Below are 50,934 nucleotides of genomic sequence, written 5' to 3'. Positions count from 1 at the left end.
ATTATTTTCCCAGAAGTGCTCTTATTTATCTGTATCAAATTATATACTCAGTACCTTTAGTAAACTACAAAGCCTTTTTTATTTTCTCGATTTATATTTCCAAATGTTTAATCCTTCAAATAGAATGAAAAATACAACAAAACATTGAGTAAAGAACTCTTCTGGCAAAATATTAATAACTGGATCCTTTGCTGGGTCAAACAGCCAATCACTATTTCTAAATAGAACTTCATGAAAGACTACAAAGAAACTATCAAAGTTAATTGCCATTAATATAGCTAACACGATCCCTAAAATAGCTATATATTTAAATACCTGATTATATCTTGATCTCTTTTTATGTCTAAATCCAATATATACACCGGACAATACAAAAACACCAAAGTTAAGCATGAATAGCTTTTTGACGTCAGCAAAATGAGCTCTACCGGCGACTGATGACTGAAAATCACTTAAATGGAATTGACCACTAAACGGATTAATTAAATAATTCATCATTTGGTTATAGTTATGAAATATTTTCCCAAAGCTTAGGTTAACCGCTTGTTCTAAATAATAATGTTTTATTGCAAACAAAAACAATGGGTAACTAGCAAAAATCGTCACCGTTATTGTAAATGTAAGAATGAAAAAAGCTAATACAATTGTGTAAATTGTATCCTTTTGACTATTAGACATCCCATTGATCCAGACTTTCTACTTCATGTGTTGGTTTTCTAGTTTCTTTAGCTATATCTTCATGAGTGCTTACTCCTGTATAAACTAGAAGCGTTTCAATACCAGCATTTAATCCACATTTAATATCAGTATTATAGTTATCACCAACCATTACTGCAGTCTTTGGATCAAAGCCTTTTTCTGAAACTGCATAGTCAACAATGTCACGTTCTGGCTTTCCAATATACTTAGCCTTTTGTTGAGTCGAAGTTTCTACAAGTGAAATAACAGAACCAGCTCCCGGAACTAGTCCTCTTTCATTAGGTAAATTAGTATCAGCATTAGTTCCAATAAAGAATGCTCCACGTTTAATAGCTAAAGTTGCTAGTTCAAACTTATGATAAGTTACATCGTAATCTAAACCTACAATTACAACATCTGGATCAACTTCATTTAATTTGATTCCTGTTCCAAAAATAGCACTCTTTAACCCATACTCACCAATAACATAAGCAGAATGGTTAGAAACATCATCATCAAACATATTTTTTACGTAATCGGCCGTTGCCAAAGATGGCGTAACAACATGTTTTGCATCTGCAGTGATCTGATGATTATTCATCAAATTATCAGCTACTTGTTGTGGGGTCTTTGTCGTATTATTTGTTAAAAAATAATAGTCAAGATTTTTTTCGTTTAGACGATCGATAAATATTTTAGCCTCTGGAATCTTGTCCTTACCTCGATACATAGTACCGTCCAAATCAATTAGATATGTTTGATAGTTCATCATTTACTCTTTTCACCTATTTTTCTAATTTTGAATTTACTTGAAGAAGCCCTCTTACGCCTATTATTAGTAGTAGGATGGACTTTTTTATTATTATGATTGTGATGTACTACCGCATTAGTAGAACGCTTTTTTCTAGGTCTTCTAGAATTTTTCCTATGATGTTTTTTGTTAGTGGAAGATTTATTCTCCTTCTCTAAAACAAAATAAGAACAGCCAAAATTACAATACTCAACTAGATAATCCTCAAGATGTGAAATTTTATTATCTATTCCACTTTCAGGACGATTATCATCATAAAAGCCCTTGAATCTTAGTTGATCATATCCCCAGTCACCGACAATATAATCGTACTTATCCAACACAGTATTAAAGCGTTCTTCTATTTTCTCTTCATCAAAACCATTTTCATGATTTTCAACTAAATGATACTTTTTTCCATTGATGGTAATAATATCATCCGTCAAAACTGTAACTTTTGCCTGCTTAGATACAGTATTATCATCTATTTCCTGCAAGAAATCACCTCTTAAATTGGATATTTTTTACTTAAGTAATCTCCAAAAACACTTCTCAAAAATTTAGGATACAAAATGTCATTATTACCAGATATCTCTATAGAAGGAAAATATGGTACAAACAAATAATGATCCAATAATGCTAAAGTATACTCTTTCTTCTTATGTATTGCCTCTCCATTGATGTAGACATTTTTCTTATCATCAATACTTATCCCACGGTAAACTATTTCACCAAAGGTTTTACCACGAAATCCCATTCCCTTTTGAGGATGATTTCTTAAAAAGGCACGGTTTTTTTCCATTTCCATAACAAGACGCCAAACATTATCACCAGACATTTTGGTTCTCATAACATGAATAGCATGTGGCAACATCTTATGCAAATCATTTTTCGATACTGTTCCCTTATGAAGACTTTGTAAAAATAGTCCTGAACTAAGAATCGCTGCATCAGCATCAGCAAATTCTTTGATAGCTGTAAGTCCTTCTTCAATAACAGGATTTTCCTTATTAATATTACGACTCATCGTTTGAGGAATATTTGCAACTTTTACTTCATCTAATAACTGTTCACCTTGATGCATCTTTCCATCTATCCACGCTTTATCTTCTGGATTTTCTTGTAGAGAACTAGTTCTCGTAGTTACAGCATCTTTTCGTGTTATTTTTTTATCATCGTCTAATACAAGGTTGATCTCACCAATATTTTGTCCATATTTACCTGCTGCTGCTAGTAAGACACCATTATCCATTTCACCTTTTTCAAATAAATGATGCGTGTGTGATCCTATTACAACATCTATTTGCGGATACTTCTTAGCAATTCTACGATCCATTGAAACTCCCAAATGAGACAATAAAATTATTACATCACAATCTTTTTCTAGTTTAGATACCAAACCTGGGAGTGTTTCTTGAATCAAATGAATATCCCAATCTAATAATGGATACGTCAGAATATAGGGTGCTGTTAGACCTAACACACCTATTTTCGTATTTTTCTTAGTTTCTATTATTTTATATGGCTTAGCAAAACTAGCTAATTTACCTGTTTCCTTATCAAAAAGGTTACCTAAGATAACTTCAAAGTTTGCTTTACCATATAGATGGTTCAATTCAGAGTGACTATTTCCTAACCCCTCATTGTTACCGATAGTTGCAGCATCATATTTTAATGAATTTAACCATTCGATATTACTTTTACCATCCGTAGCATCAGTTAGAGGATGAGCACGATCCATTGCATCCCCAATATCAAATAGATAAAACTCATCATCAGAATTATTGGTTCTCTTATCTTCTATAAAGCGTTTGATCCTAGGAAAATTTTCAAAATGAGAATGTAGATCATTGGTATGGATAATCTTAATTGTCTCCATCATGTCCCTACTTTCTTTGTAGATTTGCTAAATCTTGCTTCTTCTTATTATACATTTCAATTATTTCTTCACCACGTAATGGAGAACCCCATGGAAGATCCTCTGATAGATATCCACGTTCTGGCGCATCTACTCCAACATTTATATTTTCAGCTGTTGACATACTATAATGATGAATGTGTCCATGAAGATTAATGATCTGCTCCACTTTTCCTAAAAACATAGGGTAGTGTGTGCAATAAAATTGATTATGATCAAATTTCAACAGTGCTCCAACATCTTCAAATTGAAATCTTGGTTCACCATCATCCATTGTATAGTTGTGCTTCTCTAGGAATTTAAATAGTGATCGATAGTCATGGTTACCCTTAATCAAGACCATATGACCCTTTAATTGCTTTAAAATATCATATGTCTCTTCATCAGTTGGATAATCTTGTGGACGCATCGAAATATCTCCCAGGTGATAAACCGTATCATTTTCATCTACACGAGCATTCCATGCATCGATCATTGCTTGATTCATCATTTCCACATTGTCAAAGTGCCTAGGTGCAAAATCATTAGGTTCCAATAATTGATAATGATAAAAATGAGTATCTGATATAAAATAATTCATTGTTATACTCACTCTTCCTTTGAAATTATTTTGTTTGCCTTTAAAATTTCATTAAAGGCATCTCGTACCTTACCTTCTGGCTTGTCGTATTCGACCCATTCTTTAAGGTTCATTGGAGGTACAGTATAGTTTTCGTTAACATAGTCTTCGTAAACTGATACAGCTGATGAATGAGGAATATTCAATTTCAAAATTCTTACCTCTTTGATAAATCCCAATTCAGCAGCTTTCTCAGCTCTACCATTCATCAAAACATTGGCTAGCTCATAATACTTTGTTCCATCGTTTCGAGTTATTTGTTCAATTATATCAAGCGTTTGTCTTTCATTATTCATTTATCATTAATACCTCACAAATTATTACTACGTATTTAGTATATAATATCTAAAAAGCTAGGGAGTTAATTATGGTCTCAAAAAAAATAATCCTTGTACTTTCTCTTTCTATTTTTCTTTTCATGAGTGGATTCGATGTAATTGGTCACCGTGGTGATCCCATCAAAGCTCCCGAAGAAACATTTGAAAGTTTTAACACAGCATTTTCAGAAGGTGCCGACTATGTAGAGTTAGATCTGCACGTTTCAAAAGATAATGTTTTAGTTGTGTCTCATGATAAAAATTTGGAGAGGATCACCGGAACATCCATGGTGGTTTCTGAACAAAACTTTTCGACTTTAAGCCAACTTCATCAAGAAAATGGTGAACCTATCCACAGTTTGGACCAAGTTTTTGCTCACTATAAAGATAATCCAAAAGCTAAATTTCTCATTGAAACTAAAAAAACTAAAAAAGGTAATCCTCAAAATATGGAGGAATTGCTGAAAGAATGTATCGATAAATATGGTATGCAAAACAGAGTTATGTTCCATTCCTTTTCAACTAAAAGTATGCAAAATGAAGCAAAATTGATGCCCAACATCCCTAGAATTTTCATTGCTGGTACCACTAAAAGAGTCAATTTTGATATTTTACAATACGTAACTGGTGTCAATCTTTCATCAAATATTGTTACGCCTGATATTATCAATGCATTGCACGCAATGAATAAAACTGTTTACGTTTGGGATGAGATGAATGAAAGCCCAAGTAAATGGAATACTCTAGTAAATATGCCAATTGACGGAGTTGTAACTAATTATCCTGCCACTGGTAATGAATACCGTGAACTGAAGAATCAATCACAAAGTGAAGTTCTTGATCAAAATGTATACTACTTAGGAACAAAAGAAGAACCTATTTACGAAAATCCTTACCGACTAGTTAAAACTAAACGTGAAGTACGTCCACTAGATGGGTTCCACATTACTAATATCATAAAATTTCATGGTAACGAATATGTACAACTTGGCGAGAATTCTTTTGCAAATGCAGAAGGATTTAACTCCGACTCTGCTTTAAAGGAATTGCGTCCCTACTTTGGTGCTAAAGCCATCTTTAGAGGACAGGAACAAAACAATTATCTATATAAAGATCCAAGAAAGAAAAATAGCATCATAAATCGTTTAGAGTTCAATAAGCCTGAACGAATACTAACAGTTCAAAAACTAGGTACACAAGTTTGGTTGAAATTAAAAGACGGTTGGATAAATTCTAAAGATGTATTGATTCAACTCAACCCTAATAATTATCTTGGTAATGAGAGTGAAGAAAGTTATTATGATCTCCCAGTCGGTCAAAGGTTTAAGAATATTGACTTATTGGAAAACAATTTATACTTGAAGCCAAGTACAGATCAAGATTTAAAACGTGCAAATTTAATAAGGGACTTCAATAGTTTGAATTTGATTTTCCCCATAAAAAATAATAACAATTCAATCAACCAAATTTAATAAATTCGCCATAGGCTTAATGATTTGGTAGAATTAAAAGAACATTTCCATAGGGAGGCTTTTTAAAACATGGCTATAGATTGGGAAAAAGAGATTGCTCATAGATCAGATGAAATGATCAATGACTTATCAGAATTAGTAAGCATCAACAGTCAAAGAGATGTAGAACATAAGACTGACGAGTATCCATTAGGTCCAGGACCTGCTAAAGCACTTAAGATATTTTTAAACTTTGCTAAAAGAGACGGATTTGAAACAAAGAATGTTGACAATTTAGCTGGACGTATCGAATATGGTGAAGGTGAAGCAGTTGGTATTCTTGCTCACGTTGACGTTGTTCCTGAAGGTCCAGGTTGGGAAACTGATCCATTTAAACCAGTCATTAAAGACGGTAAATTATATGCACGTGGTTCAAGTGATGATAAAGGACCAAGTCTAGGCGCTTATTATGCTTTGAAAGTTATCAAAGAAATGAAATTGCCTGTCAGCAAAAAAGTTCAACTTATCTTAGGTACTGATGAGGAAAATGATTGGACTGGTATCAATCATTATATGAAGACTGAAGAAATGCCTGAAGTTGGATTCTCACCTGATGCACAATTTCCAGCTATCAATGGTGAAAAAGGAATTGTCTCATTCGATGTTCAATTTCCTAACCCATCAAGCGGTTTAGTAAAGAGCTTTGAAAGTGGTATTGTAGCTAACATGGTACCTCAAAATGCAGATGCAGTTATTGACTTAACTGATATTAAAGTTGAAGAATTACAAGATCTATTCGATCAATTCTTAACTGGACATAAAGAAATCAAAGGTTCAATTGATTTAACTGATAATGAAGCAACTATCCACATTGTTGGTAAAGGTGCTCACGCAATGCAACCAGCGGTTGGTATCAATGCTGCAACTTATCTAGCATCATTTTTAACTAAACTGAATCTAAATGATCGTCAAAGAGAATATTTCCAATTTATTGCTGAATCATTGCATTTAGATTTTGCTGGTAAAGCACTAGGAATCGCAAATACTCACGAAGTAATGGGTGAATTAACTGTTTCACCTAATATCTTCAAGTTTGATGAAGACAATGCGTCAATTTTATTAAATATTCGTTATCCTAAGGGTGATGATGGTCAAAGTTTAACTGATAAAATCAATAAACATTTACCTAAGAAAGTTACCGCTACTATCAAAGGACACAATCAATTGCCTCACTTCGTACCTGCAGATGATCCATTAGTTAAAACACTTTTAAGTGCTTATAAAGATCACACTGGTGACGATAGTCCAGCTTACACAGTTGGTGGTGGTACATACGGACGTATCCTTAAAAAAGGTGTAGCATTTGGTGCCATGTTCCCTAACGACGAAAACGTTATGCATCAACCAAATGAATACATTGATCTTGAAAAGCTTCAAAAAGCAACTGCAATTTATGCAGATGCAATCTATCGTTTAATTAAATAATATTCTATCCTTAAAAGTTCTATGGAGAGCCTTTTCCCATAGAACTTTTTTTGTTTTTGTACTTATGAAAGATTTTTATTATATAATTAACCATATGTAACTTTTTAAAGGGGTTTATTTAAAAGTGAAAAATTTATGGAATAGCATTGTTGAAAGCTTTAAAAGTATTAAAAGCTGGTCCGACTTTGCTACAAGAGCCAACTTAACAATAGAAGTTATTCGCAGAATTATCCTCTATTCTTTGGCTGGTATTTTAATTCTCATGGGATTAACGATAGGACTAGGTATTGGATATGTTTCTGCACTAACTAGTCAAGTTCAAGTCCCAACAAAATATGAAATGCGTTCGCAATTAAAAGACGTTAATAATTCTGCAACACTATACTTCTCAAATGGCGAAAAGGTTGAAAATCTTCAAAGAGACCTCACTGGTAAAAGTATAACTTTGTCAGAGATGTCGCCATATTTAAAAAAGGCAATTGTCTCTACTGAAGATAGTGACTTTTATCGTCACAATGGTGTCGTTCCAAAATCAATTGTTCGTGCCATAATTTCTGATATTACAGGAATTGGTGCTCAAACTGGTGGTTCTACATTGACGCAACAGACAGTCAAAATGCAGTTACTATCATCAGAAACAACTTGGAAACGTAAAGCTGTAGAAATTTTTCTAGCTATGCGTGTGGACAAATACTTCACGAAAAATGAAATTTTAGAAGACTATTTGAATGCAGCTACCTTTGGTCGTAATAATAAGGGTCAAAACATTCAAGGTGTTCAAGCAGCAGCTCAAGGCTTATTTGGTAAAAGTGCCAAGGACCTTAATTTAGCTGAATCAGCTTTCATTGCTGGATTACCACAAAGTCCTTCTATTTACACTCCATACGATGTAAAAGGGAAACTAAAAGACGATTACAGTTTAGGAATAAAGCGTAAAAATATCGTTTTGTTCAGAATGTATCGTGATGATTCGATCACCAAGTCACAATACGATCAAGCTAGAAAGTTTGACTTAGCATCTGACTTCCAAAAACCTGCTAAAGCTAGCTCAAAGAAAATCAAATATGGTTATCTATATAACACTTTGACTGCTCAGGCTAGAACCATCTTGATCAAACGTTTGGCTAAAAACGATGGTCTTAAATATAGTGACCTTAAAAAAGATAAAGCATTATATGAAAAATACTACACTCAAGCTGATACTGAACTTCACAGTAAGAACTATAAAATCCACAGTACAATCAATAAGGATCTATACGTTGCTATGAACCAACAAGTTCAACAATATAAGGGTAACTTTGGTACGACTCATACCGACAATACCAAAGATCCAAACACTGGTAAGTCAATCAAGGTCTCTGAGCCTGTTCAAAATGGTTCAGTCCTCTTGGATAATAAAACTGGCCAAGTCCTAGCTTTTGTTGGTGGTGTTAACTTTAAGAAATCACAACTAAATCATGCCTTTGATACACAAAGATCACCTGGTTCATCTATAAAACCTTTAATTACTTTTGGACCAGCTATCGAAAATGGTTTAATTGGTTCTCAAACAATGCTTGCTGACTTTAAGACTAAATATAAGGGCTACTCACCAACTGATTATGGAGAAACTATTCAAAATAGGTTCATATCAGCTCGTGAATCACTAGAGGAATCATATAACATCCCTGCTGTTAACTTATACAATTACCTTCAATCTAAAGGTGTCAGCTCAAAATCATACATGTCAAAAATGGGAATCCATTTAAGTGACAATGAATATAGACAACTTGGTATCACTCTTGGTGGTACTAACAAAGGTGTTACTGTCTTACAACAAGCAAGTGCCTTTTCTACTTTTGCTAATAAAGGTGTCCATGTTGATCCATACGTCGTTAAAGACGTCACTGAACCATCTGGAAAGAAAATATATAAGCATAAAGCCTCGAAGACTCGTGTATTTACTAAACAAACTTCATATATTATTAAAAATATGCTTCACGGGGTCGTTACAAAAGGTACTGCATCTGCCCTTTCATATGAAGCAAACTTTAGTACTAAGAATTTATTTGGTAAAACTGGTACTTCAAATGATTATCGTGATAATTGGTTCGTTGGTAGTACCGATGGTGTCACTATGGCATCTTGGATTGGTTATGATAATTTCTATGGTAATAATTACAACTTGGAAACTAATTCCACTCTTACTAACCAAGAAATTTGGGCAAACATGGCTAACGCTGTTTACAAAGAAGATCCTAATGTCATGAATATTCATAAGAAATTCAACAAACCAGAAGGCGTTGATTCGTACAAGGTTGATAAAGAAACTGGTACGATGCCAGGTACTGTCGAATACAACGGTATGACTGCTAAAGTTAACCAACACCTTACAACTTCTCTATATTACAAAGGTAAACCTAGTGATATGTCTTACTCTGACTTTGGTATTGGTGGTAAGGATAAGAACTATAAACTATTCTGGGATCATTACTTTGGCAAGAATAATAGTTACGGTGTTGTAAAACAACTTGGCGATTCAAGTAAATCAACCGATGAATTAGCATCAGAAAATGGTAGCGGACGTACATCTGGATTTAGTAATAGTTCTAATGACAATGATTCATCAGATGTTACGACAAATAATTCTACTTCTACAAGTAATTCAAGAAATACTAACTCAACGACAAATAATGGAACATCAGAAACCGGAACGGGAAGTTCTGGATCTGGTAGTGGCAGTGACAACAGTACTAGCGTTACTGACGAATCATCAACAGGTTCAAATGGATCTACAGGTGGTAGCTCTACAGAAACTGGTATCGTTGATCCGACAACTGAATAAATCAAAAATGGACCATCGATTAAATCGGTGGTCCATTTCTTTCACTTCAAAACAATGATAGAATTAGATGGTTATTAATAAAGGAGTATATTTATGTATTTCAGTCCAGTATTTTTACAAAACACTCTATACGTAGTGGCGGTTCTATTGATTGCCTTTATGGTCGGTGTTTTTATTTACAAGAAAAAGAATAATCTAAAAATCATCGATAAGCCGTTCGTACTCGCCTGTATCGTTTTATTGAATACCCTTTACTCTTTACTTACAGGTATTGTAAATCTACCATATGAGCTAAATGCTGTTGTAACCGGAGGCTTAACATTAGTTACCTTTGGTTACATAATTGTCATCATTTGGGATTTTCATAAAGAAAACATTAAAGAAAAGAAATAGATTATTTAATCTTTAAAATAATATGAAAAAAAGATCTCAACGACAAGAATCGTTGAGATCTTTTTACTAACACTTATAGTTTGTTTCACTAATTATCTTGTTGATTCACGTTTTACAATACTATATGGTAACTTAATAGTATTTTCATCAATTTGTTCTTGATTCATCATCTTAGTCAACAAGCGCATAGCAACCGCACCAATATCATAAAGTGGTTCTTCAATAGAACTCATCTTTGGACGAGTTACCTCACAGAGGATCGTATCATTACTTGTAATGATTTCAAAATCATCAGGAATCTTAACACCAGCTTTTACAGCTGAATTCAATAATCCAGAAGCAAGTAAATCTTCTGTAACATAAGCAGCTGTAGCTCCACTATTCTTAACTGCATCCCACATAGCTTCTCCAGCACGAACTGAATACTCAGCTTCAAATACTAAGTTAGAAGAGAAGTTGATATGTGCTTTCTTTAGAGCACGTTTATAACCATCTAGTCTAAACTTTCCATCAATTGGGTTTTCAAGACTTCCACCAACAAAGGCAATTTTCTTATGTCCATTTTGGACTAATTGATTTACAACACTACATACGGCATCTGTAAAATCGATATTTACACTAGCAGCTTCATTATTCTTATCAACAGAACCTGCCAAAACGATTGGTGTCTTTGAATTTGATAATGTACGCTTTAATTTCTTTGATAATTGCTTACCCATGTAAATCAACCCATCAACTTGCTTTGAAAGTAAGTTATTTAAGATTTGCTCTTCATCACCTACAGATTCTTGAATGCTTGTTAAAATAATGTTGTATTTGTACATTGATGCAACATCATCAATTCCTTTTGCAAGCGAAGCATAGTAAAGATCAGTAATATCAGGTAAAATAACACCTATGGTTGTACTCTTCTTACTTGCTAACCCACGAGCAACTGCATTAGGACGGTAATTTAGACGATCAATAACCTCAAGTACCCTTTTACGTGTTTCTTCCTTGACGTTAGCATTACCGTTAACAACTCTAGAAATAGTTGCCATAGATACGTTAGCTGCCTCAGCTACATCGTATATAGTTACTACTTTTTTTTCCATTTTTATATTCACTCTCTCAAATTTTCATTTAGATAACTTTAATTTATCAGAAAATAACTCCGGTTGCAAGCGTTTACCACATTAATATGACAAGTTTTCATAATTTTTCAATAAGAAAACTGTATTTTCAGTGTTATACTCATAAATAGATTTTGATTTAAAAAGGGAGTGTTGGAAATGAAGAAACAACTATTAGATTTACAAGAATACTTAGCTAAAAAGGATATTGACATTGCATATATCTCAAATCCTACTGATATTCAATATTTTACAGGTTTTTATAGCGAACCCGCAGAAAGAATCCTCGCACTACTAGTTTTCCCAAATAAAGATCCATTCCTATTTGCCCCTCAACTAGAAGTTGAATCTGCTAAAAAAGCCGGATGGGATAAAGATGTATTTGGTTATTTAGATCATGAAAAACCTTTTGATCTAATTGCTGGACATATCAAAGATGTAACGGCTGATCCATTACACTGGGCCATTGAAAAAGATGATCTCTCTGTTGATAAATTTGAAGCTATCAGAGAACAATTTCCTAATGCTGACTTCCTTGAAAACTTATCTCGTTACATGGAAAATGCTAAGTTGATCAAAACTGATGATGAAATTAAAGAATTGATTGCTGCAGGTAAAGAGGCCGACTATGCTTTTTCAGTTGCCTTTAATGCAATTAAGGAAGGACGTACTGAACAAGACGTCGTAGCTGAAATTGAATACGCTATGATGAAAAAAGGTGTCATGCACATGAGCTTTGACACGATAGTTCAAGCTGGTGCTAATGCTGCCAATCCACATGGGGCTGCTGAAAAGAACTTACTTAAGAAAAATGAATTGATTTTGTTTGATTTAGGAACTATTCATAATGGATATATTAGTGATGCTTCAAGAACTGTTGCCTTTGGTAAACCTGATGAAAAGTCACTTGATATTTATAAAGTAGACTTAGAAGCACAATATGCTGCTATGGATGCTGCTAAACCCGGTATTACAGCAGCTGAACTTGATAAAGTTGCACGTGACGTTATCACAAAGGCTGGTTATGGTGAATACTTTATTCATAGATTAGGTCATGGTATGGGTCAATCTGAACACGAATTCCCTTCAATCATGGAAGGAAATGACATGGTTCTTAAACCTGGTATGTGCTTCTCTATTGAACCTGGAATTTACATTCCTAATGTTGCCGGTGTTCGTATTGAAGACTGTGTATACATCACAGAAGATGGTTGCAAGCCATTCACACATACAAGTAAAGAATTAACTTACATTGAAGGATAGTATTTAAATTATAGATATTACATCAAAAATAAAAGGGCTGTGACACAACTATTTTATGTCGCTTAAGCCAAATAAATAGGCAATCCAAAATTTGGATTGCCTGTTTATTTACTTAATGCTCGAAAGCTGAACATGTGTCGTCACGCTCTTTATTTCTTATACCCTAAACGTGTAAAAAAAGGCTACAACCTCCATATAGCTACGAACCACAAACGATTGATAGTTCCAATCATTCGTGGCTCTAGGCTATATTCCTGTGGCAAACCGCCTTTTTTCACACTCTCTATTTCTTAATATCATCCTCATCAAAAACGATATTCGATTCTTTATCATCGATTTGATCGGCTGTATCTAACATTTGTTTTTTTAGTTCATCAGTTTTCTCGTTAAATGAATTCACTAACTTGGCATCAGCAAGTCCAACGCCACCGTTATTAAAGTCACCACGAATAGTTTTTACACTTTCCAACAACTTTTGTCCTGATTCACTAGTTAAATATTTAGAGGTAGCATATCCAACGATGCTACCAAACGCTAATCCCAAAGCAAATTTATTTTTCATAATTAGTCTTTCTTCTTTCTTGGCACAAACTTGGCAACTGACTTAACAATTGAAGCTGCACTAGCAAGATTCATCAAACTATGAATTCCAAATCCAGAATTTGGCTTTTCAGCTGTGGCATTAGCGGCCTTTTGACCTAAATTTTCAACTGTATCAAAAAGCGGATTTAGCTTTTCAGATTTAGAATTAACATCATCCATCAAAGTATTTGTCTTATCAACCAATTGACTACTTTGTTGCATCAATTCATCAGTATTCTTTGAAAGTACTTCAACCATCTTAGTTGTTTCTTGCATTGTAGATTGTAATTCTTTAAGTAGCTTAGCTGTTTGAATCAAAGTAATAGCCAAGTAAACAACCAAAGCAACGAAAGCAACTGCTGCAATTAATCCTGCAATTTGTCCACCTGTCATATCAAATTCCTCCTAAATTTTAATAGCAATTTAATATTAGCATTATCGCGGTATTACAGCAATCAATTACCAATTAATCCAGCTTGGCCATTCGTTTTCTAATTTTCTAATTGCACGTCCTCTATGACTGATCTCATTTTTTTGATCAAGTGTCAATTCCGCCATTGTTTTCTTCAAATCTGGTAAATAAAATAGTGGATCATAGCCAAATCCATTATTCCCTTGTGGAAAATTAGCAATCTGGCCTTTCACTTCCCCCTCAACGACTAAATCTTCATCATTATTAGGATTAGCAAATACTAAAGTAGTCACGAATCTGGCTGTTCTCTTTTCTTCAGGTACTCCACCTAATTCCGCCAATAATTTAGCATTGTTAGCAGCATCATTATGATCACCTGCATATCTTGCAGAATATATACCCGGTTGTCCAAATAATGCATCTACTTCAAGTCCTGAGTCATCAGCAATAGTTGGCAGTTTATACTTCTCCATAACTGTATGAGCCTTGATTTGAGCATTTTCTTTAAAACTTTCACCAGTTTCTCTTATTTCAGGTACATCAGTTAAATCCAAAAGTGTCTTTAATTCAATTTCTGTTTCATCAAATATTCTGCGAAATTCTTTAGCTTTATTAGGGTTACTCGTAGCAATTATAATTTTTTTCATTGTTATTTCTCCACATTTACTAAACTTATTTCATCAATATCCACTTCTAACCAGCGTTTTGCAAGGCGTTTAAAATCATCTATATTTCCTGTTGCATGTAATTCAATTTTAGATCCCTTAGTATCTGTGAGCATTCCATTTTCTTTTAAGAATTTTTTGGTGATCGTAACAGTGGCGATACCTGAGTCAACCAATTTTACATTTGGTAAAAATTTTTGAATCTGATTTCTCAACATTGGAAAATGTGTACATCCTAAAACTAATGTATCGTAATCACTATCTTTATAAGGACTTAGCGTTTTAGCAATATTATCTTTAGCCATATCTGTATTAATAGCATCTTTTTCAACGATAGTAACAAAATCTTGGGCAGCGATTCCTAAGACGTTGATTTCATTATCTAAGCTCTCAATCGCTGTACTGTAGCTCTTAGCCTTAATTGTGGCTTCAGTACCAATAACACCAACATTTTTAGTTTTGGTAACTTGAGTGGCAGAAATAGCTCCTGGCTCAATTACACCAATCATTGGAATCGAAAATTCTTTTCTTAGGGCAGGTAAAGCGTTAGCAGTGGCCGTATTGCAAGCGTAAATTATGGCTTTAACATTTTGACTTATTAAGTATTGAACTAATTGTCTTGTACAATTAATGATTTCTTCTTTAGTCTTAATACCATAAGGCATTCTCGCTTCGTCTCCGATAAAAACAATATCTTCATCTGGTAATTGACGAATAACTTCTTTAGTTACAGTTAAGCCACCTAAACCTGAATCTAATAATCCTATTGGTCTGTTGTCGCTCATAATACACCTCTATAATTTATTTTCACTTTAATGATTTAATTGTATATTTACTCAAATAATTTGGTCTATCTGTTACAATCACTTAAAAAGCGACTATCCTAATGATATAATAAATTGTCTAAAAAAAGGAGTTAAAATAATGGCCGCAAAATCAAAAAAAACAGATACAAAGTTAACTGAATACGACATCCCTGATGTTCTCAAAGAAAACGAAAATGGCGACGACGAAAAGTTAACCGAAGATTATTTTGCAGTCTCAGTTCTCCGTGACTTTGTTCTTTCAGATCTATTGAAAAAAGATTCTGTAGAAATGCTCTATTGGGCTGGTAAAAATCTCAGTAGAAATTTAGTTTTAGATATGCAAAGTCTTCCTGATTTATTCACTAAAGCTGGTTTTGGTAACTTAAAAATCTCTAAACAAACAAAGACCAGCTATCAATATACTTTAAATGGACCTGAAGTCGAACAACGTTTTAATTTGAACAATGATGATCCTGAATTCTCACTTGAGACAGGAGTAATTGCTGAGACTGTGGAAAAAACGATAGACGCTTATTGTTTGGGAACTTATACAACTAACAGTAAAGCTCAAAGTGTTTCGATTACAATTAAAATCGATCGAAACTAAAGTTTACATCAAAAAAGACAATGAAGCAAAAACGCTTCACTGTCTTTTTTATTTTAGTAATTAATAACAAATGTTTACTGCATCACCAGTCAAATATGTATTATACTTATTTCCATCATTAGGTTGACTATTAACTCTGACATTAAACAATGCATCGTACTTTCCACTATTCATATCAGCATATGCTTGAGCTAAACAGTCATTATATGCCTTCTTGTAATCAGTAATACCTTCACTATTAAGATAAATTTTAGGAGCTTGATATTTGAAGCCTTCAGGAATTGGCCCTTGGCTGACAATATCTTTAACATTACGGAATCGACTGTCAATTTTTGAAGTACCATAATCTTCATCACGTTTGCTGATAGCTTTTTCCACTTCTTTATTAACTTCATCTTTACGATTGTTAATAAGATCAGAAACAACATCATATATTTCTGCTGGATCACCAATACCATCACCGATACAGAATTTATCAATGCTATATGCGATTTCAACTGGGTTATCTTCTGTAAAGGTTACGTTTCTATCTTCCAAGAATCCATAACCAAAAATAGCAATATTAGGTTTCACACTAAAATCATTCATATAAAACTTAATAGGATCACTAACATCGGCCCATACATTCATTACATAGTAATTATTAAAGTAAAACATTAGAACACTACGTTTACCATAATATTTTTCGTCTTTAGTATGGCCAATAACAGCGTCCTTCCAAACAATTTTATCCTCAATATTGCGTTTTTTAAGTGTACGTTCCAATTGTGCAGGAATATTAGCTTGCCATTCAAAAAGATCACTTATAACTTTTTGTTTTAAAGCTTCATTATCGACATTCAAGTAGAAGTTTTCATCAATCTTGTCCATTTATTAACACCCCTTTTATAGATACTTACAGGACCATTATTTAATACGTATCCTATCAAAGTCAACGCATTCCAAAATATTCACAATAGCGTTTTCATAATATATTATGAAAGACTATTTATTATTAATAAACTATATAAAAAGAGCTTTCGCATTGAATTATACAAACGCGAAAGCTCTTTATTTTTAATACTAATCTGTGTAACCATCCAAGATCTTAGCTAATTGAGCTTTACTGTGGAATCCAGTTATCTTTTCAACAACTTCGCCATCTTTTTTGATAACTAATGTTGGAATAGCCATAATTCCATAAGATTCTGGTGTTTTAGGATTAGCGTCTACGTCCATCTTAGTGAACTTAACTGCATCATTTTCCTCTGATAATTCCTCAATTACAGGTGATTGCATACGACATGGACCACACCATGTTGCCCAAAAGTCTGTCAATACAACTCCGTCTTTGGTTTCATCTTGGTAATTTGCATCTGTTACTTCATCAACCATGAAATCACTCCTTTTTAAATCACTGTTATTAAGGTATCACTTTCAGGTAATTCAAGGAAACATTTTGTTTCAAAAAAACTATAAATCTACAATTGTTGCTCCCGAACCACCAGAACTTGCAGGCGCATATCCAAATGACTTAACTCTCGGATTACCTTGCAAATATTTAGTAACACCTTTTCTAATTACTCCCGTACCAAATCCATGAACGATAGTAACTTGATTATAACCTGCTAATAGAGCTTCATCAATATAACTATCTAATTCTGTCATAGCCTCTTCATAACGTTTACCACGAAGATCTAATTTACTTGAAAGACCTGTACTCTTAGTTCTTCTCACCATAGTTGGTTTAGGTTCATCGTTATCCTTAGAAGATTGTACTTTCTCAAGATCATCACTCTTGAATTTCATTTTCAAAATTCCAAGTTGAACTTCATACTCATCATTACGATTTTTTCTTACGATAGTACCAATTTGACCATAAGGTATAGCCTTTACTTCATCGCCAACCTTTAGAGCCTGTTTACGTTTATTTCTACGTAGAACACGATTCTTTTTAACGGTCTCATCTTGATGAAGATTCTTCAACTCTGTTTTGGCACTGATCAATTGATCCTCTTTAACAGCAACACCTTTACGCTCCATTTCGCGCAAATGATCGATGATCTTGTCTGACTTACCTTTAGCTTTAGCCACAATTTGATTAGCACGTACTTTTGCAGCTTGAATTTCACTATCTTTAGAATTTGCTAAAGCTACTTGTTTCTTCTCATAGTCATCTTGAATCTCTTTATTCTTGGCTAATTGCGTATCAAGTTCTTGATTTTTCTTTTCAAATTCCTTACGACGATTCTCAAGATCAGTAATCATATTATTTAAATCTTGGCTTTCCCCACTCATTAAGGATTCACCACGTTCAACAACATCACGATCCATACCAAGTCTGCCAGCAATATTAAAGGCATTACTTGCACCTGGAATACCGATCAAAAGACGGTATGTTGGTTTAAGAGACTTATCGTCAAATTCCATACTGGCATTAATAGTATCCTTTGTATTATAAGCAAAGATCTTCAATTCTGGATAATGTGTTGTAGCCATGATCATACAATTTGATTTAGCAAGTTTCTCTAAAATCGCAATGGCTATTGAAGCTCCTTCTTGAGGATCAGTACCAGCACCTAATTCATCAATTAAAACTAAACTATTTTGAGAAACTTTATGAATAATATTAATAATATTATCCATATGTGATGAAAATGTACTTAAGTTTTGTTCAATTGATTGTTCATCACCAATATCAACAAAAATTTCATCGAAAACAGCGACTTCACTTTCTTCGTGGGCTGGAATAAATAATCCAGCTTGTGCCATTGCTTGAATCAATCCCAACGTTTTCATGGTAATAGTTTTACCACCAGTATTAGGACCAGTTATCAACATTGTTTGATAATCGTCACCAATTTTAATATCGTTTGCTACTACTCGTTTAGGGTCAATTAAAGGATGTTTGGCATCTTTAAGATCGACAACTCTTTCTTTTGAAATCAATGGCTCAGTACCTTTGATCTCTTTAGCATACTTAGCCTTAGCATTAATTAGATCAAACTGTGCTAAAACATCGTTATTCTTAACAATATCGTCAATTTCTGGCCGTACTAAATCAGATAGTTCATTTAAGATTCTTATCTCTTCAAGTTTTTCAGATGTTTGATCATCATGAAGCTGATTATTAAGACCTACAACCGCTTGAGGTTCAATGTAAAGAGTTTGTCCACTGGCACTTTGATCGTGGACGACGCCCCCAAATTTAGCTCTGTATTCAGTTTTAACTGGAACAACAAATCGATCATCACGTAAAGTAACGATAGATTCAGTTAAATATTTCGTGTTTTTACCACGAGTAAACTGTTCCATCGCATGTCTTATTTGATCATTTAAACGCTCAATATGTTCTCTAATGTATTTCAAATCAGGTGAAGCAGCATTTAAAACACGACCACTTTCATCTAAAGATTTATTGATTCTAGTCGTCAAACTAGGATTATCGATCAAATCATCATTCAAATCGTATAACTGTCTAAGGTCAATTGCATCATCATGCAGACCTTCAAAAAATTCTTTTAATTCACTAGTATTTTTTAGAACTTGACCAATTGCTGCAAGCTCTGTTCCGTTTAAATTACCATCTTTTTTTAGACGATTAGCTTGATCATTTAAATCGGCTAATTTTCTAACAGGTATTTCACCCTTTAGACGGACAATATCCATTCCATCTTTCGTTTGATCTATCAATCTTTGAACAATTGATTCAACTGACATAGGCATTAATTTTTTCAATAATGCATGTCCACGAGAGGTAATAAGAAACTTCCCTATTTCAGCTTTTATCTTGTCAAATTCTAAAACATTTAATGCTTTATTATTCATTTAATCTCCTCTTAACAAATAAGACTGAAACAATATAATTGTCCCAGCCTTATTTTTTATAAACCACTTATCAAAAGCGTTGTTAACGCGTGAGTCAATATTGGAGTACTTCTGATCATTGCCGATGCAACAAATGAATGTTGCAATGCATTTTGAATACCAGCAACCGGGATCATGGCCATAATCAAAAGTATCAAAAAGACCATTACATAGTTGACTACTAGTCCTAGTATTCCTCCACTTAAAAGATTTACATCATTATACATTGGAAAATACGTTAAACGTTTAAAGTATAATCCAATAAATCTCATGATGATCCATCCAACAAAGCATACGAAAAGAAAGGCAAATGCACGATAAAATGCGTCGTCTAATTCCATTCCAACTTTTGTAGAAAAGAATGCAAATTCACTTCCTAGATTGGCGGAAGGATATGGTATTAACATTTCAAATTTTGGTCCTAAAGCTCTAGCTGATACCCATGCTATTCCAAAGAATATTGTATATCCAACTGTATAAAAAGCTTGCATCATCAAGCCGCGTCGTGCTCCGACGTAGAAGCCATAGACTAAACATAAAACAATTAAAAGACTCAGCATTATATCCCCTTTGATTCTGTATCACTCAAGTTTTGCATAAATGCGGGACAAGAGATAAAAATTCACTCTTGTCCCGCCTTTATCAGTTATTCACCTTGTTCGTCGTCTTCAGTGAAAGTATTAAGCACTTCTTGAACCATATCCCATTCTTGTTCATCTTCAATAGGATTTAATTCTCCTGCATCAACATCCCCATTTTCATCGGGTGTAAATGAGAAAGCTTGTACTTCAATTTCATCTGAATCTTCTGCATTTTTAGGATACAAGAAGACATATGATTTACCGTAATCTTCTGAATCAAAAGTAAAGAGGATCTTGTAAACTTCCTTGTTTCCTTTATCATCACTTAAAATTACTTCATCCAAATCTTTTGGTGACTGTGGATTTTCACTCATATTTTCACCTATTTTCGTGTTAATTTACCTTTCGCATCTAAATAATTTTGTAAAATCATTTCAGCTGCAATTTTATCAATAACTTTTTTACGTTTTTTACGTGAGACATTAGCTTCATCGACCAACATGCGTTCAGCTTGAACGGTTGTTAACCTTTCGTCAATAAAATCAACTGGTAAATTAAATCTTTCTTTTACCATATCGCCGTACTCACGAGATTTTTCAACCCTTGGTCCTTCAGTATTATTCATATTTTTAGGTAAGCCGATGACAATTCCTGTCGCCTGTTTATCTTTAATAATTTCTGACAATCTATCTAAGCCAAATTCCCCATCATCTTCATTGATACGAATAATTTCTACACCTTGAGCTGTCCAGCCCAATAAGTCACTAGCAGCCACTCCGACAGTTTTTGAGCCAACATCTAATCCTAATAACCGCATTATTTACTTTGACCGAGATAACTTTTAACTAGTTCTTCGATTATCTCGTCCCTTTCATGCTTTAAAATTAGATTTCTAGCATCATTATGTCTTGGAATATAAGCTGGATCCCCTGATAACAAGTATCCGACTATTTGATTTATAGGATTATATCCCTTTTCTTCTAAAGATTGGTAGACACTTTGAAGAGTATCTTTTACATCTTTGCCTTTATTCTCATTAAAGTCAAAACTCATTGTTTTATCAAGTGAACTCATGGCAAACCTCCATATAACATTATTTAAATGGCTGAAAAAATCTTACTTCAATTATAGCCCACTTTAATAAGATTTAATAACATCTTTAGCCATTTGTAACGCATTTGTTAAACCAGCAGGGTTTTTACCACCAGCTTGTGCCATATCTGGACGACCACCGCCGCCACCTTGAATCTCTTTAGCAATCTTCTTGATCACATCACCGGCTTTTACACCTTTATCTTGAGCATCCTTATTTACAGCAACAACTAAGCTGGCTTTCTTATCTGCACTAGCGCCTAATACCAAAATATCAGAATTTTTATCATTCTTCCATTTATCAGCTAATTGTCTTAGTGCAGACATGTCTGCTGGAACTATATCTGCAATAACCTTGAATCCGTTGATATCTTCAACATGATCAAAAATCTCATTTGATTTTTGACTAGTAAGTTGAGTCTTAAGATTTTGATTATCACGTTTTAATGCTTTATTATCATCGATCAATTGAGTTGCACGTTGAGGTACATCTTTCAATTGATTTACTTTCATTGTACTTGCTGTTTCTTGCAATAGCTGTAATTGTGTATTGAGATACTTGAAAGCTTCTTCACCAGTTACTGCTTCAACTCTTCTAATACCAGAACCAATGGCTGATTCAGAAGTTATCTTAAATAGTCCCAATTCTGATGTATTTCTTGCGTGTGTTCCACCACAGAACTCAACTGAATAATCATCAATTTCAACAACACGTACTAAATCACCATACTTTTCACTAAATAAGGCGATAGCACCCTTCTTTTTCTTAGCTTCTTCAATAGGAAGAACTTCTGTTTTAACAGGAATAGCTTGCCAGATTTTCTTATTGACAATTGTTTCCAATTGACTGATTTGTTCATCTGTTAATGCAGTATTACTATTAAAATCAAATCTCAAATAATCAGGTTCAACTAGTGATCCAGCTTGATGAGTTCTTGGTCCTACGACATCACGTAAAGCTTGATCTAATAAGTGAGTAGCTGTGTGATTATGACGAACTTTTTCACGGAAATCAACATCGATCTTCAATTCATATTCGTTATCTGTTTTCAACTCATTGAAAACATTAACTAAATGAATATTTTGACCATTTGGAGCATGTTGTACATCGACAACTTCGGCAACTTGGTTACCATTATTATCATAAATTCCACCAATATCAGCTACTTGTCCACCCATTTCGGCATAAAATGGTGTCTTATCAAAAACAAGTTGTGCTTTACCGTCAGAAACGGTCGAAACTTCTTTATCTTCAGAAACAATATCTTTCAATGTGGCTTTAATTTCATTATGGTCATATCCAACGAATTCACTCTTAGTCTTAATTTCCATCAAGGTTTCATCTTGCATTCCCATAGATTGCAAATTACCACGAGCGTTACGAGCACGTTGTTTCTGAGCTTCCATATTTTCCTTGAAACCATCTTCGTCAACATCTAAGCCTTCATCATGAGCATATTCACGAGTCATTTCCAATGGGAAACCATAAGTATCATAAAGTTTGAAAGCAGATGCTCCGTCGATCATCTTTTCATCTTTTTTATGAAGTTCAGCAATAACACCGTTCAATAATGTTAAACCATCGTTCAATGTATCGGAGAAACGTTTTTCTTCTTGTTGAATGGTTTTAGCAATGAATTCTTGTTGTTGACTAACTTCTGGATAGTAACTTTCCATAATTTTACCAACTGTTGGCACTAGTTTGTAAAGAAATGGTCCATCGATACCGATTTTCTTTCCATTTAAAACGGCACGTCTGATCAAACGTCTAATAACATATCCTCGTCCTTCATTTGAAGGCAAAGCTCCGTCACCGACAGCAAACGAAACAGTTCTAGCATGATCAGCGATGATTTTAAATGATACATCATCTTCATCATTTTTACCATATTTACGATTGTCACTTAATTCTTCAGCTTGTTCGATAATAGGTTTAAATAAGTCAGTTTCAAAGTTAGTTTTTGTTCCTTGAATAATAGAAACTAAACGTTCTAGTCCCATCCCCGTATCAATGTTTTTATGTGGTTGTTCAACATATTTACCATTTGGCAAATGATTTAATTCTGAGAAAACAATATTCCAAACTTCCAAATATCTCTCATTTTCTCCACCAGGATAATTCTCAGGATCATCTTCTGACAAGTTATTAAAACTTTGTCCACGATCATAAAATACTTCTGAGTCAGGACCACAAGGACCTTCACCAATATCCCAAAAGTTATCTTCTTCTTTAATTATATGATCTGGTAAGATTCCCACTTCAGCCCAGATCTTTTGAGTCTCTGTATCTTTTGGATAAGTAGTTACATATAGCTTTTCAACATCCATTCCGATCCAGTCAGGACTTGTTAAGAATTCAAAAGCCCAAGGAATGGCATCTTTTTTAAAATAATCACCGACTGAAAAGTTACCAAGCATTTCAAAGAATGTTTGATGACGAGCAGTTTTACCAACATTTTCAATATCGTTTGTTCTGATACATTTTTGGGCATTAGTAATTCTAGGGTTCTTAGGAATCACTGTTCCATCGAAATACTTCTTCAATGTTGCAACTCCAGAGTTGACCCATAGTAAAGTCGGATCATTGACTGGTACTAAAGATGCACTAGGTTCAATGGTATGACCTTTTGTTTGGAAAAAATCCAAAAACATTTTTCTTATTTCTGCACTAGATAAATTTTTCATTTTATCTCCCCTAAATAAATGATTTCTTAATAAGACTGCTCAAAAAAAATAAAAACCGTTGCAATTTCAAGGACGCCACTGCGCGGTACCACCTTGTTTGCAACGATTTTTCGTTAGCCTCTCAAAAAGTTATATTAAATTAACATTTTGGTAGCATCTAAATAATTAGTTGTCTAGGCGTTCTCACCAAATAGCCTTCTCTTTTGACACTTATCATTTGATATATCCAATGAAAATATTAACTACCAGGCCAAAAAAAGTCAATATTTAAATATTACTTACCATTCTTACGTCTTGCATCGCGTTGTTTACGCATTTCTTGACGATTTTTGATTTTTCTTTGTTGACGTTTTTCAGTTGAGATTGCTTGTTTGATCTTCTTCTTATAACCAGGCTTTCTCTTAACTTTTTGTTTCTTAACAAAACCGACTAATTTAGTATCAAGTTTTTCTTGTGTAGCATGACGGTCATTACGACGATCACGATCATATCCATCAACTATTTCGCCATTTTTTAATTCCTTAGGCTTGAATTTAATACCTAAGTGCTCAATATCGGCAACCTTATGTTCTTCACCAGGTGCATATAGTGTTATTGCAGTACCTGACATTTTATTACGTCCGGTTCTACCAACACGATGGATAAAGAATTCTAGGTCATCAGGTATTTCAGCATTAATAACATGAGAAACACCATTAATATCAATACCTCTAGCAGCTAGGTCAGTTGCGACAACGAATTGATATTCCATATTTTCAACTTGCTTCATAACTCGTTTTCTCTCACGAGGAGTTAATCCACCATGAATACGGGCAACCTTAAGTCCTTTGGCTTTAAGATATTCGTAGATCTCATCAACAGTCTTCTTAGTATTAGCAAAAATCAAAGCCATATATGGTGAACCAAGAGTCATTAATTGATAAATCAATTCTTTTTTATCACGGCCGTGAGTAAACATTAGCCAGTTATCAACGTTTTTAGCAATAACTGATGAATTCTTCAATTCAATTCTCTTTGGACCTCTCATATATTTCTTCAAGAAAGGCTCCAATTTTTGTGGAATTGTAGCTGAGAATACAAGCATTTCGTGATTATCTGGCATCTTCGCAGCAATATGATCAATATCATTTAAGAATCCCATGTCTAAAGTCATATCAGCTTCATCGACTACAAAACGCTCAACGTTTTCAACATGCAAATCATTTTCTCTGATCAAATCCCACAATCTACCAGGTGTACCAATAGCTATTTGTGGTTGATGAGCACTTAATTTTCTTTTTTGACGTTCACGATCAGCACCACCAACAAAGATAAACGCATTATATTCTTCAGGATAGTTCTTCAAAATATTTTGTGTATCTTCATATATTTGGTAAGCCAACTCACGACTAGGTGTTGCAATCAATGCCTGCACATTTTGATTCTTGGTAATGGCATTTAAAATCGGTAATAAGAAGGCATGAGTTTTACCCGAACCTGTTTCTGATTGAACGATAATATCTTTTTTCTTATTCACTAATGAGATAACAGCTTCTTGAACTGGGGTTGGCTCATCAAAATGAATTTCTTTCAATGATTTATTGATAGCATCATTGAAGTTATACTGTGAAAATTTTGTCATTTATTCACCCTTTTTAAAATCAGTTACGATTTTAATTAATTTATTATACATTTGGTCTACTTCTTCTAAATCCTTTGCATTTGCACCACTAGCTAAAGGATGTCCGCCGCCATCATGTTCTTTAGCTAATTCATTAATAACTGGACCTTTTGAACGAAGATGAATTCTATAAGTATCATCATGTTTTTGGACGGCTTCTAGCCAAGCAAAGACCTCGCCTAATCGTCCTGGTGTTGATACAACAGAATTTGCTTGTTCTTGATTAATACCTAACTTATTCATCAAATCGTCATCAATTACAGCCATTGCAGCACCAGACTCATCAACCTTTAAACGATCAAATAATTCACCTTGCAATTTAGCTTGTTGCAAAGTAATTTCATTCATTTTTTGATTGATACCTGCTGCATCAATGCCAAGAGCCAAAAATCTACCAGCCACGCACATCGTATGTTCAGTAGTAGATGGGTACATGAAACGACCTGTATCTCCGACAATTCCAGCATATAAATAGTAGGCAGCTTCTTTAGTTAAAGTCAAATCATCGCAGTCCTCAATAAAATCAGCAATGATTTCTGAACTAGAACTAGCATCTGTATTTACATATAGTTGATCACCATATGCTTCATCATTTGGATGATGGTCAATTTTGATCAGGAAATCTCCTTGGTCATATCGATCGTCATCAACTCTTGGTGTATTAGCTGTATCTGTCGTAATTACTAAAGCACCCTTAAAATCATCATTTTTAATATGATCCATTGTGGATAACCATTTTAATCCCTCAGCGTTTTGTCCACCGATCAAAATAGTTTTTTGTGGAAAGGCTGCTTGCAAAGTCAGTGCCAATCCCTTTTGAGACCCCAAAGCATCGGGATCTGGATTTTGATGACGTAAAATGATAATTCTATCATACTTTTTGATTGTTTCAATTATATCTGCAAACTTATTCATTAGTGCCTCCGTCTTTAAATAACTTTAATGAAACCTCTTGATACGATAATGGATCAAGATTAGTCACGGTTATCCCCAATAACCGGATTTTTTGATCACTTACCTTTAATTTATCATAAATTCCCTTAGCAACTCGATAAATTTCATCTGAATTTTGCACATAATCTTGAAAACTCATTCTTTTAGTTATCGTTTCAAATTCAGAATTACGCAATTTTAATACGATTGTTTTACCGTGTTGTCTTTGTTTCTTTAAATCTTTACTAACAAGATCGGCCAAAAAATGCAATTCTTGTTCTACCTGTTTATCCAAAACCAAATTCATATTATAGGTTCGTTCACGACCAATAGATTTTCTCAACCGATGATTATTAACTGGTGAGTCATCAATGCCATGAACTCTGCGAAACATAACATATCCTAGTTTACCAAAGGTTTTCAAGAAGATATCTTGATCCAGGTTTTGAAGATCTTCTCCAGTATATACATCCATATCGTGCAATTTCTTTTGCATGGCTTTACCGATACCATTAAATTTTTCAATCGGAATTGGTTTCAAAAAATCTTCAGCATACTCACCCAAAATAATGGTTCTACCAAATGGTTTACGATAATCAGATGCCATTTTGGCTAAAAATTTATTATATGATATTCCAACTGAACAAGTTAACCTAGTTTCTTTAATAATACGCTGTTGAATATAATTAGCTATTTTCACCGTATTGTTTTCATCGAGTTTATTTTTAGTAACATCCAAATATGCCTCATCCAGTGCGACGGATTGATAAACGTCAGTCACATCAGCAAAAATACCGTGAATATAATTTGAAACCTTACGATATAATTCAAAATTTGGAGGTGCAATTACCAACTTTTCCCGTGGTATTAATTCAACTGCTTGTTGAGCAGGCATAGCTGAATGAACACCATATTTTCTAGCATTGTAATTAGCAGTCGTTACTACTCCATGGTGATGATTTTTACGAGGATCTTGTGCCACTATCAGGCATTTTTTCTTGTAATATGGATGTTCTCTTTCTTCTACAGACGCAAAAAAAGCATCCATATCAACATGGATAATTTTTCTACTTTCTTCAATTCTAATTGGTATTTTTAAAAATCCGATTACAAACACCGCCTTAATTCCAGATCCAAGAATTACCATCCTTTTCCAAAAGTGTATCGGCAGTATCTGGACCCATAGTGTTACTTAGATAGTTAGGAAATTTAGGACTTTCTTCATCCCATTGTTTTCTAATTACATCAATATATTTCCAAGTACTCTTCAATTCTTCCCAAAGTGTAAAGTTAGCTTTATCACCAGCAAGAATATCAATAATCAAACTTTCATAAGCTTCACGTGCGTTATCAAAAATTTCAGGATCTTCAGGATATTTGATCAAATTTTGTTTAACTTCTCGATAATCGATTCCATTGATCAAAATACTGCTTCCTTCATCAGGCTCAATAAACAATGTAACAATTGTATTTGCTCTGATACCAAGGTCAGCCACCTTTTCATTGAACACTATATCAATTCTAGAAGACTTTTTAGGCATCCTTTTACCCGAACGAACGTAAAATGGAACATTGCTCCAACGTTCATTATCAAATTCAATTTTACCAGCAGCAAATGTCTCTATATTTGAATCTTCTTCAACCTTGTCTTCTTTTCGATAAGGATTTAATTTACCCATTTCATCTGTATCATATTGTCCACGAACAAATTTCTTAGAAACTTCATCTGGAGTAAGATCTTTCAAACTAGCAAATAATTTTTCTTTAATATCATGAATTGATTTAGCATCCATAACATCAGGCTCATCCATAGCGACAACACCTAAAATTTGCATAATATGATTTTGGACCATATCACGAAGTGCACCAGCAGTTTCGTAGTATCCACCACGATCTTCAACTCCAAGTGATTCACCTAAAGTTACTTGAATATTGGATACATATTTATTATTCAAAATTTCATCAAATTTAGGATTTTTCTTTCGTAAATTTGGAATTTCTTGGACCATCTTTTTACCCAAGTAATGATCGATTCGATAAATTTCTTCCTCAGTAAATGCCTTAGAGAGAGCATCGTTTAAATCACAAGCACTATTTAGATCTCTTCCAAAGGGTTTTTCAATAACAAGACGATTATAGCCATCTGTTTTCAATCCTTCTGATTTGATATGGGCTGCAACAGTTCCAAAGAATCTAGGAGCAATCGCCATATAATAAACTCGATTATGTTCAGTATCAAAACGATCATCAAGTTTACTTGCCAATTGTTTCAAAGCAATATAATGATCAGAATCGTTTACATCGTGAGATTGATAGTAGAAATGCATAGCAAAGTTTTCCATCATTCTCTTATCATCGTCAAAATCCTCAAGTGACGTTATTACTGTTTGACGAAAATATTCGTTACTCCATGGGCGTCGAGCTGTACCAATTACTGCAAAGTGATCTTTTAACATGCCGGCTTTAAACAAGCGATACAAAGCTGGATATAATTTACGATGTGCTAGATCACCAGAACCACCAAAAATTATAAATACTGCTGACTTTTCTGTAGCCATTCTTTAAACTCCCTTTGATAAATCGTCTAATTTCCATTAATAAAACATATAATTCTATTTTACACTACACATAAAAAAACATCTTCATTATTGTCTCTAATACAAATAACATTCTAAACCTTAGACCTTACTATAAGGCAAGTAAAACGCTAAAAAAAAGATTGAAACCTAAGTTTCAATCTTAAAAAAGTTATTTATCTTCTTTTGTTTCGTCAGCGTTAGTATCATCACTACTGTCTTCTTTAGAATCAGTTGTTTCTGATTTTTCTTCTGACTTTGTTTCAGTTTCTTTTGTCTCTTTTGCTGCTTCTTCTTTTGCCGGTTCAGCTTTTTCAGCTGGTTTAGCAACTGTTTCAGTAGCAGGAGTTGTTTGACGAATGAATTTCAAATCAAATGTTAAGTAAATGCCATCACAATCAACTACAACTTCTTCTGATTCACGGTTGATCGAATGGATCTTACCTTTGATACCACCAAGTGTAACAACGCTATCTCCGGCACTCATTGCCTTTAGCATTTCTTGACGTTTTTGTTGTTGTTTCTTTTGAGGACGAACTGACATGAAGTACATTACCACAACCATAAGAATGATAATGATAAAGAAACTATATGATGATAATCCACCAGCTGCAGCGCCCAATGTTAAAATATTCAAATTTTCCACCTCTTAATAATTACTTTCCTTATTATAGAATAACAAAGATTGACACACCTAGCCACTACGTGGCTTTTTTTATTAAAAAAAAATTAGAAATTACGGGCATTTTCTTTATTCAAGCCATATTCTTCAAAGACATGTTCACGAAATTCAATCAAATTATCATCTTTGATAGCTTGGCGAACACCCTTCATTAGGTTAAGCAAGTAATAAAGATTATGATAACTAGTCAAATGTGTACCAAATAACTCATTTGCATTGATCAAATGACGGATGTAAGCACGACTATAGTTACGACAAACATAGCAGTCACAATTTTCATCCAAAGGTCTGAAATCACGAGCATATTTAGCATTTTTAACTACTAAACGACCCTTAGTTGTCATGCATGTACCATTTCTAGCAATTCTAGTTGGTAGTACACAATCAAACATATCGATACCACGGATGACACCATCAATCAAAGCATCAGTTGATCCCACTCCCATCAAGTAACGAGGCTTGTTCTCAGGTAATAATGGTGTTGTAAAATCAAGAACATTATTCATTTCTTCCTTAGATTCACCAACAGATAAACCACCAATTGAATAACCCGGAAAATCCATACTAACAAGGTCATGTGCACTTTGTTTTCTAAGATCTTCAAAGCCGGCACCTTGAACGATACCAAATAAGGCTTGCCAATCAGGATTTCTGTGAGCTTCTAATCCACGCTCTGCCCAACGACTAGTTCTGGCAACTGATTTTTTAATGTAATCATAGCTTTCAAAGAATGGAGGACATTCATCCAAACTCATCATAATATCTGGGCCTAAATAATTTTCAATTTTAATAGCCTTTTCAGGTGATAAAAATTCACGACGTCCATTTAGATGATTTCTAAAATGAACTCCAGCTTCAGTAATATCACGTGTATTAGCCAATGAAAAAACTTGAAAGCCACCTGAATCAGTCAAAATTCCCTTATCCCAATTCATGAACTTATGTAGTCCGCCGGCCTCTTTAACAATATCTTCACCAGGTCTTAACCATAAATGATATGTATTGGCCAAAATAATTGAAGCACCAATTTTATCTAAATCTTCCGGAGCCATGTTTTTAACTGAAGCTTCAGTTCCAACAGGCATAAACATAGGTGTTTCGAATGTTCCATGTGGTGTTTCCAATAAACCTAAACGTGCGCCAGTGTGTTTTTCTTTTTTTAGTAATGTATATTTAACAGCTGGTTCCATATATTCTCCTTTTATGTTTTGTTACTTTTTAAATCTGAAACTAACAAGTAAGTCATCTGACTGAAAGTAATTATTCTGCTTTATTGCTGAAACGAGCAAATCAAGACATCTCCTTGATTACTTACGTATTATGCAATTAGTTATCTTGTTGCTCTTTTTAAATAATTATTCTGCTTTATTGCTGAAACGAGCAAATCAAACCAACTCCCTGCGCTTACTACGGATATAAGATGTGTCGCTTTGCGACGCATCTTATATCCTAGGTAATGCTCAGGAGCTGACCGGTTTGATTTGCTCTCTACTTGATAAACATAGCATCCCCAAAACTAAAGAAGCGATACTTTTCTTCAATCGCATGTTCATATGCATTTAAGATATTTTCACGTCCTGTAAAGGCTGCTACTAGCATCACTAATGTTGATTTTGGTAAATGGAAGTTTGTAATGAATTCATCTACTACTTTCCACTCGTATCCTGGCTTAATAAAGATATCTGTCCAACCACTGTCTGGTTTGATTTCTCCATTAAACTTAGTACCAATTGTCTCCAATGTGCGAATAGATGTTGTACCGGTTGCTACGATCTTGCCACCATTTTTACGGACTTCATTCAAAGTATTAGCTGAATCTTCATCTAATCGATAAAATTCTGAATGCATAACATGTTTACTAATATCTGATTCAGTCACTGGTCTAAAGGTTCCTAGTCCAACGTGTAATGTTAGATAAACTAATTTAATACCTTTTTCTTGAACTTTTTCCAATAGATCTTTTGTCCAATGTAATCCAGCTGTAGGTGCTGCTGCTGATCCGTTTTCTTTAGCATAAACTGTTTGATAACGATCAGGATCATCTAATTTTTCCTTGATATATGGAGGCAAAGGCATTTCACCTAATTTTTCCAAGATTTCTAAGAAAATACCTTCATAATTAAATTCAATGATCTTCCCACCATGTTCTAATTCTTCTAAAACAGTGGCTTCTAGTTGTCCATCTCCAAATTGAACTTTTGTACCAACTTTGGCACGACGTGCGGGTTTCATTAATACTTCCCACTTGTCACCTTCGATATTGTTTAACAACAATACTTCTTCATGACCATCTGTATCTTCTTTTGTTCCATAAAGTCTAGCAGGTAAAACACGTGAATTGTTCATAACAAGTGCATCCCCTGGATTTAGATAATCCAAGATGTCATAAAAATGTTTATCTTCATATTTTCCTGTTTCGTGATCTAAAACTAGCAAACGTGAATGGTCACGATCCTTTATTGGTGTTTGTGCAATTAGTTCTTCTGGCAAATTATAATCAAAATCTTCAGTTGTTAGTGTCATTTCTTAATTCTCCTTAATCGTTCTTCTTGTCAGGATACGTATAGCCAAGATGTTCGTAGCCTTTACGAGTTACGATTCGTCCTCTAGCAGTCCTTTTCAAAAATCCCTTTTGCATTAAATATGGTTCATATACTGATTCAATTGTTTCTTGGTCTTCACCAATATTAGCAGCAATAACTTTGATTCCAAGTGGTCCGCCATTATACAATTCGATCATCATCGACAAGATTTTTCTATCTAATCTATCCAATCCAGCATCATCCACTTGTAGTTGGTTTAAAGCTGATTCGGCAATATCATAATCTATCATATCTTTACCCGCAACTTGAGCAAAATCACGGACACGTTTTAGTAATCTATTGGCAATTCTAGGCGTTCCACGCGATCTTCTGGCAATCTCGTGAGCCCCTTCTTCATCGACATTAATATTCAAAACGTTAGCAGATCTAAAAACAATTTTCGATAGTTCAGCCTCTGAATAATACTCCATATGTTCAACAATTCCAAATCTATCTCTTAAAGGAGCTGACAATTTACCTGCAGTAGTAGTTGCCCCAATCAAAGTATACGGAACTAACTCATGATGAAGTGAACGTGCTTCTGTTCCTTGACCAACGATTATATCAATGTAGAAATCTTCCATAGCTGAATAAAGAACCTCTTCAACAGATCGTGGCATACGGTGAATTTCATCAATAAAAAGTACATCACCTGGTGATAATTCATCTAGCACTGCCACTAGATCACCTGACTTTTCAATCGAAGGTCCAGTAGTTGTATGAATATTTACTCCCATTTCATTAGCAATGATCATTGCAAGCGTTGTTTTACCTAACCCAGGAGGTCCATATAGCAAAACATGATCCAATGTTTGTTGTCTTTGCTTAGCAGCTTTGATATAAACATCTAATTCTTTTTTGGCTTTTTCTTGTCCTAAATATTGGTCAAAGGTTGTTGGACGTAACGTTTGCTCAACAATATCTTCAATATCATCTAATGAATCAGCATCAGTTAAACGATCGTTTTCATTATCATTATTTCCCATTAGTTATCCTCCCCTCTATTTTGTTAATAATTTTAATCCGGCTCTCAAATAAGCATCCGCTGAATCAAGAGCCTCTTTTTGTAATTTAGGTTTGATTTTACTAATATCACGTGCTGTATATCCTAATGACTCTAAGGCCAACATACCATCTTCTAATTCTTTATTTCCAGAGCTCAATACTGTCGGTTCCTCACCTAAAGTCATTTGACCTTGAGCTGTAAACTTACCGCTTAGATCCAAAACAATTTGTTGAGCGGTCTTTTTACCTATCTTAGGAAATCTCGTCAAGAATTTCACATCATTATTTTCAATTGCTGAAATCAATCCATTAAGGTCTTGCCCAGCTAAAATGGCTAGGGCACTTTTTGGTCCAATTCCCGAAACACTGATCAAATTAAGAAAAATGCGTTTTTCATTCAAATCATAAAATCCATATAAAGATTGTTCGTTATCACGAACGATTTGTTCTACATAGATCTTAGTCTTTTCATCTTGTTGATAACGATAAGGATTAGCCACTTGAACTTTATAACCTACACCATTAACATCAACAACCACATAGGCCGGATCAACTTCTGTAATAATTCCATTTAAGTATTCAAACATTATTATTCACTTTCTCTTGTGTCATGCGAGTCTTGAATTCGCTTAAACATTTTTTCTAAATCTCTATTACTAAATTCTATCAATACTGGTCTACCATGTGGACAATTATATGGATTTTCTGCTTTCGCTAAATTTTTCAATAAGAAAGCAGCTTGTTTGTCATCCAAATGTTGATTAGCTTTAATGGCACGTTTACAACTCATCATAATGGCGTTCTTTTCTCTAAATGCAGCAACGGAAATCTTAGAATCATTCAAAACATAATCAATCATTTCTCTGATAGTTGATTCTTCTTGTCCAGCTACAAACCAAGTGGGATGCGTATTAACAACAAAACTGTTTTGTCCAAAATCATCTAAATATAATCCAATACTTTCTAAAATTGGTTTTTTCTCACGAATCAAAATACTTTCAGAATTAGGATAATCTAAGACTATTGGTACCAACAATCGTTGTTGGTCAGCGGCGACTTCACCGATTTGTTTTCGATAATACTCATAGTTGACCCGCTCTTGAGCTGCATGCTGATCGATTAGATAGAAACCCTCTGGACTTTCAGCAACTAAATATGTTCCATGAATTTGTCCAATATAGTGTAAATCAGGAAAAGTTGAAACTGACTCAGTTGGCTCGGTTTCTTCTTTTAATCTTTCATCCCATGACTTTAAATGTTCTGGATCATCAAAAATTGGATGAGATTCAAGTTCTTCTATAGAAGATTTTTCAGTAGTAATTGGCTTTGAATCAGGTTCTGGTTCACTTATATGCTCAACCATCGATAAGTCATCCAAACTGATCTGTTCAGGTCGCTCAATTTGATCAACAGTTGTTTTACGTTCTAAGTTTTTAACGGCATCAGGTATCAAGTTTTGTGTCGATAACTTTTGCTTAATTCCATCACTTATTAAATCAGCAATATGACCTTCATTTGTCAATCTAACTTCTTGTTTAGTCGGATGGACATTAATATCAACTAAACTTGGATCTAAATTTATATCAATAATTGCAATTGGAAAACGACCGATCATAAGTTTAGAACCATATCCTCTAATAACAGCATTAGCCAATTGATAATTTCTTATATAACGACCATTTAAAATCAAAGAAATGTATGAACGATTAGAGCGTGTTGTATCTGGTTTAGAAAAGAATCCTTTAATTTGATAATCTGCATCACTATTTTCAAAAGAATACATATGACTTGCAATTGTTCTACCATAAATGCCTGCAATTGTTTGTTGTAAATTATCATTACCAGAGGTCCATACTAAATCTTTTCCTTCATGAATAAGTCTAAAGGAAATTTCTGGATGTCCCATTGCTAAACGATCCACTATATCCACTATTTTATTCAATTCAGTGTGCAAAGATTTTACATATTTTAATCTAGCCGGTGTATTAAAAAATAAGTCTTCAACTGTGATAGTTGTCCCTTTTGAACGGGCATGTGTTTCTTTTTTTAACAAACTATTTCCTGAAAATTCAGCTTTCACAGCCGATTTCCCATCAGTACTTGTAACCACAGTCAATTTAGAAACTGAAGCGATACTTGCTAAAGCTTCTCCACGAAATCCCAATGTTTTAACATTAAATAGGTCATGGTCTGTGGATATCTTACTAGTGGTATGAGGTTGAAAGGCAATCTCAACATCATCTGGTGCAATACCCACACCATTATCATTGATTTCAATTGAACGAAGACCAGATTGATAAACCGTGATCAACACTTGCGTAGCCTTAGCATCTATTGCATTTTCAACTAACTCTTTAACAACTGATGCCGGACGTTCAATTACTTCACCAGCTGCAATTTGATTACTCAATTCAACTGGTAACTCATGAATCAACCCCAAATTTTCCACCTTCTTTATTTAAGTTCTTTTTGCCATTTGTATAAAAGATTGATGGCGTCAATTGGTGTGACACTCATTAAATCTTGTTTTTGTAACTCGTTAACAACTTTTTGTTCACCCTTATTTAATTTTCCCTTAGGTTTTTGTTCTAATTCTGGGAAAAGTGAAAGTTGTGACTCTAGTTCTGGTTCACTTACTTCATCAATTTTTGGTTCTTCGTTTTCAACAGCTGGTTCAACTTTGATTTCTTTAGGTGCGGTATCTTCCAAACTGCTTAGTATCGTATCAGCACGTGTTAAAACTTCGTTTGGTAATCCTGCTAATTTGGCTACATGAATTCCATATGACTTGTCCGCAGGTCCTGGTAAAACTTTGTGTAAAAATACCAAAGTACCATTTTCTTCAGAAGCATCAACGTGGACATTTTTAACTCCAGGTAACTGAGATTCTAATTCAGTTAACTCATGATAATGTGTTGAGAACATTGTCATAGCTTTAACATTTTCATCGATATATTCAATGATAGCTTGAGCTAATGCCATACCATCATATGTGGCTGTACCACGACCTATTTCGTCAAAAATGATCAAACTATTTTCAGTAGCATTCTTCAAAGCATCATTTGCTTCCCGCATTTCAACCATGAAAGTACTATCACCAGAAATAAGATCATCGGCAGCACCGATTCGTGTAAAGATATGATCAAAAATAGGCAATTCAGCCTTTTCAGCAGGTACAAAACATCCCACTTGTCCCATAATAACAGTCAATGCCATCTGTCTCATATAAGTACTCTTACCAGACATATTAGGACCAGTTATCAATAAAATATCTGTTTTACTATCAAAAGTAACATCATTTGGAATATAACTATTATTACTCAAAACTTTTTCAACAACCGGATGACGACCATTTACGACTTTTAATTCATGGCCCTTTGTAAATGTTGGCTTTACATAATGATAAGTTTCACTGACAACTGCAAAACTTTGTAAAACATCTAGTTGTGACAAAATATTGGCTAAATTTTGAATCCTTCTGATTTGTTGTTTGATTTTAGTTCTGATTTCATCAAACAAATGATATTCCAAAGCTTGAGACTTCTCTTCTGCTTCAAGAATTAAGCTCTCTTTTTCTTTTAGTTCTGGAGTGATATATCTTTCAGCATTGGTCAAAGTTTGCTTTCTTTGATAACGACCTTCAGGTACTTTATCCACATTAGACTTAGTAACTTCAATATAGTAACCAAATACTTTATTGTAACCGATTTTCAAGTTACTGATTCCAGTTACTTCTTGTTCTTTAGCTCGCAAACTTGCCATCCATTGCTTACCATTCTTAGAGGCATCAATATATTTATCAAGCTGTTCATTATAGCCTTGTTTGATCAATCCACCACCTGTAACTGAAATAGGTGGTTCATCGCTAATAGATTTATCGATCAGTGAATGAACATCGTTAACTTCATCAATCTTTTCCACATAAGCATCAAGGTCATAGTCCCCAATATCCAACAAAATTTGTTTTATCATCGGAACTTGTTCCAAAGATGTCTTTAATTGAACTAAATCACGTCCATTAACAGTTCCATAAGCAATACGACCAGCTAATCTCTCCAAATCATAGACTTTTGTTAAATAATCCTGAAATGATGAATGTTGAAAATAATTCTGTAAAAACACGTCTACTATGTGCTGTCTATGTTCCAAAACACTTTGATTGATCAACGGTCTCGATAGCCACTGCTTTAAAAGTCTGCCACCCATGGCGGTTTTTGATTCATCCAAAAGCCACAAAAGTGTTCCAGACTTTTTATTTGTTCTTAAATTTTGAAATAATTCCAAATTACTCTGCGCTGTATGATCCATGGACAAATATGCTGTTGTTTCATACGTCTCAGCTGGCTTCAAATGATCCAGTGAACGCATTTGTGTTTCGATCAAATATGAAATAAGGATTTTTACAGTACTTACTTCTAAATCATCAGAAATATTACTAAAGTCATAATCAAAGTTGTTATCTATTTCATCAATTGTTGAAATCAAGATGCCGATTTTCTGAATCGGTTCGAGATATTTTTTAGCCAAATCTTTGAAAACAACACATTCTTTAGTATTAAGGTTTTGTAATTCATTGATCAAATCAATTGAATTATTAACAACAGTTACTTTGACTTCACCTGTTGATAAGTCCGCATAGGCTAATCCAAATTGATTTTTATTGCGACCGATAGCAGTAATATAGTTATTTTCAGTTGCTTGATTAGCTGATTCATCCATAACTGTTCCAGGAGTTACAACGCGAGTTATTCCACGCTTGACCATTCCTTGAGCATCTTGTGGATTCTCTAATTGATCACAGATTGCTACTTTATAACCTTTATCGACCAAAATATCGATATAACTTTGTACAGCTTTATGAGGTACTCCACACATAGGAATACTTTCATCCGCTTTTTTATTACGTGACGTTAAAGTCAATTCAAGTATTTGTGAACCTTTGACTGCGTCATCATAAAACATTTCATAGAAATCTCCAACACGATAAAACAAAAAAGCATCTGGATATTCATCTTTCATATCGAGATACTGTTGCATCATTGGAGTTTCTTTAGTTTTTTGTGGCATCTATTTCCTCCACTAATTTAAAAATTTTTGATTATCAGGATTAATTACATAATTTTTAATACTACGAGCATAGTTAGTTTGATCATTAATATCAATAACACAAAACCCTATTTGCATACGGCCATCTTCGTCAACATCAAATTCAGTTGGACGTTGTGTTAAAAAGCGAGTAATAATAGGCTCTTCTTTAACGCCTAAAATCCCATCATATGAGCCAGTCATACCAACATCAGTTAAATATGCCGTCTTCTTATCAAAGACACGAGCATCATTTGTTTGAACGTGCGTATGTGTTCCAACAACCGCAGAAACACGTCCTGTTAAATACTTTGCAGTTGCTATCTTTTCACTAGTTGTTTCAGCATGAAAATCAACAAACTTAACAGCGTCTTTATCTAAAGTAGGTAGTAATTTATCAAAAGCTAAGAAAGGATTATCCAAGGGTTGCATTAAAGCAGTACCTTGCATGTTAATAATGTAAACCTTTTTTTGATTGACCTTCTTTTCAATTACACCACGACCAGGCACATCAGCGCCTGAAAAATTGTATGGACGTAAGATACTCTTCTTAGGATCGTCGATAAATTCTAAAACTTCACGCTTATCCCAAATATGATTTCCACCAGATACAACATCTGCACCGGCCACTTGGATCCTTTGGTAATCTTCGACCTTGATTCCTTTACCACCATTAGCGTTTTCACCATTAACGATAGTTAACTGTGGTTTAACTTTTTGCTTGATTTCTGGCAAATAAGTTTCCACAGTTTTAAGGCCGATTTTTCCAACGACATCCCCAACGAAAAGTATTTTCATTATATAAAATTCCCCCATCTTTACCTATGATATTGTATCAATATTGTTGAAAATTAAAAAGAGACTGTGCTTAGATAAAAATTAGTACGTTATATACTCAGAACAAACGCGCAAGAAATCATAGCTTTTTCTGCTTAAAGCAAACAAGTCTAGCAATCTTTGATTGCTAGACTTGTTTACCTTAATGCTCGAAAGCTGAACATGATTTCTTGCGCTCTAATTTACATATGAAATATCAGATAACACCGCAAATTCATTAGTTGAAACACGATAATAACTTATATGATCTACTGTAATAACTCGATCTGTTCTCCAAGTTGATCCTGGCGCTAACGCTCTGTTGGAGTTTTTGATCAATTGCCCTTGATTATTATAGAGAACAACAGGTTTATCCCCCATCGCTTTAATCACTTCATTAATAGGTTTATATAGATAAACGTCACTACTATTCACATACCCGTTCGTTGACACACGATAATAGACTGAATCACCTATGTAACGCTCATTATCTGTTTTCCAAGATGTTCCTTGATTTAAACTAGCTGAAATTTTATTTCCATTAATATCGTATAGTTGGGCTGAACTAGAAGTTACTGTTACACCGAAATTATCTAAATCTAAGTTGTTGGTAACACTGTTTCCATCTTCGTCTGTTATCGCATAATCATCATTAGTTACATCCGATGCAAAAACAGTCGTAGACATCATGCTTAAAGCTAACAAAATAGTGACACTACTTAATAGACTTCTTTTCATAATAATTTCCTCCCTAATATAAGTTCATCCTAACACGTACCCCCCCCATTTTAAACACCTGTTTATAATTAATTAACAAGCCAATCCTAATAAAAATTCAGAAAAAGAGAGTATCAACAAATTTTATACTGTTGATACTCTTTTTTTCTACTCTACTTCTGCAGTCAAAGTTTCAGGATCAAAGTCGTTTGTAAATTCAGCTAAATGAACTAAGTTACGTAAGTAATCATGTGTTGTAGCTTCATAATTGTATTTCTTACCCAATTCATAAATATAACCATTAATATAGTCGACTTCAGTAGGTCGATGCTTGGACATATCCTGATACATGGATGGATAATGGAGTGGCATACTTTTAGTTGCTGCAAACTTAATCGTTTCCCATTCTTGTTGTCTAGTATTCAATAATTTAATTCCAGCACGTTCACAAACATCAAAGGCTTCATTAATAAGCTGTTTACTTAAAGCTTCAGTTGTTGGTGCTTGAATAAATTCACCCATCTTAATTCCAAACATAGTACAAAGCGTATTACAGACTGAATTCAAAATAACCTTAGCCATTAGAGTTCCTTGAAAATTAGTAGTGATTTCTGGATTCAAATTAGCCTTTGTAAAATCATTAGCAATTTGTTTAGTAACTTCATCTGGAGTTTCATTTTGATTAACTAATTTCATACTACCTGCACCCGATGGACCCATGAAATCCACATCACCAGGTCCATTCAAGACAGTAGCAATCATTGCTGTTCCACTTATTACCTTATCTTTTTCAAAATACTTATCTAATTTTTCAATATGTCCCATGCCATTCATTGGAGCAACAACATATTGTTCTTTGGTAAATAGATGTTCTGCTCTATTTAAAGCATCCGCCAATTGCATCTGTTTTACAAAGACGATCCAAACATCAGGAGAACCCATATAATCTTCAGGTGACGTAATGTTAATTGGTACAAGATGCTTATTTTCACCATCACGAGATACAAACACACCATTTTGTTGTTTAATTGTTTCAATTTGCTTATCCCAAATATCCACAAAATCAACTTCAAAACCAGCCTCTTGTAAAAGAACTCCGTATCTCAATCCCATTGCACCTGCACCTAATACTGCATATTTCATAAATAGTCGCCTCCAAATTATATGTTGTTATGCATTATTAGATACTTTTTAATCATTGTCAAGGGACTTTAATAAAATAAGTGAAAATATCAGTTTTGAAATCTTTCTAAATTAAAACAAGCTTAATAAGAAAATTAAAATTAGTGGAACTGCTAAAGATGGCAAAAGATTTAAAACACTAATTTTTTTAATTTCCAATAGACCTAATCCTGATGCCAAAATTAAAATTCCACCAACAATCGTTAATTCATTGATCATATTGGTGTTTAATGCTCCTTGAAAAAATAAAGCAATCATATAAATACTACCTTGCCATAACAAAACAGCAACAGCCGCAAATGCAATTCCTAATCCAAAAGTTGACGCCAAAACAATCGACGTAATTCCATCCAGCATTCCATTAGTGAATAAAAATGTGTAATCATGTTTCAACGCAGCTTCAATTGGACCCAGAATAGATAAAGAACCAATGCAATATAATAAAATAACTGTAGCTAACCCTTCTGCTAGATTTCCACCTGAAAATTTACCGACTAATTTATCAAATCTAGATTGCAAATCGATCCATTGCCCCAACAAACCACCAATGGCTAGGCTAACAATAAACAATACTGGGTAGTGACTCTTTGGCATATGCTGAACAACCGCATTAATTCCTATTACCATTGCCGCCAATCCCAGGCCTTGTGTTAATATTTTTTGAAATTCTGGTTTCATTCCTTTATGCAAAAATCGTCCTATAATACTACCAATTAAAATCATCGATACATTAAAAATTGTCCCAATCATAATATCATCCCCCACGAGTAAATATTATTAATATAAACTCTCAGGCTACTAGAGGGTCAATCTAGTAATAAAAAAAGAGCGGAACAAAACATGCCCAGCTTTCGAGCATTAAAGAAAATAGTCCCAACAATCCGATTTTGGATTGTTGGGATTATTTGGTTTAAGCGGAAAAGCTATGTTTTGTTTCAATTTTATGTCGCATGTTTAAGTGAAAAATAGTTTTGTCCCAATCTCTTAAAATAACTGCATTACTGAAATAACTACGATTGGAACAAGCAAAGATGGTAATAAATTAACAACATTGATTTTCTTAATCTCTAATAACCCTATTCCAGAAGCAATTATCAATATACCTCCGACAATTGTAAGTTCTGTGATCACATCATTATTAATTGAATTCTGAAGTAGCAGCGCAATTCCGTATATACTACCTTGCCAAATAAATACTGCTACCGCCGAAAAGGCAATACCTATGCCAAAAGTTGAGGCCAGTACGACTGAAGTAATTCCATCCAAAATTCCATTGGTCAATAGGAAAGTTAAATCGTGTTCTAGGGCCTCTTGAATTGGCCCAAGTATAGATAGCGAGCCAATGCAATATAGTAAAATTGCTGTGGCTAAACCTTCTGCCAAATTACTCTTAGAAAATTTATTGACAAAATCATCAAATCTCTTTTGTAAATTGATCCATTCGCCAATCAGTCCACCTACTGAAAGACTGACAATAAATAATACCGGATAGTGACTTTTGGGCATATATTCGACTACCGCATTGATTCCAATTGCCATAGCTGACAATCCTAGTCCCTGAGTCAATATTCTTTGATATTCAAGTTTTATTCCATTGTGAAAAAATTTACCTAAAATACTTCCACCAATAATCATTGCTACATTAAATAGTGTCCCAATCATTATTTTTCTCCCTTGTGAGTAAGCGATTACATAATTAATATAAACTATCAAGTACCTAGAGAGTCAATAATGTTTGTCTTTTACCTAACGGGAAGTCTAATTTCAGTAACGTATTTGTCAAAATCATTGGTAATACCGTAATCTATCAAGGTTATTTCAATTGCACCATCAATAATCGTCAACAAATGATCATGGCAATATTTAACAAGTTGACGATATGAATCAGCGGAATCTTCATGCGTCCCATGAAATCTAATTCTCAAATAAGAACCTTGAGCCAAAAATGAAGTAGCTTCACGCTCATCACCTGATTCCAAAATCATCAAAATTCCACTGTATTGGTCATATTTATTATTCAAAATATTTTGTTTATTTAATGACAATGCAATTTTACCCAAAAATATTGCTTGGTCTAAACCATATTTTCTTCTTAATTCAGTTAAGGGGACTTCAATATCTTCTCCCAAATGGTAATCACTTTGTAGATATACAATTGGTGTCTTTGGCAAATTCAAGTATTCTATTTTGCCTAATACTGAATTTTTGGCATCTCGTACTTGCTTTAATCGAGAAGTAATTCGTCCATTAACAGCTTGTAAAGTTTTCATCTGTTGTTCAACTTGCGTTTGCTGTTTTTCCAATAAGTTCTCTAGTGTAGAAATATCACGTGCATCAAAGAAATTTTTAATATCACTTATAGATACATCTAGTGCCCTCAAATACTTAATGACATTTAAACGTTCAAATTCTTCTGTTGAATAATAGCGATAGTGGGATTCTGGGTCAACTTTGGCGGGCTTTAAAATACCAACTTCATCGTAATATCGTAATGTCGGTATTTTGATATCATATAATTTTGATAGTTGTCCAATAGTAAATAATTGATCCATAAGTATATCCTCAAGTGTTTTTCTTCATTTTAGCATAAAAAATAGCCATCCCTGTGTTGGTATAGGGATGACTATTATTTGTCTAATTAATGGTTTATTTTTGAAACTTATTTTTTGTAAATTATTAATCTAAAACGAGTTCCACAAAGCAACTTTCTGCGCTTGCTACGAATAAGTCATGCGACACTTCGTGTCACCTGCCTTATCCTAGGCAATGCTCAAAAGTTAAACGCTTTGTTACACTCTCTGATCAAAACGAGTTCCGGCAGGACAAACTTCTGTGCTTGCTACGAATAAGTCATGCGACACTTCGTGTCACCTGCCTTATCCTAGGCAATGCTCGAAGTCTGACCGTCCTGCCTGCACTCTCTTTTCTACATCATACCGCCCATACCAGGTGCGCCTGCACCTGCACCGGCTGCTGGTGCAGCTGGAGCATTCTTATCAGGTTTGTCAGCAACAACGGCTTCTGTTGTCAACAATAGTGCGGCAACACTGGCAGCGTTTTGCAATGCTGAACGTGAAACTTTAGTTGGGTCGATAATTCCGGCTTTAACCATGTTTTCCCACTTATCAGTTGCAGCGTTGTAACCTACTTCAGGCTTTTCACCCTTCATATGTTCAACAATAACTGAACCTTCAAGTCCGGCATTTTCAGCAATTTGACGTACTGGTTCTTCAAGGGCTCTAACAACGATGTTGATACCTGTTTGAACATCGCCCTTAGCCTTAACTGCCTTAACAGTATCAATGATATCTAGGAATGCTGTACCACCACCAGCAACGTAACCTTCTTCAACAGCGGCACGTGTAGCGTTCAAAGCATCCTCAATTCTGTATTTACGTTCTTTTAATTCTGTTTCAGTAGCAGCACCGACTTTAACAACGGCAACACCACCAGCAAGTTTAGCAAGACGTTCTTGTAACTTCTCACGATCAAAGTCAGATGTTGATTCAGCAATTTGTTTCTTAATTGTATCAACACGTTCACTGATAGCATCTTTATCGCCAGAACCTTCAACGATTGTTGTGTTATCCTTTGTAACTGTAACCTTACCAGCTTGACCTAATTGATCCATTGTTGTGTCTTTTAGTTCAAGTCCAAGATCTGATGTAATAACTTTAGCACCTGTTAATGTAGCAATATCTTGTAATTGTTCCTTACGACGATCACCAAAGCCAGGAGCCTTAACAGCAACAACATTAAATGTTCCACGAATCTTGTTCAAAACAAGTGTTGGTAATGCTTCACCGTCAATATCATCAGCAATGATCAACAATGCTTTACCTTGTTGAACGATTTGTTGTAATAATGGCAAAATATCTTGAATATTTGAAATCTTCTTATCTGTTACTAATATGTATGGATTATCAAGATCTGCTTCCATCTTATCGTTATCTGTAACCATGTATTGTGAAATATATCCACGATCAAATTGCATACCTTCAACAACATCAAGTGTTGTATCAATACCCTTTGATTCCTCAATTGTGATAACACCGTCGTTACCAACTTTTTCCATGGCATCAGCAATTAACTTACCTGTTTCTTCACTAGCTGAAGAAACTGATGCTACTTGAGCAATATCTGATTTACCTGAAACTTTGTGTGATACCTTGTGTAATTCATCAACAGCTGCTTTAGTAGCCATTTCAATACCTGTTCTGATTCCAACAGGGTTAGCACCAGCAGTAACGTTCTTCATACCTTCTTTGATGATTGCTTGAGCTAATACAGTAGCTGTAGTAGTACCATCACCGGCAATATCATTTGTCTTTGAAGCAACTTCAGAAACAAGCTTTGCACCCATGTTTTCAAAATGGTCTTCTAATTCAATATTCTTAGCAATAGTAACACCATCATTTGTAATCTCTGGTGAACCATAATTCTTTTCTAGAACAACATTTCTACCCTTAGGTCCGATAGTTGTTTTAACTGTGTCAGCAAGCTTGTTAACACCGTCCAACATCTTTGAACGTGCATCTTCTGAAAATTTAATTTCTTTAGCCATTATTCACACTCCAATTATCATTTAAAATTATTTATAATATTTATTATTCAACGATTGCCATGACATCTTTTTCATGAAGGATTAAATATTCATTGTCATCATATTTAACGTTTGAACCAGCATACTTATCAAAGAGAATCTTGTCGCCAACTTTAATATTCATTGGTAACTTCTTTCCATCTTCTGTAACGGCTCCTGCACCTACAGCCACAACTTCAGCTGTTTGTGGCTTTTCCTTAGCGTTGTTAGCTAAAACAATGCCGCCAACTGTCTTCTCTTCTTCTTTATCGACTGTTACAATAACTCTGTCTCCAAGTGGTTTTAACAATTTGAATCCCTCCGATGATTAAATTTTTAACTTTAGCACTCGAACTTGTCTTGTGCTAATCACATGTTTAATATTAACATTTTCTTGTGAACATGCAAGTATTTACCTTTAAAAAAATTAAGGAGAACTTATGACTTATTTCAAAAATCAATTTTCAACTCTCTTGATCTACATACTTTTATTATTTGTAGGATCAGCCCTGACAATGCTTAAAGTAACCGGTTCCAGCTATTTCATCATCCTAACAATTGCAGCAATCGTTACAACTATTTCGATGATTTATTTAACACAGAAAAGTTCTCCAAATAATATCGAAGAAAAAACTTCTAGCTCTAATAAAATTAAATGGATCCTTATCGGTACGATTGGAGCATTAGTTATTCAATTCGGTATTAGCTTAATTGAAATCTTGATCCTACATCAAAATGTCGAATCAGCTAATACTACTCAATTGTTAACGCTAGTATCAGCTTATCCTTACTATTTTATTTACGTGTTGGTCTGTGCACCAATCATGGAAGAAATTGTTTTTAGAAGACTATTCTTTTCAAATTTAATAACTCTTACTAATATCTATTGGGCAGCAATCATTTCAGCGGCTTTCTTTGCATTTATGCATCAAGATACAAGATTTATTATTTATATGGGAATGGGATTGTGGTTTGCATTTATTTATTACAGATCAAAGAATATTTACGTTAGTGCCGCGAGTCATTTCATTATGAACACAATCGTCGTCATCACTAGTTTTTTTATGTAGGCATAGATTATAATAAGAATAATTATGTTTTCGAAAGGAAAAATTATGGGTTATACAATTGGCGATGTCGCTAAAATAACTGGTATGAGTTCATACACACTTAGATACTATGATAAAAAAGGATTGCTACCTTTTATCGATAGAGATCCTAGTGGACGTCGACATTTTAAAGAACATGATTTTGAATTTCTTCAAACTATCAATTGTCTAAAAAATACTGGTATGAGTTTAAAAGAAATAAAACAATTTATAGAATTGTGCCAAAAAGGAGACTGTACTTTAAACGAACGTCTAGCATTTTTCAATAAACATCGAAAAGATGTTGAGAAACAATTACAAGAAGTTCAAGGATATTTAGACATGGTCGATCATAAAATCTATTATTATACAAGAGCATGTGAGGCCGGTACTGAAGACGGCATAGAGTGCTAAAAATTTAAAGAAAACATGCAGCATAAACGTGTGCCAACACATAGCTTTTTCCGCTTAAAACAGACAAGCCCATCAATCCAAAATCGGATTGATGGGCTTGTCTGCCTTAATACTCGAAAGCTGACCATGTGTTGGCACACTCTCTTTATCTTCTATGGCAAATCATTACCAGCAGCAAAGTATATGTCATACCATTCTTGTTTTGTTAATTCGATATTGCCACCATCAGCACTATCTTTGATATGTTCAGGATTCATTGTCCCAATAACAACTTGCATATTAGCAGGATGTCTTAATATCCATGCTGCAGCAATGGCATTCTTTGAAACGTTATATTTATCAGCCAATTCGGCTAATTTATCGTTAAGTTCTGGGAATTTATCATTATTAATAAACGTTCCTTCAAACATACCATATTGAAATGGTGACCAAGCTTGAATAGTTACATCCATACGTCTAGAAAACTCTAATAATCCACCATCATGATCAATAGAACGAGGATCGGCCATATTAGTATGCATTCCAAAATCGACCATTCCTGTGTGCTTAATACTGAATTGTAATTGATTGATCAATAATCTTTGATCAATCGATTCTTGAACTAATTTAAACTGTTCTGGGTTAAAATTTGAAACACCAAAGTGACGTACTTTCCCAGAAGTTTGTAATTCATCAAATGCGTCAGCAATTTCCTCTGGCTCCATCAATGGATCTGGTCTGTGCAATAAAAATGCATCAAGATAATCTATTTGCATTCTCTCTAATATTTCATCAACGGTCTTAATCAAATGTTTCTTTGAAAAATCATATCTCTTACCAAAAACAAAGCTTCCATGACTACGTTTAGGATCAGTTACGATTCCTCCCTTTGATTGAATATATAGATCATCTCTAGAAACACCTGATTCTTTTAATGCGTTACCAAAGACTTTTTCTGAGTTACCCATTCCATAAATATCCGCAGAATCAATATAATTTATACCATTATCGTAAGCTGTATCTATTGCTTTAGCAGCATCCTTAGTTGATAAAGCTTCCATTCTCATGATACCTAATGCTTCAGCGGAAGCAGTCCAATTTGTATTACCAATATTTACTTGTTTCATTTTCAATTCCTTTCTGAAATATATCTTTAAAATATCCTACAGATAAAGAATAATTCTTCGACCATAGTCTAAGTCAACCAATACACAAAAAAAGAGCCGTGACACAAGTCACAACTCCTATTTTCATTTCTGAATTTTTAATCTCCACGTTTATAATTGGCGACATAATTTTTCCGCTTATCATCATCAAACTCATTTTCACTTTTGGCAATAATGATTGTAGCAAGTGAATTTCCGACAACGTTAACGGCTGTACGTCCCATATCAACTAGACGGTCAATACCGGCAATAAATGTTAATCCTTGCATTGGGACACCGATCGTAGAAACGGTTGCTAACAATACAACAAATGATGCTCCTGGAACTCCGGCCATCCCTTTAGATGTCAACATTAAGACAACCACCAAAGTAATCTGTTGTCCTATAGACAAATTAATATGATATGCCTGAGCTAAGAATAGAGCAGCTAGAGACTGATAAATTGCGGAACCATCAAGGTTAAATGTGTAACCGGTTGGAATAACAAATGAAACTATTCCCTTTGTGGCCCCATAATCTTGCATTTTTTCCATCATCTTTGGCAAGGCAGCTTCTGAACTAGCAGTAGTGAAAGCCAAGACAAATTCATTTTCAATGATTCTAAATAATTCAAAGAAGTCTACATGGAAAATTCTTCCGACAATATACATTACAACAAATACAAAGAACGCCATTGTCGCATATGCAATAAGGATAAACAGTGCCAATGGTTTAAGTGATTCAAATCCCATTTCACCAACTGTTACACCAATCAAGGCACAGACACCAATTGGAGCTGTACGCATAACCCAATTTGTTACTTTAAACATTACGTTAGCAACAGCATTCAATAGATCAGTAATGATCTTACCTTGCTTACCTAGTGATGCAGTTCCTAGTCCAAACAAGACTGAGAAGAAGATAACTGGCAACATATCACCCTTACCCATTGCAGCAAAGATATTTGTTGGAATTATCCCCATTAAGACTGACCAAATGCCAGAGTGTTTTGCACTTGAGGCAGAAGCCGTATACTGCGAAATACTTGAACCCTTTAAATCGTTAATATTTATATAAGTACCCGGATGAGTGATATTAGCAACTAAAATACCAATAATAATAGCTAGAGTAGTCATAACTTCAAAATAAATTAAAGTTTTTAGACCAATACGCCCAAGCTTCCTTATATCTCCCATGTTGGCGATACCAACTGTTAAACAAGATATAACGATAGGTAAAACGATCATTTGAATTAATGAAATGAACATCGTACCAATGTTTTGCATGACTGTTATTGCAGCCTTATTGTGATAAAAGATCTGTCCTAAAATTATACCTAGAACTAGTCCGATAATAATTTGCCAGCCTAGACTAAGCCGAAAAAACTTTTGCTTTTGCAATTTAGAAGCCCCCTTAAAGCGTCGAGTTATATTATAGCAGATTTTTTCTAATCAAATTAATTTTTTTTAATAGATTTTGAGAATTTTTTAAACGAATCTTGCCACTCTTTTGTTCTATCAGTAAATAAATTATGTCCGGCATCATTTAAAATATAAATTTCGATTTCGTTATCCGGATCAAGTAATGCTAACTGATCTTTATAACCAACCACTTGGTCATTTTTCCCCAAAAGAAGTGTTGTTTTGACTTTACTATCAGCCAAATCTGCCGTTAACTCATCTTCAAATGAAAAGCTGTAATGATGACTAGTCTTAATTTCATTCCAAAATTCAATATTGTACTTTTTTAAACCAGGTAAAATCGTTCTTTGATAATTATCCCAAGCTTTTTGATTTATCAACACATTAGTGTCCAAAAACTTTTGGTAATAACTATCTTCAATGTTTAATTTCTCTTGAATAATATTTTTATGTACACTAACATCTCGATTTTCTTTATCCGCATGGATCACTGGACAAGTTATAAAAACTGAATTAATTTTATATTCAATTTTCTTTAGTAGTCCTAGACATATATATCCGCCATATGAATGTCCACAAATGGAGATCTTTTGATCTCCCGTAATTTGTTGTATAAAATCGATCACTAAATTTAATACATCATCAGAATTATTTACTAAAGAAATATCCTGTGATTCGCCCATTCCTGGTAAATCTAGATAAATCCTTTTGATTCCATCAGACATTAATGGTTCATAATTTTCCTTCATACTAGTTGAATCCTGACTCATTCCGTGGAAAAAATATACTGGATATCCATCTCCTACGGTTTCATAACTCAACTTAGTATTATTTATTGCAATTTTCATAATATGCTTCCTAACAAAAAAATGAGGTTGGAATTTATGGTTCTACACTTTCTGGTATTGATGAATAAAATCAATACCAGTTTTTTTGTATCT

General features: G+C 34.1%; 49 protein-coding genes. 8 read left to right on the top strand and 41 right to left on the bottom strand.

Annotation, left to right across the window (positions count from 1 at the left end; all coding sequences use genetic code 11):
- Positions 1-78 precede the first annotated feature (78 nt).
- Genes FC72_RS08010 through FC72_RS07985 form a run of 6 tightly spaced genes read right to left on the bottom strand, consistent with a single transcriptional unit; the run spans position 79 to position 4,301 of the window.
- A complete protein-coding gene (locus FC72_RS08010) occupies positions 79-678 on the bottom strand; it encodes a TIGR01906 family membrane protein (RefSeq protein WP_057766567.1) in 600 nt (199 codons plus the stop codon).
- Positions 671-1,447, bottom strand: a complete 777-nt coding sequence (locus FC72_RS08005; protein ID WP_057766571.1) for a TIGR01457 family HAD-type hydrolase — start codon at positions 1,445-1,447, stop codon at positions 671-673. The genes FC72_RS08010 and FC72_RS08005 overlap by 8 nt, the downstream gene beginning before the upstream one ends.
- A complete protein-coding gene (locus FC72_RS10680; protein WP_235805164.1) occupies positions 1,447-1,965 on the bottom strand; it encodes a YutD family protein in 519 nt (172 codons plus the stop codon). Before FC72_RS10680 ends, FC72_RS08005 begins: the two co-directional genes overlap by 1 nt.
- Positions 1,966-1,976: 11 nt before the next feature.
- The gene (locus FC72_RS07995; RefSeq protein WP_201781804.1) at positions 1,977-3,347 is read right to left on the bottom strand and encodes a bifunctional metallophosphatase/5'-nucleotidase; all 1,371 of its coding nucleotides are present in this window, start codon (positions 3,345-3,347) and stop codon (positions 1,977-1,979) included.
- A gap of 7 nt (positions 3,348-3,354) precedes the next feature.
- The gene (locus FC72_RS07990; protein ID WP_057766564.1) at positions 3,355-3,966 is read right to left on the bottom strand and encodes a metallophosphoesterase; all 612 of its coding nucleotides are present in this window, start codon (positions 3,964-3,966) and stop codon (positions 3,355-3,357) included.
- A gap of 8 nt (positions 3,967-3,974) precedes the next feature.
- A complete protein-coding gene (locus tag FC72_RS07985; protein WP_057766562.1) occupies positions 3,975-4,301 on the bottom strand; it encodes a hypothetical protein in 327 nt (108 codons plus the stop codon).
- 71 nt (positions 4,302-4,372) lie between these two features.
- On the opposite strand from FC72_RS07985, the gene FC72_RS07980 reads away from it, so the two are divergent.
- The 4 genes from FC72_RS07980 to FC72_RS07965 all read left to right on the top strand — a co-directional run bounded on the left by FC72_RS07980 (position 4,373) and on the right by FC72_RS07965 (position 10,475).
- Positions 4,373-5,794, top strand: a complete 1,422-nt coding sequence (locus FC72_RS07980) for a glycerophosphodiester phosphodiesterase (RefSeq protein ID WP_057766560.1) — start codon at positions 4,373-4,375, stop codon at positions 5,792-5,794.
- 69 nt (positions 5,795-5,863) lie between these two features.
- The gene (pepV, locus tag FC72_RS07975) at positions 5,864-7,258 is read left to right on the top strand and encodes a dipeptidase PepV (RefSeq protein ID WP_057766558.1); all 1,395 of its coding nucleotides are present in this window, start codon (positions 5,864-5,866) and stop codon (positions 7,256-7,258) included.
- A 124-nt stretch (positions 7,259-7,382) separates the two neighbouring features.
- Positions 7,383-10,082 (top strand): transglycosylase domain-containing protein, encoded by a 2,700-nt coding sequence (locus tag FC72_RS07970; protein WP_057766556.1) that lies wholly within the window; start codon positions 7,383-7,385, stop codon positions 10,080-10,082.
- Between the two features lie 93 nt (positions 10,083-10,175).
- Positions 10,176-10,475 (top strand): hypothetical protein, encoded by a 300-nt coding sequence (locus tag FC72_RS07965; RefSeq protein ID WP_057766554.1) that lies wholly within the window; start codon positions 10,176-10,178, stop codon positions 10,473-10,475.
- Positions 10,476-10,567: 92 nt separating this feature from the next.
- Here the strand turns inward: FC72_RS07965 and ccpA are convergent, their stop codons facing one another.
- A complete protein-coding gene (gene ccpA / locus FC72_RS07960) occupies positions 10,568-11,569 on the bottom strand; it encodes a catabolite control protein A (RefSeq protein WP_057766552.1) in 1,002 nt (333 codons plus the stop codon).
- A 177-nt stretch (positions 11,570-11,746) separates the two neighbouring features.
- On the opposite strand from ccpA, the gene FC72_RS07955 reads away from it, so the two are divergent.
- Entirely contained in the window at positions 11,747-12,850 is a 1,104-nt protein-coding gene (locus FC72_RS07955) for a M24 family metallopeptidase (protein ID WP_057766550.1), read from the top strand.
- Positions 12,851-13,133: 283 nt separating this feature from the next.
- Here FC72_RS07955 and FC72_RS07950 read toward each other — a convergent pair whose 3' ends face one another.
- The 4 genes from FC72_RS07950 to murI all read right to left on the bottom strand — a co-directional run bounded on the left by FC72_RS07950 (position 13,134) and on the right by murI (position 15,294).
- The gene (locus tag FC72_RS07950) at positions 13,134-13,412 is read right to left on the bottom strand and encodes a hypothetical protein (RefSeq protein WP_057766548.1); all 279 of its coding nucleotides are present in this window, start codon (positions 13,410-13,412) and stop codon (positions 13,134-13,136) included.
- Positions 13,413-13,414: 2 nt separating this feature from the next.
- Entirely contained in the window at positions 13,415-13,825 is a 411-nt protein-coding gene (locus FC72_RS07945) for a DUF948 domain-containing protein (RefSeq protein WP_057766547.1), read from the bottom strand.
- Between the two features lie 66 nt (positions 13,826-13,891).
- Positions 13,892-14,491 (bottom strand): XTP/dITP diphosphatase, encoded by a 600-nt coding sequence (locus FC72_RS07940; RefSeq protein ID WP_057766545.1) that lies wholly within the window; start codon positions 14,489-14,491, stop codon positions 13,892-13,894.
- 2 nt (positions 14,492-14,493) lie between these two features.
- Positions 14,494-15,294 carry a glutamate racemase gene (gene murI / locus FC72_RS07935; protein WP_057766543.1) on the bottom strand — a complete coding sequence of 267 codons (801 nt, stop codon included), beginning with the start codon at positions 15,292-15,294 and terminating at the stop codon, positions 14,494-14,496.
- Between the two features lie 139 nt (positions 15,295-15,433).
- On the opposite strand from murI, the gene FC72_RS07930 reads away from it, so the two are divergent.
- On the top strand, positions 15,434-15,922 hold the full coding sequence (locus tag FC72_RS07930) for a DUF2507 domain-containing protein (RefSeq protein ID WP_057766541.1): 489 nt from the start codon (positions 15,434-15,436) through the stop codon (positions 15,920-15,922).
- A gap of 60 nt (positions 15,923-15,982) precedes the next feature.
- Here FC72_RS07930 and FC72_RS07925 read toward each other — a convergent pair whose 3' ends face one another.
- The 27 genes from FC72_RS07925 to groES form a co-directional block, all read right to left on the bottom strand.
- Positions 15,983-16,792 carry a hypothetical protein gene (locus FC72_RS07925; RefSeq protein ID WP_057766539.1) on the bottom strand — a complete coding sequence of 270 codons (810 nt, stop codon included), beginning with the start codon at positions 16,790-16,792 and terminating at the stop codon, positions 15,983-15,985.
- 192 nt (positions 16,793-16,984) lie between these two features.
- The gene (gene trxA / locus FC72_RS07920; RefSeq protein ID WP_057766537.1) at positions 16,985-17,296 is read right to left on the bottom strand and encodes a thioredoxin; all 312 of its coding nucleotides are present in this window, start codon (positions 17,294-17,296) and stop codon (positions 16,985-16,987) included.
- 78 nt (positions 17,297-17,374) lie between these two features.
- Positions 17,375-19,729 carry an endonuclease MutS2 gene (locus FC72_RS07915; protein ID WP_057766535.1) on the bottom strand — a complete coding sequence of 785 codons (2,355 nt, stop codon included), beginning with the start codon at positions 19,727-19,729 and terminating at the stop codon, positions 17,375-17,377.
- 56 nt (positions 19,730-19,785) lie between these two features.
- Positions 19,786-20,328: a CvpA family protein gene (locus tag FC72_RS07910; protein WP_057766533.1), complete on the bottom strand. Its 543-nt coding sequence runs from the start codon at positions 20,326-20,328 to the stop codon at positions 19,786-19,788.
- A gap of 86 nt (positions 20,329-20,414) precedes the next feature.
- Positions 20,415-20,723, bottom strand: a complete 309-nt coding sequence (locus tag FC72_RS07905) for a DUF1292 domain-containing protein (RefSeq protein ID WP_057766532.1) — start codon at positions 20,721-20,723, stop codon at positions 20,415-20,417.
- Positions 20,724-20,731: 8 nt separating this feature from the next.
- Positions 20,732-21,166 (bottom strand): Holliday junction resolvase RuvX, encoded by a 435-nt coding sequence (gene ruvX / locus FC72_RS07900; protein ID WP_057766530.1) that lies wholly within the window; start codon positions 21,164-21,166, stop codon positions 20,732-20,734.
- A complete protein-coding gene (locus tag FC72_RS07895; protein ID WP_057766528.1) occupies positions 21,166-21,423 on the bottom strand; it encodes an IreB family regulatory phosphoprotein in 258 nt (85 codons plus the stop codon). The genes ruvX and FC72_RS07895 overlap by 1 nt, the downstream gene beginning before the upstream one ends.
- A 63-nt stretch (positions 21,424-21,486) precedes the next feature.
- Positions 21,487-24,126 (bottom strand): alanine--tRNA ligase, encoded by a 2,640-nt coding sequence (alaS, locus tag FC72_RS07890; RefSeq protein WP_057766526.1) that lies wholly within the window; start codon positions 24,124-24,126, stop codon positions 21,487-21,489.
- A 274-nt stretch (positions 24,127-24,400) separates the two neighbouring features.
- Positions 24,401-25,747: a DEAD/DEAH box helicase gene (locus tag FC72_RS07885; RefSeq protein ID WP_057766524.1), complete on the bottom strand. Its 1,347-nt coding sequence runs from the start codon at positions 25,745-25,747 to the stop codon at positions 24,401-24,403.
- Complete coding sequence (locus FC72_RS07880) at positions 25,748-26,701, bottom strand: DHH family phosphoesterase (RefSeq protein ID WP_057766523.1); 954 nt, start codon at positions 26,699-26,701, stop codon at positions 25,748-25,750.
- On the bottom strand, positions 26,694-27,866 hold the full coding sequence (dinB, locus tag FC72_RS07875; protein WP_057766521.1) for a DNA polymerase IV: 1,173 nt from the start codon (positions 27,864-27,866) through the stop codon (positions 26,694-26,696). The genes FC72_RS07880 and dinB overlap by 8 nt, the downstream gene beginning before the upstream one ends.
- A complete protein-coding gene (gene zwf / locus FC72_RS07870; RefSeq protein WP_057766519.1) occupies positions 27,841-29,277 on the bottom strand; it encodes a glucose-6-phosphate dehydrogenase in 1,437 nt (478 codons plus the stop codon). The genes dinB and zwf overlap by 26 nt, the downstream gene beginning before the upstream one ends.
- A 190-nt stretch (positions 29,278-29,467) precedes the next feature.
- A complete protein-coding gene (yajC, locus tag FC72_RS07865; RefSeq protein WP_057766517.1) occupies positions 29,468-29,932 on the bottom strand; it encodes a preprotein translocase subunit YajC in 465 nt (154 codons plus the stop codon).
- 92 nt (positions 29,933-30,024) lie between these two features.
- The gene (gene tgt / locus FC72_RS07860) at positions 30,025-31,167 is read right to left on the bottom strand and encodes a tRNA guanosine(34) transglycosylase Tgt (RefSeq protein WP_057766515.1); all 1,143 of its coding nucleotides are present in this window, start codon (positions 31,165-31,167) and stop codon (positions 30,025-30,027) included.
- A 298-nt stretch (positions 31,168-31,465) separates the two neighbouring features.
- A complete protein-coding gene (gene queA, locus FC72_RS07855) occupies positions 31,466-32,500 on the bottom strand; it encodes a tRNA preQ1(34) S-adenosylmethionine ribosyltransferase-isomerase QueA (protein WP_057766512.1) in 1,035 nt (344 codons plus the stop codon).
- Positions 32,501-32,513: 13 nt separating this feature from the next.
- Positions 32,514-33,545 carry a Holliday junction branch migration DNA helicase RuvB gene (gene ruvB, locus FC72_RS07850; protein ID WP_057766510.1) on the bottom strand — a complete coding sequence of 344 codons (1,032 nt, stop codon included), beginning with the start codon at positions 33,543-33,545 and terminating at the stop codon, positions 32,514-32,516.
- Between the two features lie 15 nt (positions 33,546-33,560).
- Positions 33,561-34,151 carry a Holliday junction branch migration protein RuvA gene (ruvA, locus tag FC72_RS07845; RefSeq protein WP_057766508.1) on the bottom strand — a complete coding sequence of 197 codons (591 nt, stop codon included), beginning with the start codon at positions 34,149-34,151 and terminating at the stop codon, positions 33,561-33,563.
- A 2-nt stretch (positions 34,152-34,153) separates the two neighbouring features.
- Positions 34,154-36,004: a DNA mismatch repair endonuclease MutL gene (mutL, locus tag FC72_RS07840; RefSeq protein WP_057766506.1), complete on the bottom strand. Its 1,851-nt coding sequence runs from the start codon at positions 36,002-36,004 to the stop codon at positions 34,154-34,156.
- Between the two features lie 14 nt (positions 36,005-36,018).
- Positions 36,019-38,631: a DNA mismatch repair protein MutS gene (gene mutS / locus FC72_RS07835; RefSeq protein ID WP_057766505.1), complete on the bottom strand. Its 2,613-nt coding sequence runs from the start codon at positions 38,629-38,631 to the stop codon at positions 36,019-36,021.
- Between the two features lie 12 nt (positions 38,632-38,643).
- Positions 38,644-39,447, bottom strand: a complete 804-nt coding sequence (locus FC72_RS07830; RefSeq protein WP_057766503.1) for a TIGR00282 family metallophosphoesterase — start codon at positions 39,445-39,447, stop codon at positions 38,644-38,646.
- Positions 39,448-39,663: 216 nt separating this feature from the next.
- A complete protein-coding gene (locus tag FC72_RS07825) occupies positions 39,664-40,203 on the bottom strand; it encodes an SLAP domain-containing protein (protein WP_057766501.1) in 540 nt (179 codons plus the stop codon).
- Between the two features lie 147 nt (positions 40,204-40,350).
- Positions 40,351-41,325 carry a ketopantoate reductase family protein gene (locus FC72_RS07820; RefSeq protein WP_057766499.1) on the bottom strand — a complete coding sequence of 325 codons (975 nt, stop codon included), beginning with the start codon at positions 41,323-41,325 and terminating at the stop codon, positions 40,351-40,353.
- 111 nt (positions 41,326-41,436) lie between these two features.
- Positions 41,437-42,114 carry a DUF554 domain-containing protein gene (locus FC72_RS07815; protein ID WP_057766497.1) on the bottom strand — a complete coding sequence of 226 codons (678 nt, stop codon included), beginning with the start codon at positions 42,112-42,114 and terminating at the stop codon, positions 41,437-41,439.
- 234 nt (positions 42,115-42,348) lie between these two features.
- On the bottom strand, positions 42,349-43,026 hold the full coding sequence (locus FC72_RS07810; protein WP_057766495.1) for a DUF554 domain-containing protein: 678 nt from the start codon (positions 43,024-43,026) through the stop codon (positions 42,349-42,351).
- An 80-nt stretch (positions 43,027-43,106) separates the two neighbouring features.
- Positions 43,107-43,916: a MerR family transcriptional regulator gene (locus FC72_RS07805; RefSeq protein WP_057766493.1), complete on the bottom strand. Its 810-nt coding sequence runs from the start codon at positions 43,914-43,916 to the stop codon at positions 43,107-43,109.
- 374 nt (positions 43,917-44,290) lie between these two features.
- Positions 44,291-45,928, bottom strand: coding sequence for a chaperonin GroEL (gene groL, locus FC72_RS07800; RefSeq protein ID WP_057766491.1), 1,638 nt, complete (start codon positions 45,926-45,928; stop codon positions 44,291-44,293).
- A 43-nt stretch (positions 45,929-45,971) separates the two neighbouring features.
- Positions 45,972-46,256, bottom strand: coding sequence for a co-chaperone GroES (gene groES / locus FC72_RS07795; RefSeq protein WP_057766489.1), 285 nt, complete (start codon positions 46,254-46,256; stop codon positions 45,972-45,974).
- Between the two features lie 130 nt (positions 46,257-46,386).
- Here groES and FC72_RS07790 point away from each other — a divergent pair, with 130 nt between their 5' ends.
- Both FC72_RS07790 and FC72_RS07785 read left to right on the top strand, forming a co-directional pair.
- Positions 46,387-47,016, top strand: coding sequence for a CPBP family intramembrane glutamic endopeptidase (locus FC72_RS07790; protein ID WP_235805163.1), 630 nt, complete (start codon positions 46,387-46,389; stop codon positions 47,014-47,016).
- A 24-nt stretch (positions 47,017-47,040) separates the two neighbouring features.
- On the top strand, positions 47,041-47,448 hold the full coding sequence (locus tag FC72_RS07785; protein ID WP_235805162.1) for a MerR family transcriptional regulator: 408 nt from the start codon (positions 47,041-47,043) through the stop codon (positions 47,446-47,448).
- Positions 47,449-47,600: 152 nt separating this feature from the next.
- On the opposite strand, the gene FC72_RS07780 is transcribed toward FC72_RS07785, so the two are convergent.
- The 3 genes from FC72_RS07780 to FC72_RS07770 all read right to left on the bottom strand — a co-directional run bounded on the left by FC72_RS07780 (position 47,601) and on the right by FC72_RS07770 (position 50,841).
- A complete protein-coding gene (locus FC72_RS07780) occupies positions 47,601-48,554 on the bottom strand; it encodes an aldo/keto reductase (protein WP_057766485.1) in 954 nt (317 codons plus the stop codon).
- A 137-nt stretch (positions 48,555-48,691) separates the two neighbouring features.
- Positions 48,692-49,972, bottom strand: coding sequence for a cation:dicarboxylate symporter family transporter (locus FC72_RS07775; protein ID WP_057766483.1), 1,281 nt, complete (start codon positions 49,970-49,972; stop codon positions 48,692-48,694).
- Between the two features lie 56 nt (positions 49,973-50,028).
- On the bottom strand, positions 50,029-50,841 hold the full coding sequence (locus tag FC72_RS07770; RefSeq protein WP_057766481.1) for an alpha/beta fold hydrolase: 813 nt from the start codon (positions 50,839-50,841) through the stop codon (positions 50,029-50,031).
- Positions 50,842-50,934: the final 93 nt, after the last annotated feature.

The sequence above is a fragment of the Companilactobacillus tucceti DSM 20183 genome, from assembly GCF_001434665.1.
Taxonomy (GTDB): Bacteria; Bacillota; Bacilli; order Lactobacillales; family Lactobacillaceae; genus Companilactobacillus; species Companilactobacillus tucceti.
Note: the sequence above shows the minus strand (reverse complement) of the source record. Positions and strands in the feature narration are given on the sequence as shown.

What these genes read in the sequence shown, in the direction of transcription:
- trxA (WP_057766537.1), bottom strand. Translation starts at nt 17,296, where the DNA reads ATGGTTGATGAAGTAACAGATGCAAATTACCAAGATGAAACCAAAGAC.
- FC72_RS07985 (WP_057766562.1), bottom strand. Translation starts at nt 4,301, where the DNA reads ATGAATAATGAAAGACAAACGCTTGATATAATTGAACAAATAACTCGA.
- dinB (WP_057766521.1), bottom strand. Translation starts at nt 27,866, where the DNA reads ATGGTAATTCTTGGATCTGGAATTAAGGCGGTGTTTGTAATCGGATTT.
- FC72_RS07915 (WP_057766535.1), bottom strand. Translation starts at nt 19,729, where the DNA reads ATGAATAATAAAGCATTAAATGTTTTAGAATTTGACAAGATAAAAGCT.
- FC72_RS07790 (WP_235805163.1), top strand. Translation starts at nt 46,387, where the DNA reads ATGACTTATTTCAAAAATCAATTTTCAACTCTCTTGATCTACATACTT.
- ruvB (WP_057766510.1), bottom strand. Translation starts at nt 33,545, where the DNA reads ATGGGAAATAATGATAATGAAAACGATCGTTTAACTGATGCTGATTCA.
- FC72_RS08005 (WP_057766571.1), bottom strand. Translation starts at nt 1,447, where the DNA reads ATGAACTATCAAACATATCTAATTGATTTGGACGGTACTATGTATCGA.
- FC72_RS07785 (WP_235805162.1), top strand. Translation starts at nt 47,041, where the DNA reads ATGTTTTCGAAAGGAAAAATTATGGGTTATACAATTGGCGATGTCGCT.
- FC72_RS07780 (WP_057766485.1), bottom strand. Translation starts at nt 48,554, where the DNA reads ATGAAACAAGTAAATATTGGTAATACAAATTGGACTGCTTCCGCTGAA.
- FC72_RS07805 (WP_057766493.1), bottom strand. Translation starts at nt 43,916, where the DNA reads ATGGATCAATTATTTACTATTGGACAACTATCAAAATTATATGATATC.
- murI (WP_057766543.1), bottom strand. Translation starts at nt 15,294, where the DNA reads ATGAGCGACAACAGACCAATAGGATTATTAGATTCAGGTTTAGGTGGC.
- FC72_RS07895 (WP_057766528.1), bottom strand. Translation starts at nt 21,423, where the DNA reads ATGAGTTCACTTGATAAAACAATGAGTTTTGACTTTAATGAGAATAAA.
- tgt (WP_057766515.1), bottom strand. Translation starts at nt 31,167, where the DNA reads ATGGAACCAGCTGTTAAATATACATTACTAAAAAAAGAAAAACACACT.
- ruvA (WP_057766508.1), bottom strand. Translation starts at nt 34,151, where the DNA reads ATGTTTGAATACTTAAATGGAATTATTACAGAAGTTGATCCGGCCTAT.
- FC72_RS07820 (WP_057766499.1), bottom strand. Translation starts at nt 41,325, where the DNA reads ATGAAATATGCAGTATTAGGTGCAGGTGCAATGGGATTGAGATACGGA.
- mutS (WP_057766505.1), bottom strand. Translation starts at nt 38,631, where the DNA reads ATGCCACAAAAAACTAAAGAAACTCCAATGATGCAACAGTATCTCGAT.
- FC72_RS07945 (WP_057766547.1), bottom strand. Translation starts at nt 13,825, where the DNA reads ATGACAGGTGGACAAATTGCAGGATTAATTGCAGCAGTTGCTTTCGTT.
- FC72_RS07910 (WP_057766533.1), bottom strand. Translation starts at nt 20,328, where the DNA reads ATGCTGAGTCTTTTAATTGTTTTATGTTTAGTCTATGGCTTCTACGTC.
- FC72_RS07830 (WP_057766503.1), bottom strand. Translation starts at nt 39,447, where the DNA reads ATGAAAATACTTTTCGTTGGGGATGTCGTTGGAAAAATCGGCCTTAAA.
- alaS (WP_057766526.1), bottom strand. Translation starts at nt 24,126, where the DNA reads ATGAAAAATTTATCTAGTGCAGAAATAAGAAAAATGTTTTTGGATTTT.
- FC72_RS07770 (WP_057766481.1), bottom strand. Translation starts at nt 50,841, where the DNA reads ATGAAAATTGCAATAAATAATACTAAGTTGAGTTATGAAACCGTAGGA.
- FC72_RS07965 (WP_057766554.1), top strand. Translation starts at nt 10,176, where the DNA reads ATGTATTTCAGTCCAGTATTTTTACAAAACACTCTATACGTAGTGGCG.
- queA (WP_057766512.1), bottom strand. Translation starts at nt 32,500, where the DNA reads ATGACACTAACAACTGAAGATTTTGATTATAATTTGCCAGAAGAACTA.
- FC72_RS08010 (WP_057766567.1), bottom strand. Translation starts at nt 678, where the DNA reads ATGTCTAATAGTCAAAAGGATACAATTTACACAATTGTATTAGCTTTT.
- ruvX (WP_057766530.1), bottom strand. Translation starts at nt 21,166, where the DNA reads ATGCGGTTATTAGGATTAGATGTTGGCTCAAAAACTGTCGGAGTGGCT.
- FC72_RS07885 (WP_057766524.1), bottom strand. Translation starts at nt 25,747, where the DNA reads ATGACAAAATTTTCACAGTATAACTTCAATGATGCTATCAATAAATCA.
- FC72_RS07925 (WP_057766539.1), bottom strand. Translation starts at nt 16,792, where the DNA reads ATGGACAAGATTGATGAAAACTTCTACTTGAATGTCGATAATGAAGCT.
- FC72_RS07810 (WP_057766495.1), bottom strand. Translation starts at nt 43,026, where the DNA reads ATGATTGGGACACTATTTAATGTAGCAATGATTATTGGTGGAAGTATT.
- FC72_RS07990 (WP_057766564.1), bottom strand. Translation starts at nt 3,966, where the DNA reads ATGAATTATTTTATATCAGATACTCATTTTTATCATTATCAATTATTG.
- FC72_RS07930 (WP_057766541.1), top strand. Translation starts at nt 15,434, where the DNA reads ATGGCCGCAAAATCAAAAAAAACAGATACAAAGTTAACTGAATACGAC.
- FC72_RS07955 (WP_057766550.1), top strand. Translation starts at nt 11,747, where the DNA reads ATGAAGAAACAACTATTAGATTTACAAGAATACTTAGCTAAAAAGGAT.
- FC72_RS07940 (WP_057766545.1), bottom strand. Translation starts at nt 14,491, where the DNA reads ATGAAAAAAATTATAATTGCTACGAGTAACCCTAATAAAGCTAAAGAA.
- FC72_RS07995 (WP_201781804.1), bottom strand. Translation starts at nt 3,347, where the DNA reads ATGGAGACAATTAAGATTATCCATACCAATGATCTACATTCTCATTTT.
- groL (WP_057766491.1), bottom strand. Translation starts at nt 45,928, where the DNA reads ATGGCTAAAGAAATTAAATTTTCAGAAGATGCACGTTCAAAGATGTTG.
- pepV (WP_057766558.1), top strand. Translation starts at nt 5,864, where the DNA reads ATGGCTATAGATTGGGAAAAAGAGATTGCTCATAGATCAGATGAAATG.
- ccpA (WP_057766552.1), bottom strand. Translation starts at nt 11,569, where the DNA reads ATGGAAAAAAAAGTAGTAACTATATACGATGTAGCTGAGGCAGCTAAC.
- FC72_RS07815 (WP_057766497.1), bottom strand. Translation starts at nt 42,114, where the DNA reads ATGATTGGGACAATTTTTAATGTATCGATGATTTTAATTGGTAGTATT.
- FC72_RS07905 (WP_057766532.1), bottom strand. Translation starts at nt 20,723, where the DNA reads ATGAGTGAAAATCCACAGTCACCAAAAGATTTGGATGAAGTAATTTTA.
- FC72_RS07950 (WP_057766548.1), bottom strand. Translation starts at nt 13,412, where the DNA reads ATGAAAAATAAATTTGCTTTGGGATTAGCGTTTGGTAGCATCGTTGGA.
- FC72_RS07825 (WP_057766501.1), bottom strand. Translation starts at nt 40,203, where the DNA reads ATGAAAAGAAGTCTATTAAGTAGTGTCACTATTTTGTTAGCTTTAAGC.
- zwf (WP_057766519.1), bottom strand. Translation starts at nt 29,277, where the DNA reads ATGGCTACAGAAAAGTCAGCAGTATTTATAATTTTTGGTGGTTCTGGT.
- FC72_RS07880 (WP_057766523.1), bottom strand. Translation starts at nt 26,701, where the DNA reads ATGAATAAGTTTGCAGATATAATTGAAACAATCAAAAAGTATGATAGA.
- FC72_RS07980 (WP_057766560.1), top strand. Translation starts at nt 4,373, where the DNA reads ATGGTCTCAAAAAAAATAATCCTTGTACTTTCTCTTTCTATTTTTCTT.